Origin of the sequence: Streptomyces sp. NPDC088747, from assembly GCF_044751025.1 — a bacterium.
Lineage (GTDB): Bacteria > Actinomycetota > Actinomycetes > Streptomycetales > Streptomycetaceae > Streptomyces.
The window spans coordinates 592,745-649,197 of the sequence record NZ_JBIVKZ010000003.1 but is presented as its reverse complement, the minus strand read 5'-3'; the positions used below and the strand labels follow the sequence as shown (position 1 = coordinate 649,197).

Here is a 56,453-nt window from a genome sequence, read left to right as displayed (position 1 = left end):
GAGATGGGTGCATCCCCGCCGCGCGACACCGCCGTGCGAGGTGGAGCCTCATGGCCCGATTTCGCAACCCATGCGCTAGATAGCAATAGCAAACTTGAAGCCCCGTCAGGTGCGTCCTGGCGGGGCTTCTGCGGTGGGTGACGGCAGTAGTTGACGGCAACGTCAGTGGACGGTGGCTCCGCACAGCGGCGGGTCGTCGCCGTCGTCGCGGGTCGACTCGTCGTCGGCAGGGCCGTCAAGGGCGGTGCTGAGGGTGTCGATGGTGTCGCGCTGGAGGCGGAGTCGGACGTGGGCGTAGACGGTGGCGGTGACGCCGATGTGGGCGTGGCCGAGGAGTTCCTTGATGACGACGAGTTCGACGCCCTGTTCCAGGAGCAGGGTGGCGGTGGAGTGTCGGAGGTCGTGGAAGCGGATGCGGCGGAGGCCGGCGCGGCGGAGGAGCGTGGTGAAGGCGCGGGTGAGGTTGGTCGGGTCGATCGCTCTTCCCTGCGGCGTGGTGAATACGTACCCGCTGTGCTGCCACTCGGCGCCTGCCGTGTCACGGTCGCGCTGCTGCTCTTCGTGGTGGCGCTTCAGTGACTGGAGGCAGCGGGCGGGGAGGGCGATGCGGCGCTCGGAGGCCCGAGTCTTTGTGGGCAAAGCGGTGAGGCCGCCTGTGCTGGTGCGCTGCAATGTTCGGCGGATGGCAGCGGTGCCCCGGTCGCGGTTGAGGTCTTCCCAGCGGAGACCGAGGAGTTCGCCCTTGCGGAGCCCGGTGTGGAGGGCCAGTTTGAACAGGGCGTGCAGCCGGTGTTCGTTCGTGGCGGCGAGGAACTGGCGGGCCTCGTCGGAGGTGAGGGGTTCGAAGCGTCGGGGACGGGGTGTGCCGGTGCGGACGTTGCGGGCGACGTTGCGTGGGATCTCCTCCTCGCGGACGGCGTGCTCCAGGGCGGACTTGAGTACGGAGTGGATGTACGTCAGCGTCAGCGGGGAGAGCCGCTTGGAGCAGCACGATCCGATGGCACAGCAACGGGGCTCGTCACGGCCCGCGTCGAGGCCGCGTGTGCAGCACTGGCATGTGGTGCGGAGCTGGTTGAGCCAGGTGCGGACGTCCTTGGCGGTGAGCTTGGCGAGCTTCTTCTTGCCCAGGCCGGGGGCGAGGTACCGGTTGACGCAGGCGGTGTAGCGGGTGTGGGTGTTCTCGCGGAGTTGGTGGACAGCGACAGCGTCGAGCCAATACGTCAGGTACGCGGCCAGGCTGCCCTGCGCGGAGGGCGCGGGGAGGCCGCGGTTGCTGGCGGCGATCTTCTCGGTGAGCTTGGCCAGGGCGTCTTTGCGGGTGGTGCCGTAGACGCGGATGCGCTTGCGGGTGTTGCCGGGGTCGAGGACGCATCCGGCGGCTTCCCAGCGGCTGTCCTTGCGCTGCTAGACGGTTTCGTCGTCGCGGCTGCAGCGGGAGAAGGGGTGCGGCCGGGGGAGGGGACCCGTTGCCGACTCAGGCCATGCGCAGACCGAGGTTGCTCAGCAGATCGCCGCCCTCCGTGGCCGCGTCGAGGCCCTGGAGGCGGGCAGCGGCGGGCGGGGACCACTGACCCACTGTTCCGGGACGCTGGCCAGGGCTGTCGGATCCCAGCTGATGCCTGACGTTCCGGTCCCCGGGTGATGCTTGACGGCGGGCCTAGACAACATAGGGAGCCCCGTGGGGCTTGTCCGCCTTCACGTTACGGACCAGGACGTCGGTCGTGCGCCGGATCACCCGGACCTGGCCGTCCAGGTCGACGGTGATCGTGGAGCCCGACCCGGTCGGGGGGTAGGCCGAAGCGGTGGGTCAGGATGGTGGGCCGTCCGCCCGTCCCACTCGCGTAATCGGGGAGTCGACTTCACTCCCCGCCCCCCGCTCCTGCAATATGACCGACAGTCCTGTTCGCCCATTCGGCCTACAGGCCCGTCCAGCGGACCTCGCGTGGAGAGCAGGAGCGAACACCTTGACCGACCAGCCGCAGCCACCTCACCAGCCGCCCCACCAGCCCTCGGACCAGCCGCCGCCCGGCTACGGCTACCCGAGCCCCGGGTCCGTGCCGCCGCCGCCCGGGGGTCCCGGCCCGTACGGGGGCGGACCGGCCGGCGCCTATCCGCCGCCCGGGGACTACCCCCCGCCGGGGGACTACCAGCAGGCGGGCGCGTACCAGCAGCCCGGTCAGTACGGCTACCCGCAGCAGGGTTACCCGCAGCAGGGCTACCCGGCGGGCACCGTGCCGCCCGGCATGTACACCGGCGACCCCAACGCCCCGTACGGGTACGACCCATACGGCCGCCCGTACTCCGACAAGTCGAAGATCGTCGCGGGAATCCTCCAGCTCACGCTCGGAAGCCTCGGCATCGGGCGCTTCTACATAGGCAGCGTCGGCATCGGGATCGCCCAGCTCTTCACCTGCGGCGGCCTCGGCATCTGGGCGCTGGTCGACGGGATCCTGCTGCTGACCGGCAACACCACCACCGACTCCCAGGGGCGGGTCCTGCGTGGCTGAGACGGGGCCCGGCACAGGGACCCTCCTGCGGCACCCGGCGACCGCGCCCCTCGCGGTGTTCGTCGCCGGGGTCGCGGGCGCCGGCTACCTCTACGGCACCGACCCGCACGAGCCGGGGCACCTGCTGCCCCAGTGCCCCTTCCGCTACGTCACCGGGCTGCTCTGCCCGGCCTGCGGCGGCACCCGCATGGTGTACGACCTGATGCACGGCCAGTTCGCGGCGGCCTGGCACGACAACCGGATGCTCCTGCTGGCCTCCCCGTTCGCGCTGGCGCTGTTGGGGCGCTGGTTCCTGGAAGGGGTGCGGGGCCGTCGCTGGCGGCCGACGCTGAGCTCCCGGGGTCAACTGCTGGTACTGGTGGTGGCCGTGGCGTGGACCGTGGTCCGTAACGTCGTATGACGCCCTGGGGGCCGCCGCGTTGGAGGCGAGAGACGCGAGACGCGAGCCCCGGGTCACGAGCCCCGGGCCCCGAACCCCGACCGGTCCGACCCCCGGGTTCACGGTGCCACGCCGGTAATTTGGTCAGAATTTGATCACGGATCTGGAACAATCGACGTCGATCTGACGTTCTAACCCCCACGCTCCCCTCCGGTCTCTCTATGCTTCCGACGTCACAGGGGGGATGGCGTAGCACGTCGTACGTCATCGAAGTTCGCGCTTCTTGCCATGGGTTCCCTCCTGGATTCCCGGAGCACTCCGCTTCGGTCTCTCATCGGTCATTCCAGGAGCAACTCTCATGTCTGTCCCCACCCCTGACGCCCCGTACGGCGTCGACCACCAGGGCCGCCCGCTGTCGGACAAGTCCAAGATCACCGCGGGCCTCCTCCAGCTCTTCCTGGGTGGCTTCGGTATCGGCCGTTTCTACGTCGGTTCCACCGGCGTTGCCATCGCCCAGCTCTTCACCTGCGGTGGCCTCGGCGTATGGGCCCTGATCGACGCGATCCTGTTCTTCACGAGCAACGACCGCACGGACAAGCAGGGTCGCGTCCTGCGCGGCTGACATCGGCCGAACGTACGACGAGAGCCCTGTCTCCACGATGAGAGGCAGGGCTCCGTGCGTCTGGCCCCCGGGGGTCCAAGCCGCCGCCCGGACGACGTTCTTCTTCCTGGGACGCTCAATCGCCCTTGGGCTGCCCGGCCTTGAGGATCTCCGCCACGTCGAGCGTGATCTTGGCGCCGATGGAGTCGGGAAGGGTGACGAGTTCGCCGGGCGCATGGATGCGGTGGGTCTCGTACTCATCCCCGGTGGGGTCGGTCAGAACGTGAAGGCGTTGGTGTTTGCGGTCGACGATCACGTAGACCGGGATCTTTGCCTGGGCGTAAGCGGTGACCTTGGTGCGGAGATCGGCTTTCCAGTTGCTGGAGGTGACCTCCAGGACGAGGCGGAAGACCACGGGGTCGTAGGAGTTGTTCTCGACGAGGTGCTCTTCGATGTCGGATTCGACGATGCAGAGATCTGGGATCGCGTAGTCCTCAAGGCCATCCGGCAACCAGACGCCGATGGCTTGGTGCACCTCGGTCTCATCCTCGTCGAGACCAGCGGCCTCGAAGGGGCGAGTCACCTTCTTCAGCGCCCTCGCGTGAGCGACGTCGGGGGATGGCGTCACGAGGATCTGGCCGTCGATGATCTCGACCCGGCGGCCCGGAAGGCGATCGATGATGTGATGCGCCTCCGCGATCAGCGGCCGGTCGCCGCACGGCTGTTCGGCGGGTGCTGCGGACATCACGTGCCCTTCCAGGTGGGCTGTTGTCGAGAGCATCATCGTCGGCCGGGCAGTCCTCGCAAGTCCCGAGCGAGCGGTATCACCCGATCGTGGTCGGGGGATGCGCGAGGGCCCCCTTCTCCAGGAGGAGGGGGCCCTCGGCGACGTACGGAGGTACGGGGGAGATCAGAACCGCCGAGTGATCAGCGCCCGCTTCACTTCCTGGATCGCCTTCGTGACCTCGATGCCGCGAGGGCAGGCGTCCGTGCAGTTGAACGTGGTGCGGCAGCGCCACACGCCGTCCTTGTCGTTGAGGATCTCCAGGCGCTGCTCGCCCGCCTCGTCACGCGAGTCGAAGATGAAGCGGTGGGCGTTGACGATGGCGGCCGGGCCGAAGTACTGGCCGTCGTTCCAGAACACCGGGCACGAGGACGTGCAGGCGGCGCAGAGGATGCACTTCGTCGTGTCGTCGAAGCGCTCGCGGTCCTCCGCCGACTGGAGCCGCTCGCGGGTCGGCTCGTTGGTGTCCTTCGTGATGAGGAAGGGCATCACGTCGCGGTACGCCTGGAAGAACGGATCCATGTCGACGATCAGGTCCTTGAGGACCGTCAGACCCTTGATGGGCTCGACAGTGATCGGCTTCTCGGGGTTGATGTCCTTGATCAGCGTCTTGCAGGCAAGGCGGTTCTTGCCGTTGATCCGCATGGCGTCCGAGCCGCAGATGCCGTGCGCGCAGGAGCGGCGGAACGTGAGCGTTCCGTCCTGGTCCCACTTGATCTTGTGGAGGGCGTCGAGGACACGCTCCTTCGGGTCGATCTCCAGCTGGAAGTCTTCCCAGACCGCCTCGGCCGAGACCTCGGAGTTGAAGCGGCGGATGCGGAACGTGGCGGTGATGTACGGGGTGTCGGCGAAGCCGGCCTCCGGCGCGCCGGCGCTGTCCGCCTTGTCCAGGGTGGGAGTAGCCATCAGTACTTACGCTCCATCGGCTGGTAGCGGGTCTGGACGACCGGCTTGTAGTCGAGACGGATCGACTCGGTGCCGTCGTCGCCGACCTCGCGGTACGCCATGGTGTGGCGCATGAAGTTGACGTCGTCGCGGTTGGGGTAGTCCTCGCGGTAGTGACCGCCGCGGGACTCCTTGCGCGCCAGGGCGGAGACCGCCATCACCTCGGCCAGGTCGAGCAGGTTGCCCAGCTCGATGGCCTCCAGGAGGTCCGTGTTGAAGCGGCGGCCCTTGTCCTGGATCGAGACGTTCAGGTAGCGCTCGCGCAGCTCCGCGATCTTCTCGACCGCCGTCTTGATCGTCTGCTCGGTGCGGAACACCATCACGTTGGCGTCCATGCACTCCTGGAGCTCGTTGCGCAGGACCGCGACCCGCTCGGTGCCGGTGGAGTCGCGCAGGCGCTCGACCTGCGAGACGACCAGGGAGGCCGGGTTCTCGGGCAGCTCGACGTAGTCGGCCTTCGCCGAGTACTCCGCCGCGGCGATGCCCGCGCGCTTACCGAACACGTTGATGTCCAGGAGCGAGTTGGTGCCGAGGCGGTTGGCGCCGTGGACCGACACACACGCGACCTCGCCGGCCGCGTACAGGCCGGGAACCACCGTGGTGTTGTCGCGCAGTACCTCGCCCTGGACGTTCGTCGGGATGCCGCCCATCGCGTAGTGCGCGGTGGGCTGGATCGGGATCGGGTCCGTGTACGGCTCGATGCCGAGGTAGGTGCGCGCGAACTCGGTGATGTCCGGGAGCTTGGCGTCGAGCTGCTCCGGGGGGAGGTGCGTCAGGTCCAGATAGACGTGGTCGCCCGCGGGACCGCAGCCGCGGCCCTCCCGGATCTCCGTGTAGATGGAGCGCGAGACTACGTCACGGGACGCGAGGTCCTTCATGACCGGCGCGTACTTCTCCATGAAGCGCTCGCCGTCCTTGTTGCGGAGGATGCCGCCCTCACCACGGGCGCCCTCCGTCAGCAGGATGCCCATGCGCCAGATGCCGGTCGGGTGGAACTGGAAGAACTCCATGTCCTCCAGCGGCAGCCCGCGACGGTAGACCGCGGCCTGGCCGTCACCGGTCAGCGTGTGCGCGTTCGACGTCACCTTGAAGAACTTGCCGGTGCCGCCGGACGCGTAGATCACGGACTTCGCCTGGAAGACGTGGATTTCGCCGGTCGCGAGCTCGTAGGCGACGACGCCCGCCGAGCGCTTGACCCCGTCGATCTCGACGATCAGCTGGTCGAGGACGTAGAACTCGTTGAAGAACTCCACGCCCTCCTTGACGCAGTTCTGGTACAGCGTCTGGAGGATCATGTGGCCGGTGCGGTCCGCGGCGTAGCAGGACCGGCGGACCGGGGCCTCGCCGTGGTTGCGGGAGTGACCGCCGAAGCGGCGCTGGTCGATCGTCCCGTCGGGCGTCCGGTTGAAGGGCAGGCCCATCTTCTCCAGGTCGAGGACCGAGTCGATGGCCTCCTTCGCCAGGATCTCGGCGGCGTCCTGGTCGACCAGGTAGTCACCGCCCTTGACGGTGTCGAAGGTGTGCCACTCCCAGTTGTCCTCCTCCACGTTGGCGAGCGCGGCGGCCATGCCGCCCTGCGCGGCGCCCGTGTGGGAGCGGGTGGGGTAGAGCTTCGTCAGCACGGCGGTGCGGCTGCGCTTCGTCGCCTCGATGGCGGCGCGCATGCCGGCGCCGCCGGCGCCGACGATGACGGTGTCGTACTTGTGGATCTTCATGGTTGGTTGCCTCAGCCCCGTGCCTAGCGGATGTTCGGGTCGAAGGTGAAGATCACCAGCGTGCCCAGCAGAATCGTGAACACCGTGGCGGTGTAGAGCAGGCCCTTCAGCCACAGGCGCGTGTTGGCGCGCTCCGCGTAGTCGTTGATGACCGTACGCAGGCCGTTGGAGCCGTGCAGCATCGCGAGCCACAGCATCGCGAGGTCCCAGGTCTGCCACCACGGGGACGCCCAGCGGCCGGCCACGAAGGCGAAGCCGATCTTGGAGACGCCGCCGTCGAGGACGAGCTGGATGAGCAGGTGGCCGAGGACCAGGACGACCAGGACGATGCCGGACAGGCGCATGAAGAGCCAGCCGTACATCTCGAAGTTGCCACGGGTGGACTTCGGGGTCTTCTTGGTCCGCTGGCGCGGCGCCTCGATGAGCGGCGCGGGGTTGTCGACGCTGTACGCCGAGAACTCGTCCGCGCCTTCGACGGGGCCGATGCCGGATGCGGCGGTTTCGGTGGTGGACATCTGTGTCAGCTCCCGAAGACTTCGCGGAATGCGTGTCCGAGGACGGGGTAGAGGGCCCCGGCCATCAGCACGACCCAGATACCGACGACGGACCAGAGCATCTGCTTCTGGTAGCGCGGGCCCTTCGACCAGAAGTCGACGGCGATGACCCGAAGGCCGTTGAGCGCGTGGAAGAGGATGGCGGCGACGAGGCCGTACTCCAGCAGCGCGACGAGCGGCGTCTTGTACGTGGCTACGACCTTGTCGTAGTCCTCGGGGGATACACGAACGAGAGCGGTGTCCAGCACGTGTACGAACAGGAAGAAGAAGATGAGGACGCCGGTGACTCGATGAGCCACCCAGGACCACATTCCTTCCCGGCCGCGGTACAGCGTTCCAGCCGGCACGGAAAAACCCTCCGGGAGCGGGGATTGGGGCCGCGCCGCCATCTTCTACTAATTAAGTACAGCGGTGTCGGACGGGCCCGGCCGGGTACGGTCCACCGGCCCCGGCCATGGTAGCGACGACTTGTCGGAACGTTTACAGCGGGCCCGCCGGTGTGATCAAACAGGCAATCAAACAAGCACCGTACGGGCTATCGGGATGCCCGGAATCCACGCATTTCGACGATTGCGGACTCTTCGCCGCTGCTCGTCCCCTCGCCCGCCGGGCGGCTCGCCCCGTCTCGGCCCTCCTCGCCCCGCCCCTCCCGCGTCTCGAACGTGTGCGCGAGGCGGGCGAGCCGGCCCCTGGCGAGGCGTCGGAGTTCCTCGGCCACCAGGACGCGCTCCTCCTCGGGGTCGTTGAGGAGGCGGGAGCGGATACCGGTGAGGACCTGGTCGAGCGACTCCTCCGGGGCGAAGTCGTCGAGGCAGATCACGAAGACGTGCCCGAACCGGCTCTCGTACGCGGCGTGCGCGGCGCTCAGCGCGGTGTGGGCGGCGGAGTACGCGCCGTCCGGGAGCAGGGTGAGCGACTCGCCGGCCAGTGCCTCGGCGAGGTCGAAGGCCGTCAGGTCGTACGCCGCCTCGTCGGCCGCGGCGAGCAGCGCGTCCAGGTCGGGATAGGGGCGGTGCTCGGCGATGCGGCGGGTCCAGCGCAGGCTGCGGCAGCAGGAGAGGAGGGCGCGCTCGGCGATGTCGGCGGGCGCGGAGTTGAACCCCTCCAGGCGGGCCGGGGACGGCGCCGCGCTCTTCTGCTCGGGAAGGCGTGGGGGACGGTGCGGCGGCAGCGTGGGTCCTCGGCGGTGTTTCCGCGTGACGACCGACGGGAGGTCACGTGTGATTCGGCAGGGGAACAAGTGAGAGTTGTGATGCTCACGCTATCGAGGAGTGTCAGGGGCTGTCCGTCGGATGCCCGAATTTCACCCGGACGGGAGTGTTTCGGAACGTGTGATGGACGGTTGGGGTGGGGATGGGGGCCTAGGTTCACTGAAGGGATGTACGACCTGGCTCCGTATGACTGTATGAGCCGGCTCGGTACTGACCGGCCATGCGACCTCGGTGACGAAGTGAGCGGCGTGATGCGGATCGTGATGTGGGACCCGGCGGGAACGGGCGAAGGTGCGGGCTCCGGCCGGCGGTCCGGGACGCGGACAGAGGGCGTGGTGCGGTGAGCGGCGGCAGGCGGCGCGCGCCCGCGCGCAGGACACGGTCGGCGGTGGTCGCCGGCGGAGTCGTCGTGGCCGGGGCCGCCGCCCTCGCCGTCGCGTTCTGGCCCTCCGGGGACAGCGGCGAACCGACGGGAGCGCGGGTGCCGTCCGGCGGTACGTCGGCGTCCGCGTCCGGCACCGCGCGCACGGCCACCGGCGCCTCTCCCTCACCGGCCCGGACGTACCCGCTGTCCAAGACCCCCCGCACCATCCCCGCCGTACGGGAGCACACCCCCGCCAGGGGTCCCGGCTGGCGCCCCGCCACCGGCGGCCGTGTGGTCGTCGCCGACGGCGACCTCGCCGACGAGGGGCGGCTGCTCGCGGGCGAGCTGAAGCTGTCGTACGCGGGGGAGACGGAACCCCGCTCGGGTGACGTCGAGTTGGGTCTCGACGACGGGACCGCGGGCGCGGAGTCGTACACGCTGACGGTCAAGGGCGGCCGGGTGACGATCACCGCTCCCGCCGACGCGGGCGTCTTCTACGGCACGCGCACGCTCAAGCAGGAGGTGCACGGCGGTGGCACGGCGCCCGAGGGCGTCGTACGCGACCGGCCCGCGAAGCCGCAGCGCGGGCTGATGCTGGACATCGCGCGCAAGCACTTCACCGCGGACTGGATCAAGGACCGGGTCCGGGAGCTGGGCGACCTGAAGTTCAACCAGCTCGGCCTGCACTTCTCCGACGACCAGGGCTTCCGCATCGAGTCCGACACGCATCCGGAGATCGTGTCGAAGGAGCACCTCAGCAAGGCGCAGGTCCGCGAGATCCTGGAGCTGGCCGCGAGCCGGCACATCACCGTCGTCCCGGAGATCGACTCGCCGGGCCACCTGGGCGCCGTGCTCGCCGCGTACCCCGACCTCCAGCTGCGCAACGCGCAGGGCGTCGTGTCGCAGGGCTCGATCGACATCTCCAAGCAGGCGTCCGCGGACCTGGTCGACGAACTGCTGAACGAGTACGCCGACCTCTTCCCCGGCGCCTACTGGCACCTCGGCGGCGACGAGTACCGGGCGCTGACGGTCGCCAACCCGGCGGCCTCCTACCCGCAGCTGGCCACCGCCGCCGTGAACACCTACGGCTCCGGCGCCGGCATCGCCGACCTCGCGACCGGCTGGCTCAACGACCGTGCCGAGGTGATGCGCGGGCACGACCGGACGCTGCGGGCCTGGAACGACGGGTTCTTCCCCGGCGGCAAGGCGCAGGCGGACGACGACCTTCAGGTGGCGTACTGGACGGGCAAGGAGATCGGCGCGCGCAAGCCGGTCGAGTACCTCAGCGCCGGGCGCGAGCTGGTCAACTACAACGACGAGTACCTCTACTACGTCCTGGGCCAGCCGCAGACCTTCGTCTATCCGACCGGGCAGCGCATCTACGAGCAGTGGACCCCGCTGGTGGTGCGCGGTACGACGGCGGTCCCCGCCAAGTACGACGGGCAGATCCTCGGCGGGAGCTTCGCGGTCTGGTGCGATCTCTCGCAGTCGCAGACCCAGGCGCAGGTGGCCGCGGGGATCAGGATGCCGTTGCGCGCCACGGTCCAGAAGCTCTGGGATCCCGGTAAACCGGCGCTCTCCTGGGCGGACTTCAAGAAGCTGGCGGACCGGCTGGGCTGAGAAACGCTGGACGCGCGAGCGGTCCGGACCGTATCTTTCGCGTGCTTGTTCGTATGCCGGGCGCACCCCTGGGGAGGGGCGGCGCCCGGCTTCTCGTGTCCGGGCGACTGGCGACGGTGATTGGCGATGGGCGTGGCGACTGGCGACTGGCGTCGATCGTGGCTGTCGTCCGGCGTTCGGCGAACGACGAACGACGAACGACGATCGCGTCCGTCGTCCGCGGTCCCGGGTCCCCGGTTCGCGGATCATCGTCCGGCGCCCGTGCCCCGCCTCCGTACCGCCCCGCATCCGTACCGCATCCGTGTCTCCGATCGAAGGCCTCCATGATCTGTCAGCGCTGTCAGCAGTTCGCCGCGGCCACACCCGAAGGGCTGTGTTCCCTGTGCGCCGCCGCGCCCCAGGGGCCGCCCCCGGTTCCGGTGACGTCACCGCACGGCCCCGCCTGGCTGCGTTCGCCGGTCGGCCTCGGTACGGCCGTCGCCCTGCTGATCGGTCTGGCCATCGCCACCGACCTGTTCGCCGTCTGGGCGGACCTCAGGATGCGTGACGTGACGGCCTCCATAGCGGACGGCGACTACAGCGACTCCCTGCAGCGGGAGGCCGAGGACGCCGACTCGGTCTACCTCGCGGCGGGATACGCGCAGACGGTCTCCTTCCTCGCGGCCGTCGTCGTCTACCTGGTCTGGTTCCAGCGGACGCGGGTCAACGCGGAGGTGTTCAACCCCTTCGGGCACAGCAAGAAGCGCGCCTGGGCGGTGTGGAGCTGGTTCGTGCCGGTCGTGAGCCTGTGGTTCCCGCGCCGGATCATGCTGGACATCTGGGACGCGAGCCGCCCGCTCACCGCCCGCGGTTCGCACGGGCTCGTCAATGCCTGGTGGACACTGTGGATCTTCGCGCTGATCACCGACCGCTTCGCGTTCTCCAGGTACAGCCGCGCCGGGACGCCCGACGAGATCCTGGCCGCCATGGACCAGGTCCTGCTCGCCGACGTCGCCGACATCGCGGCCGGCGTACTCGCGATCCTCGTCGTGCTGCGGCTGACCCGGATGCAGAACGAGAAGGCGCACCAGGGCCGGGCCCCTCTACCCGTCAACGTCTGAGCGCGGGGCGGATTGCCCGATCAGGTAGCGAACTCCCGTACCCCTGTGGTGTATTCGGCGCGAGCCGAACCGAGACACCGGGGGGACCGGAATGGGCTACTGGGGGTACTACGTCGTGGGCCGGAGCGAGCGGCCGCTCGCGGAACTGGACGCGCTGAGCGGGGCGCCGGGCCTGGTTCCGCTGACCCAGGCGCCCGACGGCTGGCAGGTGTGGGAGTACCCGAGCGGCGACGGGGACGTCGGGAGCATGAACACGCTCGCCCGGGAGACCGGGGCGCCCGCGCTCTTCGGGTACGTCATGGACAGCGACTGTGTGGTCGTCGAGGCGGCCGGGCCGGAGAGCGGCGCGTGGACCACGTGCCTGGCGCGGGCCGCGATGGTCCGGTACCTCGGGGACGGCCAGGAAGGGCTCAGCGTCGACGACTACTTCCTCGAACCGGCCGACGCCGCCGCACGTGCCGTCGCCTGGGCAGCGGAGGCCGGTCACGCGGTGGTCGCCGGACCGCTGCTCCACGTACTGACCGCGGACCCCGACCCGTTGGCCGAAAACTTATTGTTCCGCTTCCTGGACCGGCTCGGGGTCGTACCCCTCTGACCTCCTGTGACACTCCTGGTCTGTCGCACGCAGTAGGGGAGAGTGCGGCCTCCGTGAGAAACGGGCGCTCTAATGTGGTGTTCGCGGAGTTCGAGGAGTTCGAGGGAGGCGCGATGAGCCTGGTTGAACTGATCGCTCAGGCCGATGAGCGTGGGCTGGCGGCGAGCGGGCTGGCTTGTTTGGATCGGTGCGTTCCTCTGCTGGGCGGTGACGACGACGAGGTCCTGCGACCCCTGTGGACGAGTCTGGTGGACGGTGAGGCGTGGGGGGAGCGGGTCGTCAAGGCCCGTGCGGATCTGGGGGAGTCGGAGGACCCGGGGGAGTCGGCGGGTGCGGGGGAGTTCGACCTCGGCTCCGGGTTCGCCTCCGGGGCCGACTTCGGGCTCGACCCCGGTGCCTGGGCCGACGCGGGTCCCGGATCCGAGGTCTCGCCCGACGGCCGGGCCGCCCTCCTAGCCCGCCGGATGCTCGCCACCATTCCGGTCGAGCCCTCCGTCGACACCCTGCGGGCCTGGGCCGACACCTGTTCCGTGGCGGCCCTGCGCATCCACCAGCTCCTGGACATCGCCGCCGACGGCACGTCCTCCGTGGCCGCCAGGCGAGAGGGCCGTACGGACGGCATGTCACCGCTCGTCGCCGCCGAACTGCGGCGCCAGACCGCCATCCTGGAGCTCCTCGCCGAGCGCGGCGCGGGCGGGTTGCGGCTGGTCCTCGGACAGTCCACGGAAGGGCGACGGGTGATGCGGGCCGTGGTCTCGCGAAGGGCGCGGGGAAGGGCGTAGGAGCCCAAAGGGGAAGGGCGTAGGAGCCCAAACCCGTCGCCCGCGAGAGTTCTGTGCCGGTTCCGCGGGCTCGGTGGGGCGATCTCGCGCGGGTCCGGGGAAGTGCGCGGAACGGGGTGACGAATTCCGTCCGGAGGACGCTCTTCCGAGTGTGAACGCAATTCGAGCAACCCGGCCCCAAGCCGCGGCGAAGCCCATCCGCTGGGCGGCGGACGCGGTCGCGACGATGCGTGAGGGCGCCCGGCTGCGCCTGGACTACTCCGTGCAGAGCCTGTGGCGGGTCGACCGGCTGATCGAGGAGATACGGCGGGAGGGAGCGCCCTACGCCGCCGTCGAGACGGTGCTGCGCGGCTTCGGGGCGTACGCCGGCGAGGTCGTCGTGCGGCGCACGGGCGCGGAGTGGTGGGTGACGGGCGGCGATCACTGGATCCGTACACCCGACGGGCGGTTGTGGGATCCGATCGACGAGGCCCGCCGTTGCTACCTGGGCGACGGTTCGCTGCGGTTGCTGTGCCGGGAGGCCGCGGGGTGACTCCCTGACCCGGGTCCGAAGAAGGCCGGGTGCGGAGAAACCTGGGTCCGAAGAAGGCCGGATTCGGAGAAAGCCGGTTCCGGAGAAACCCGTGTCCGGAGAAGGCCGATGGCAACGGCCGGAGCCGCCACCCCCCACAGGAGAGGCCCCGGCCGTCGCGCGGCACGGGCCGCGCGGCGGCCCGTACTCTCTACTGCGCCACGACAGCGTTTTCTGTCACACCTCACGGGTCCCGACGTAGTTGCGGGTTGTACGAACATGGACGGGGAACGGTTTCACGCCGTAACGTTCTTTTCGCGCCGGGCCGCGGGGGGCGAGGGACTACCGCAACCATCAGCGGTCCAGGGATCGCGACCATCAGGGAGTGCGGTGCTGGGGGACGACGCGGAGCTGACCGCCGCGGTGCTTGGGGCACAGGACGGGGACGAGACCGCGTTCCGGACCGTGTACCGCGCTGTGCACCCACGGCTGCTCGGATACGTACGGACGCTGGTCGGCGATCCGGACGCGGAGGACGTCACGTCCGAGGCCTGGCTGCAGATCGCCCGTGACCTGGAGCGGTTCAGCGGGGACGCCGACCGCTTCCGCGGCTGGGCCGCCCGTATCGCCCGCAACCGCGCCCTCGACCACATACGGATGCGCGGGCGCCGCCCCGCGATCGGCGGCGACGAGACGGAACTGACCGGCAAGCCCGGCGAGTCCGACACCGCGGGCGAGGCCATCGAGGCCCTGGCCACCGACAGGACCCTCCTGCTCATCGCCCAGCTCCCGCAGGACCAGGCCGAGGCCGTCGTGCTGCGCGTCGTCGTCGGCCTCGACGCCAAGACCGCCGCGGAGACCCTCGGCAAACGTCCCGGCGCGGTGCGCACCGCAGCGCACCGCGGTCTGAAACGGCTCGCGGAGCTGCTCGGCGACGATCCGGAATCCGCCGGCGCACTCGGCGTCGTACCCCCACAAAGAGAGCCGCGTACCCGCGCGGTGACGTCCGCCGGTGTGACGCATACGCGTTCGCGGACGCAGAAGGACATGTGATGGCCGACGAGCGCTGTGTCTTCCCGGGGGAAAACCCACGGCCCCCCGGCCGGTGGCTGGACCGTGACGCCGCCGAGCGTCTGCTGCGCGGCGAACCCCTGGAAGCCGTCGACGAGGGCAACCGGAACCAGGTCGAGCGGCTCACCGGAGCACTCGCCGCGCTGGCCGGCGGACCCGTGCCCAGCGGCGAGGAACTCCCGGGCGAGGCCGCCGCGTTGGCCGCGTTCCGCAAGGTGCGCGCGGACGCGGACGGCGATCTGTCGACGCCGGGCCCGCGCGCCCGCCCCCGCTCCGTCGCCCGCACCAGCACGGCTTATTCCTCCGACGCCGGTCTCGTACGGCTGGGACCTCCGGGCCCCGGCGCCCGCCGGGTCCGCTGGAACCGCCCCACGCGCCTCGGGCTCGCCGCGGCGCTGGCCGTCGGGATGATCGGCGGGGTCGCCGTCGTCGCCGGAACCGGAATCCTGCCGACGCCCTTCGGTGACGACAAGCCGGGTCCCGCCGCCTCGGTCACGGCGGCGGCGACCCCGGAGCGGCCGCTCGGCTCTCCGTCGCCGGACGCCGCCGGCGGTGCCGCTCCCCGCGCCGAGGCACCCGAGGAGCCCACCAGCGGCCCGACCGGCGGCGGCTCCGCGAGGGACGAGGCGGGCGGCAGCGCCACGGACGGGCAGCAGGGCTCTGACGCCGCGGGCGACGAGGGCCGCAGCGGACAGTGGTGGAGCCGGACGCGCTCGTCCTGCCGAGACGTCCTCGCAGGCAAGCAGTTGGACGCCGGCCGCAGACACGTCCTGGAGACCGCCGCGGGAGGTCCGGGCCAGGACCGGCTGAGGACGTACTGCGACGGAGTCCTGGACCGCAGGGGCACCGGCGACGGCTTCGGCGACGCCGGGAACGACCCCAAGGGCGGGGACACCAAGGGTTCCGGCGACCTGCGCGGGGAGACCAGCTCGGGGCGGGACGAGGACCCGCAACCGGGAGCCGGAGGTGGTGACGCCGACGGCGACCACATACCTTCGCTGCTCCCGGGCGACGACGCCGACGGGCGGGGCGGAGACGGTCGCGACGATGACGGTCGTGGCGGCGACGGTCGTGGTGGCGGCGACGGCCGTGACGAGGACCGCGGAGCCGGACGCGGCGACCGGAGCGACCGGAGCGACCGCGACAACGATGCCCTCGGCGACGACGGTGAACGCCTCACCCCGTCGCCGAAGGCATCGACCCCGGGCGGCCTCCCGTGGGCCGCCGGTGCGACGGCCTCGGACCAGAACCGCGAGAACACCGCCTGAGCTGCTGTTCTCCATCCATCCGGCTCGCCCGCGGGATTCCCCGCAGCCCCGGGTGTGACATTTTCAGCCGAGCCGACGCAGTAGTGAATGAGCCGACTGGTCATCGGCCCTCGCACCGAGCCGGGGTTCCCCCCGTACTCATGGCCCGGTGCACCTCGGCGCGGGCGGGACACGTTCCCCCGGTCCCGCCCGCGCCGCCTCACCTCTCCGGTCGGCACGAGTCACCAGTACGCGTCACCCCTACGCGTCACCCCTACGCGTCACCCCTACGCGGAAGTCACCAGTACACGACGACCTTGTCGCCGTCGCGGACCTCCGCGAACAGTGCCGCGATCTTCCCCTCGTCCCGGACGTTGACACAGCCGTGCGAGGCGCCGAAGTAGCCGCGGCCCGCGAAGTCCGTGGAGAAGTGCACCGCCTGGCCGCCGCTGAAGAACATGGCGTACGGCATGGGCGAGTCGTAGAGCGTCGACACGTGGTGGCGCGACTTGAAGTAGACGCTGAACACGCCCTCGCGGGTCGGTGTGTACTCCGAGCCGAACCGCACCTCCATCGTCGACACCGTCCGGCCGTCGATCATCCAGCGCAGCGTGCGGCTCGTCTTGCTGACGCACAGCACGCGGCCCGTCATGCAGCGCGGGTCGGGCGCGGCGGCGGGCTGGCCGCCGAACGCGTACAGCTCCCACTTGCCCGGCTCCTTGGTCATCTTCCGCAGCCGCTGCCAGGTGACCGTGTCCACCTTGCCGGTGGACGGCAGGCCCCGTTTGCCCTGGAAGCCCTTCACGGCGCCGGCGGTGAGGTCGTCGTACGTCCCCGTCGGCCCGTCGAAGAGCCACTCGACCTGCCGCAGCCGGGCCTGCACCTCGCGCACCTCGACGCCCTCGTCGCCCTTGGACCACAGGACCGGGGCCGCCACGGCTGGGGTCTGCGACGGGGTGCGGCTCGGCTTGGGGTCGTCCTGGGTGGGCTTCGCCGTGGGCCGCGCCTTGGGCGTGGAGCCCATCGTGCCGTCGATCCGTACGAGGGGCGCCGGATCACCGTCCGCGTCCACGGCCTGGGCCGTACAGCCGCCGACCGCGGCCATCGCCACCAGCGCGGCCAGCGATCGCCTCACGTGTCCCGTCCTTGGTGCTGTCGTCTGCATCGGACCCCCGTCCAGCCGTCGTGTGTCACCTGAGATGCTCCCCGCGCGTGCCCGGTGGCGAACTACACCGCTCGGTGGAGGGCGAAGCCCATCAAACAGGCAATGGGCGGCTTCGGAGGGAGACACGGCAGGGGGCGCGCGAACTCCGCTGAGAAGCCGGGTGCGCCGGGTGAGTACCCCTTCACGCGGGGGGGTGTATCCCACGGCGGGTCAACGCGGTGACCGGCTCCCGATGGCCGAGGTCGCCGGGCCTTGATGTCCGAGCGCGCCGGGGCTCGATACCCGAGGATGCCGGGCTTCGATACCCGAGGATGCCGGGCCTCGATACCCAAGGGCACGGTGTCGTACCTTCGTGCGACACTCCACCCCATGCTTGGTGTCACAGACCTCCCCACCTACCTCGTGGGCCTGATCCTGATCGTCCTGCTCCCCGGGCCGAACTCCCTGTACGTCCTCTCCGTCGCCGCGCGCCGGGGCATACGCACCGGATACACGGCCGCGGCGGGCGTCTGGTGCGGTGACACCGTGCTGATGACCCTCTCCGCGGCGGGAGTCGCCTCCCTGTTGCAGGGGAACGCGCTGCTGTTCGGGATCGTGAAGTACGCCGGTGCCGGGTATCTGACCTGGCTGGCGATCGGGATGCTGCGGGCCGCGTGGAGCATGTGGCGGACCCGGCGGGAGCGGACGGTCGTGGAGGCGCCCGGCGAACAGACCGCCGAGGAGCGGCCGTTCCGGCGGGCCCTGGTCATCAGCCTGTTCAACCCGAAGGCGATCCTGTTCTTCGTCGCCTTCTTCGTGCAGTTCGTCGACCCGGGATACGCCTATCCCGCGCTGTCCTTCGTCGTCCTCGGCGCCTTCGCCCAACTGGCGAGCTTCCTCTACCTATCCGCGCTGATCTTCAGCGGTACGAGGCTGGCGGCGGCCTTCCGCAGCCGCAGGCGGCTCTCCGCGGGAGCGACCACCGCGGCCGGCGCCCTCTTCCTCGGGTTCGCCGTGAAACTGACGCTGGCCGGCGCGTGAGGACGACGGGCCGTGCGGGCTGACTCGGCGCGTGGTCAGGCCAGGCCGACCAGGCTCGCGTACTCCGCGAGCCCCCGCGCGGTCTCGCCCGCCCAGCCCACGTAACCGTCGGGCCGTACGAGGAACACCCCCGTGCCGTACGCCTCGTACGCCGGGATCCGGACCGTGGGGGCTCCGGCGAGGTCCGGCAGTCCGGTGTCCGTGCCGACCGCGAGCAGGGTCCAGTGGGGTCCGCGGAACGCGTCGAAGAGGCGTACGCCGCCACGGACGCCATCCGGTGCGCGGTCACCGGCGCGCAGCGCGTCCTCGGGCAGGCCTTGCCGGGTCTCCACCGCGAGCGAGCAGCCGCGGTAGCCGAGGCCGAGTTGCCGGGTGGCCGCGCCGCGCCTGACCTCGCCGCGGTGCACCTGGGTGCTCAGTCCGAGCATCTGCGCGGCGTTGGGCAGCCGCTCCTCCTCGTAGGAGTCGAGGAGGGACGGGTCCGCCGCGCCGCTCAGCACCGCGCCGAGCTTCCAACCCAGGTTGTAGGCGTCCTGGACGCTGGTGTTGAGGCCCTGTCCGCCCGCGGGCGAGTGGACGTGCGCGGCGTCGCCCGCCAGCAGGACGCGGCCCTCGCGGAACCGGTCGGCCATCGCCGCCCGCGGCCGGAAGTCCGAGGCCCAGCGGACCTCGGTCACGTCCTCGGGGGAGAGGTGCGAGCGGGTGGCGACGACCTTGCGGATGCCGTCGAGGGAGAGTTCGACGTCCGTGCCCTCGGAGAACTGGGCCGTCACCTGGAAGTCGTCCGTCCCCGCGAGCGGGCAGATCGCCATGAAGCCCTCCGCCCCGACCGGCGGGAAGACGTGCCAGTTGTCGCGGTCCAGGCCGGTGATGCGTACGTCGGCGACCAGCATCGGGGTCGGGTCCATGGCCGTGCCGGGCTCGCCGGTCATGCCGATGCCGAGCGCGCGCCGCACGGTGCTGCGGCCTCCGTCGGCGGCGACGGCGTAGCGGGCGCGGACCGGGGCGCCCGCCGCGAAGGAGGCCGTCACGCCGTCCGCGTCCTGGGCGACGGCGACCAGCTCGCGGCCGAACTCCATCGTGCCGCCGAGTTCCGTCAGCCGGTCGAAGAGGATCCGCTGGGTGCGCCACTGCGGCAGCATCAACGGCTCCTGGTACGGCTCGGCCTCCGTCGCCTCCGCCGCGTCGAACATGTGGTGCTCGCCCTTGCGCTCCCCGTCCTGCCAGATCATCCCCACGGGGTAGCGGCCGCCGGCCGCGCGGACGGCGTCGAGCACGCCGAGGTCGTCGAAGACCTCCTGGGTGCGGGGCTGGAGACCCTTGCCGCGCGAGCCGGGGAAGAGCCCGTCGGCGCGCTCCACGACGAGGGAGCGTGCCCCGCGCCGGGCGAGGTCGAGGGCGAGCGCGAGGCCGGTGGGGCCGGCGCCGACGACGAGTACATCGGTGTCGTACGTGGTCACGGTCAGCTCCTTAACGCTGTTAAGTTCCGTGCCGGGAGCATGCCCTTAACGGCGTTAAACTGTCAAGCGTGGCTAGTCGTAGATCCCCCAAGCTGGACAAGAAGCAGGTCGTCGAGACCGCCCTGAAGCTCCTCGACGAGGTCGGCCTCGACGGGCTCACGCTCCGGGCGATCGCCAGGGAGCTGGACGTCCAGGCGCCGGCGCTGTACTGGCACTTCAAGAACAAACAGGCGCTGCTCGACGAGATGGCGACGGAGATGTACCGCCGGATGGTCGCGGGCGTGCGGTTCCCTGCGGGCGCCGGCTGGCAGGAGCGGATCCTCGTGAGCCAGCGGGGGCTGCGCGCGGCGCTGCTCGGCTACCGCGACGGCGCCAAGGTGTTCAGCGGCTCCCGCTTCACCGGTCTCGAGCACGCCGTCGACCTGGAGGCGAACCTGCGCGCCCTGGTGGACGCGGGCTTCACTCTCTCCCAGGCCGTCCGCGCCTCGACCACGGCCTTCCACTTCACCATCGGCTTCGTCACCGAGGAACAGGGCGTCTCGCCGCGGCCGGGGGAGCGCCGCGAGGGCTACGACCTCGAGGAACGCGCCGCCCGCATGGCGGACTTCCCCCTCGCGGCAGCCGCGGGCGCCGAGGTCTTCCAGAACTACACCGAGGGCTTCGAGGCGGGGCTCGACCTGCTGATCGGGGGGATCGAGACGCGGTACGGGGTGCGCTGACGGGCCGGGGGGAGGGGGTGGCGGCTGTACGCGGTGGGCTCGGCTCGGGTTCGGTCGGCTCGGCTCCTCGCCGAGCGGTCCGGTGCCGCTACCGACGAATCCGGCTGCCGACGCCGACCGCGCAGGTCCTCGCCGGATGCCGGCCTCCGTGCCTCTTGCCGGGTGCCTGGGTTCGCTCGGCTTTCCGCTGAGCGTCCGGCGCGGCCTGCGGCGAACCGGGCCGCTGACGCCGGCCGCGCGGGTTCTTGCGGGACGCAGGCCTTCGTGGTCCTTGCCAGGTGCCTGGGTGGGGTCAGTTCCTCAACGGGCGTCTGGGCCCGTTCGGCTTCCCGCCGAGCGGGCGACGCGGCCCGCGGCGAATCCGGCTGACGGAGCCGACCGCGCGGTTTCTCGTGGGACGCCGGTCTTCGTCCTTCTCGCCGGGTGCCCGGGTGGGGTCAGCTGCTCACCGGGCGCCAGGGCCCGCTGGGCTTCCCGTCAGCGTCGGCGCGGACTGCGGCGGATCCGGTCGTTGACGCCACGCCCCCCGGCTTTCTCGCCGGACCGCCCGGTCCAACTCCTCGTCGAGGGGCCGGCCCGCTCACCTTCTCGTCGGCGCCCGCCGGTCCCCGTAGCCTCTCGCCGGACGCCGGACGCCGGACGCCGGACGCCGGTCCCCGTAGCCTCTCGCCGGACGCCGGACGCCGGACGCCGGACGCCGGACGCCGGACGCCGGACGCCGGACGCCGGACGCCGGACGCCGGACGCCGGACGCCGGACGCGGCGAGTCGGCGTCGGGGTGGTCAGGTTCTCGTCGCGCGCCTGGTGGCGAGGGTTCGGCGGATGGTGCGCGTGATGATCGGCGGCAGCAGGTCGAGGGCGACGGTGCGGGCGAGGGTGCGGCGGGCCTGGGAGGTTTGGTGGGTGTGGCCGGCGGCGGCCGTCGCGGCTCGCGCTTCGGCCAGGGCCTCGGCGGCGGCCTCGGGGCTGTCCGCGTAGTGCCGGGAGGGCGGGAAGTCCGGGGCCCGCATGCCCTTGGACTTGAGGCGGATGAGGCGGTGTCCGGCCGCCTGCTGAAGGCTGAGGTGGCAGTCGGTCCGCCCGCGGGCCATCGCCAGCAGCTCCTCCTGGACGGGCTCGGGATCGTCCCAGGTCCCGTACAGCTTCTGGGAGCTCAGGCAGACCGGGTGCAGACCCCTGCTGAGCATGGCCTCCCACGCGGCCACCGCGACGCCGGGCGTGTGCTCGGAGCGGAAGTCGTCAAGGACGACGATGCCGCCGGGCAGCAGCGCGTCCCGGGCCGCCTCGATGTCCCCGTACACGTGCTCGTACAGATGCGAGGCGTCGATGTGGACGAACCGGCAGGAGCCGGGTTCCACCTCGCCCGGCACCAGCGAGCTGGGGCCCTGGAGCACGCGGGGCAGTTCGTCGTGGAAGGAGAGGTAGTTCCCCTCGAAGGCCTGCCGGGTGAGCGCGGCGTACGACTTCGTCGACTCGGCCCGGTTCGCGTTGTCCGGGGCGTCCCCCTCGAAGAGGTCGCAGACCGTGTACCGCTCGCCCTCCTGGACATGGCGACCCAGGAAGATCGCGCTCTTGCCCATGTAGACCCCGACCTCCAGCAGGTCGCCCCGCATCCCCGCCGCCTCCTGCCGGTTCAGGCACCACTCGAAGAGGACCTGGTCGAGGACGGGGAACCAGCCGGGTACGTCGTCGAGCCGGTTGGGCGGGCGCGTCGTGCCTTGTGTGGCGGTCATGAGGAAGGAAGCACTCCCTTGTGCGGCGGTCCCGGGCACCTGTGAGAACCCTATGGGGCAGACATGGACTCCGCTCGTGTCTGCCCGCGGCGAGGGGCCGGAACTTGCGACAAGGTGAACATCGGGTCAAGGCGTGCCGCACGGGGATCCCGACGCGGCACGACGGCACGACGGCACGACGGCACGACGGCACGACGGCACGACGGCACGACGGCACGACGGCACGACGGCACGACGGCACGACGGCACGACGGCGCGTCAGGGACGCGACTTGGCCAGCGCGTTGCGCAGACGGGGCGTCAGCGGCTTCTCCACGAACCGGTTCATCAGCCAGGCCAGCAGCAGCATGGTCGCGACGGTGAGCAGGAAGGCGCCGTACGAGGGGATGTCCAGGGTCTGGTGGTAGGCCTTTATGGCCACCCAGCCCAGGTGCTCGTGCACCAGGTAGAAGGGGTACGTCAGGGCGCCCGCGACCGTCAGCCAGCGCCAGTTCGCCCAGTTCAGCCAGCCGAGCGCGATCGCCGCGACCGCGATGAAGCCGAAGGCGACGACGAGGACGATGCCGAACGTGGTGCGGTGGGCGAAGGCGTTCGGGTCCGTCGCGTTCCACAGCTCGCGCACCGCGTAGTGCTGCCCGATCAGGAAGCTGACGACCACGATGCCCCAGGCGTAGACGTCGTGCCGGTCGCGGTGGACGAGGTAGAGGCCCACACCGCCGATGAAGAACGGGGCGTACTCGGGCATCAGCACGATGTCCAGCAGCGGCATCTGCGCACCCTGCGCGATCACGAACGCGAGCGTCCAGCCGACGCAGAACATGATCACCCGCTGCCTGTTCGCCCCCGGCAGCACGACGAACAAGGCGAACAGTGCGTAGAACCGGATTTCCGCCCAAAGTGTCCAGCAGACTCCCAGCACCCGGTTCACGCCCAGCGGTTGCTGGAGCATGGTCATGTTGACGAGTGCGTCACTCGGCGACACCGCGTGGTAGGCGACCACGGGCAGCGCGAAGACCGCCGTGACCAGGATGACCGCCGCCCAGTAGGCGGGCAGCAGCCGCGAGGCCCGGGAGGCGAAGAAGGACTTCAGCGGCCGGCCCCAGCCGCTCATGCAGATCACGAACCCGCTGATCACGAAGAAGACCTGGACGCCCAGGCAGCCGTAGGCGAAGTACTCGTGGAGGGTCGGGAACTGCCGCTCCGCGGAGCTGCCCCAGGCCTTGGTGACCTCACCCCCCCGACCGCCGTAGTGGTACGCCGCTACCATGAGGGCTGCGACCAGTCGCAGTCCGTCCAGGGCACGCAACCGGGTCTCCCGGGGCTTCGCCCGTTCCGGCGGCCTGGGTACGTCGGTCACCGGCCGGACGGTCATGCTGGTCACGAAAATCCCCTCGCGGGTGGTCCTGTGGGTGGAGTTGTCACAGCACGTTAGTCCGAATCACAGACAAGGCATGGTTGACAGGCTAACCATTTTCCTGGGAGTTCCGATGAGTTCACCTGGAAGTCGTTTTAGCTTCCTAATTTTTCTCATCTCACCCCCCGGACATGCAAACGTGTGCAAGATCGTGCCATCGGCCGGTAAGCAGCAGTGAACACAGCATTTGCTTGGCAAAAAATCAGGAGTGCCATGACGAGGGTCCAGAACAGACGGGCACGTGCGCGCGGGGGGGAGCTTGACGAGTGCCTGCGCGCCTGCGCGGCGCACAGCGGGAAACTCGTCGGCAGCATCGATCGCCGCCGTATCGAGCTCTCGGAGCAGCTGAGGAAGCTGCTGGTGGCGTGGGGTATGTCCGCCACCAGCGCCCCCGCGCCGGCTCCGGCGGGCGGCGGCGCCACCGCCCTGCTCAAGCGTGCCGTCAAGGGCGCGGCGACCCCCTCCACGGGGATCGACAACGCCCTGCTCGACGCCCTCCTCGCAGTCGCGAACAAGGCGCTGGAGTGCGGTTACGACGACGAGCTGAACCTCGCTCTGGTGATCAGCGACACCGTCCTCGCCGAGCGCAAGAACTCGCGCGCCGGCTGGCGGCTGCGCGCCCGGCTCCTCGAGGCGCTCGGTGAAGAGGCCGAAGCGCTGGAGGCCTACGAGCGCTACCTCGCGCTCACCACCGACGACGGGTTCGGCGTCGCCGCCCGGATCGGCGGCATGCGGGCCGCGGCCGACCGCGAGCGGGAACTCCTCGAACTCCTCAAGCGCCAGGTCCCGCGCGCCCAGGACTTCACCGGCGGCCCGGTCACCGAGGTGTGGGCCGAGGGTCTGGCCCGGCACGCCGCCGGCGACTGGGAAGGTGCCGAGCCGCTGCTGGTCGGCGCGCTCCTCTCGCTGGCCGCCGACGAGGCCCCGGTCAGCGACCGGCAGGACCTGCTCAGCCAGTACCTGAACCTGCGCACCGGCGTCTCGCACGGAGACCGCGCCGCACTCCCCGCGCTCACCGAGGTGCTCGCGCTCTACGCCGAGCAGCGCCGCATCCGCGCCCGCGGTCCGGTCGCCGACCCCACCATCGGCGGCGTGCAGTGGCTCACGCTGGGTGAGTTCCGCAACCAGATCGCCGGCAAGTCCATCTGCCTGATCGCCAACTCCGGCCGGGTCGGCGCGAGTTCGATGGGCGCCGAGATCGACGCGTACGACCTGGTGGTGCGCTTCAACTCGTACAAGATCGACGCGAAGAACACCGGCAGCCGTACCGACATCCACACCACGATCCACAAGCACGGCTTCAACTGGGACAAGCCGGTCACCACCCGGCTCGTCTTCGGCGGCATCTCCGGCGACTGGAAGTACTCGCTGCGCAACCGCCTGGTGCCCGGCGCGCAGCAGTACCTCGGCGACGAGACGCTGCGCTGGCCGCTGCGGAACATCGGGCAGATCGGCGCCGACCGCTGGTCCGGCATCCCGACCACCGGGTTCAACATGCTGTGGCTGCTGGACTTCCTGGACGTCAGCCCGACCCTCGACCTGATCGGCTTCGACTTCTACGAGAGCGGCGCCTACCGCGTCCCGGAAGCCATGAAGCTCGCCATCACATCCGTGCACGAGTACACCAGCGAGAAGGAATGGGTCATGCAGCGGGCTCAGAGCGTGACCGACATGAGGATATCCCTGCGATGACCACGACCTCCCTGACCGGAACCGCCACCGCCGCGGTCCCGGCCGCCGGCGCTTCGGCGGCCGACCTCACCGGCAAGCGACGCATAGCCTTCGCGAGCTTCGTCGACGAGAACTACCTGCCGGGCTTCCTCGTCCTGCTGCGCAGCCTCGCCCTGTCGAACCCGAGCGTCTGCGAGGACTTCGTCGTCCTCTACGACGACCTGCGCCCCGGCTCGATCGCCAAGATCCGCGACCTGCACCCGCGCATCGTGCTGCGCCGCGTCAACGCCGAGCACTACGAGTCGTACGCGAAGGGCGACCAGGACAACTACCTGGTCCGCAAGGCGTACTTCATCCTCGACATCTTCCGGCTGCGCGAGTACGACACGATCATCACGCTCGACACCGACATGGTCGTCCTCGGTGACCTGAGCGAACTGCTGAAGCTGCGCGAGGGCCTGGCGGCCGTGCCGCAGTTCTTCTACGGGCAGCACAAGCTCAACTCCGGACTGCTGGTCATCCAGCGCGAGTACCTGAGCGACGAGTTCTGCGCGAAGATCGACGCCACCGGCCGCAGCGGCGACTACGAGCTCGACAAGCACGACCAGGGCATCCTGAACGCCGTGCTGGACGGCGAGTTCGTCCACCTCGACGCCCGCTACAACTACGTCAAGCGGCGGCTCTCCGGCGACCTGCCGGTGCCCGAGGACGTCTCGATCCTGCACTTCACCGGGCGCCACAAGCCCTGGCAGGGCGGCGAGTCCGGGTACAGCCAGGCGGAGGCGCGCTGGCGCGAGTTCGAGCTCACCGACTCCGAGTTCCACGGCGCCTACCTGGAACGGCCGGGCGGTCTCCACCACGACCTGCTGGTCCACTTCGGCACCCCGCACGTCGCCCGCACCGGCGACCCGGAGCTCGCCCGCAAGGTCGCCGCGGCCCACATCGCCGCCGGTGACTACCAGAACGCCGTCGACGTGCTCGAAAGCGTGCGGGTCCCGCTCGACCAGGCCTGGTCGCACGAGACGCTCGGCCACGCCCTGATGAGCGTCTCCCGCTACGACGAGGCCAAGGCGGAGCTGCTGCTCGCCACCGCCGCTCCCAACCGGGCCGCCACCGCGTTCTCCCGCCTCGCCCAGATGGCGTGGGTGCACGGTGACAACGCCGAGGCGCTGAAGTACGCCACGGCCGGCATCAGCGTCGACCCCACCCACCGCGCCAGCCGCATGTGGGTCACCCGCGCGACCAGCGTGCCCACCCAGGACGCCGGCCCCGCCGAGGACCAACTCGCGCACGTCGCCTTCTACATGGACCGCCAGGGCAACGCGGGCGACAAGCTGCTGCCGGAGAGTGTCCGGCTCGCCTTCGGGTCCGACACCACCTCCCGCCGCTGGCACTCGGTGCACGCGCACCGGCTGTTCGACGAGGCCGCCCTCAAGCGGGTCAACGCCCGCCGCGGCCTGGTCATCGGCGGTGGCGGTCTGTTCATCCCGGACACCATGCCCAACGGCAACAGCGCCTGGCAGTGGAACGTCCCGGACGACCTCCTCAACCGCATCGACGTGCCGATCGCGGTCTTCGCCGTGGGCTTCAACGCCTTCGACGGACAGTCCTACCGCGCCGGACGGTTCCGCTCCTCGCTGCGTCAGCTCGTCGAGCGCTCCTCCTTCTTCGGCCTGCGCAACCACGGCTCCATCGCGAAGGTGCGGGCCATGCTGCCCGAGCACCTGCACGACAAGGTGCGCTTCCAGCCCTGTCCCACCACGGTCACCCGCCAGCTCGTCGACGGCTGGCAGGACCCGGCCAAGCGCGAGGACACCATCCTGATCAACGCGGCCTACGACCGCGCCGGTCTGCGCTTCGGCCACGACTACGCGTACTTCCTGGCGCAGATGGCCGAGGCGGTGCGCGGCCTCGGCAAGCTCGCCGAGGTGCAGTGCGCCGCGCACTCGCTGGACGACGAGAAGATCGCCTTCGACCTGCGCCGCGAGCACGGCATCTCGATGCCCGTCATCCCGATGTACAACTTCGAGAACGACGAGATCCGCGACCTGTACGCCCGCACCAAGCTGGTCATCGGCATGCGCGGGCACGCCGGCATGATCCCGTTCGGCTGCGGTACGCCCATCATCAGCCTGATCTCGCACCCGAAGATGGCGTACTTCCTGGCCGACATCGAGCGGCCCGAGTGGGGCGTGTCCGTGCACGACCGGCACCTCGGCGCCAAGCTCGTCGAGCGCTCCCAGGGCCTGCTCGCCGACCACGCCGCGACCGTCGCGGACGTCCACGGCCGCCAGCAGGAACTCTGGAAGGTCACCGAGGCCAACGCCGCGGACCTGCGCATCATCCTGGGCGGCTGACGCCCGTCGGCCATGTAGACAGCGCGACCGCCGGTCACCTCAGTGGTGGCCGGCGGTCGGCCGTTCTGCAGCACCGTCTGTCGGTGCTGAACCACTGTCAGTGCCTGAGGTTGGCGTACGGCAGCATCCCGTGTGTCGCCTCGAACTCGGCGATCAGTGACCTTTCGTCGTCGCGGGGGTGCGCACTGGTCCTCCACGCGACCAACAGGGCGGCGTGGTCCGTCAGTTGCCAGATGTACCGCCCGCCGTGATGACCGGTACCGCCGAGGCCGTGACGCGCGTACTGCGCGAGCCGCCCCCGCAGCCCGTGGCGGCCGACCGTACCCGCGTCGGCCTTGCCGATGTAAACGATCTCGGCACCGTCCACCCACTTCGCCTCCAGCGCCGCTACGCTCACCGCCGGATCACGCTGCCCGCGCCACCCGGCCGTGCTCGTCGCCAGGAAGACCGGAGCCGTCCCGGAGGCCCGGAGCACGGTGTAGATCCCGCCGTCCGAAGGGATATCGGTGGCCGGGAGGGCGGAGAAGGGTACGAACCCGCCGAAGCCCCCCAGTTCGAGTGTCCGACGTGTCAGTGCCATGGCGGCGAGTATGACCGCCACCGGCGGGGAGTTGTCCTCCCGGCCGCCTTCACCGTCTCAACGCCCTGCGTACCAGCCGCTTGATCCGGGTCACCGCCGAGCGACGGGGCGACGCCCGGCGATGGGCCTCGTACGCCCTCCTGAGCTGCTCGAAATGGTCGGCGCGGTGGCGGCTGAGGTATTCGTCCGAGGTGAGGGGCTCGGCGATGGACCAGGCCTGTTTGTGGCGGCCGTCGTAGTGGGCGACGTAGGCCTTGGCCAGTTCCAGTACGGACTTGAAGGGGATGCCGCCGGTGCGGTCGCGGTCGACGCGGTCCTGGACGGCCGAGATCAGTGCCAGCTTCTCGTCGAAGGTGAAGCTGTCCTCGGTGATGGCCGTCAGTACGTGCTCGGGAATGGGCCTGGTCACCTCGAAGGCGAGCGTGGAGCGGATCGGCGGCCCGGCGATCTCGATGTACGGCAGCAGGGCGCCGGTGCTGTAGTGCAGCCACGGCAGCCGGGGGCCCGCGAAGTCCTGGTGCAGCACCACCGAGCCCGGTCTCAGCCGGGTCAGGAAGCGCTCGGCGACACAGCGGAACACCTCCGCCGTCTTGGCTATGTCGATGTGCAGGAACTCGATGGGGCTGTGGTCCTCCGGGTCGGAGGTGTGCCAGAGGTCGCCCGCGTGGATCTCCATGAAGGGCAGGAACGGTTCGAGCCGGCCGCGGAAGTCGTCCAGGAAGGAGTTGTCACCCTCGGGCGCGGCGCCGGAGGTGAAGAACTTCTCTGTGGCGTAGGTGCCCTTGCCGACGCGGAAGAAGTCGTACGCGTGCAGCCGTCCGGTGTTCTCGTCGAAGACGGCGCTCTCGCTGAGGCCGTGGGCCAGGGCGTAGGTGGAGCCCCCGCCGCCGGAGCCGAGTTCGATCACCCGGTCCTTGCCCGTCAGGTGTTCGCGTCCGAGCAGATAGAGGAACCGCAGCTCCCATTTGCTCACCTGGGTGTAAGGAAGGTTGTCCGGCAGCCGCACGTCGTTGAGGAGCGGGTAGAGCCGGCCGAGGTTCGTCATCGGGGCCTAACGGAGTCGTCGGGGATGCCTGGACGTACTGGGGGGAGGTGTTCGTGATCCTAGGAACACGAGCACACCCGGACCAGCAAATCGGCGGAGCAACTCCTTCCACGCACCAGCATTCCCCTTGCCGTTACCGGCAGTTGGCGTGGGAGTAGCCGACGTTCAGACAAGCGGGCGGCACGCCGAGGGCGGGTGGATCCCAACGGATCCACCCGCCCTCGGCGCACCGTTCCGGGGTGCCCCCGCTCAGCGGCGTACCGCCTTGCGCAGCGCGCGCGCCTGCCGGACGACGCGGCGGGCCGTGGAGTTGCGGGGCACGAAGGCCAGCCGCTCCGGGATGCCGCCGGGGAGCCCGAGCGAGGTGAGCCGGCGGCGCTTGAAGTAGCGCTGGGTGCGCGGGCCGAAGTGCTGGGACAGGAAGCTCTCGGCGGCCGGGCGCAGCTTCGGGTGGATCTGCGGCTGCATGGTGAAGCCGAGGGCGATGACCAGACCGGTGAGCTGGTCGTCGGGGAGGGTGTCGTTCCCCTTCTTGCCCTCCAGGTCCGGCAGCAGCGCGTCGGCCAGCGCGACCGGCACGCGGTTGCTGTTCTGGTAGGGCGTGAGTCGATCCAGTATCGGTTCGGTACCGATCCGGGCGACCGGCAGGTCGTACAGCACCGAGGCCGTGAACAGCGCGGTGGAGAAGCAGCCGACCACGAGCGCGGGCCGGGTCTTCTCGAACAGCACCTCGGCGAGGACGGGGGTGTCCAGGACGGTGAGGTCGACGCCGAGCTTGCCGGCCTCGGTCTCCAGGGCGCGGCTGTAGCGGGCCGGCGCGGTGGGGTGCGGCTTGAAGACGATCGCGCGGTGTCCGCGGTCGACAGCCCCGCGCATCATCCGCACGTGCAGGTCCTCCTCCTCGTCGGGGGAGAGGATGTTCAGCGCGGACAGGTACTGGCCGAGCAGCAGCGCCGAGTTGTCGGGCAGGGCGGGCAGCTCGGGTACGGCGCCGCCGAGTCCGCTCAGCACCTTAAGGAACGCGTCCGACGGCACGATCTCCGCGGGCACGTCGAACTCGGTCAGCAGCAGCGGGGTGAGGCCGGGCACCAGGTCCAGGTGCAGCAGCCGGCGCACCCGCGTGCCGACCAGCGGGTCGAGCTTGTTGCGGGTGGGACCGTAGCTCATCAGGCCGTCGGCGTAGACGTCGATGGGGGCGCCGGTGAACAGCTGCGCCACCGTGAAGGCGGGGCTGACCTGGATCGACTCCAGGACCAGCTCCACCCGGTCGTCACCCAGGTCCCAGAGCAGCCGCAGATAACGTTCGAACAACGGAATGTCGTCGGGCCGCGGCGACCACGCGCCGGGATGGAACGGTCGAATCGCCTCGTTCCAGGACAGCACGCCGTCGAAGTGGTCACTCAGCGAAGCGAAGCCCGGCATCTGGTCGACGGCGGGCGTGGTCTCCGGGGTCGCGGAGTTGTTGAACACCAGCAGGAGTCTGCGGTCCGCCTCGGTGAACTGGTCGGACTCGATCGCCGCCGCCAGGGTGGCGGCGCCGTACAGCGTCGAGGCGCAGAAGATCTGGGTCGTACGGGACATCAGGCGGCCGCCTTAGCAGTGGTGATCCGGCGCCGCAGCCGCCGCAGTTTCGAGGAACGGCTCAGGTCCATGGTGTCGAGCACGTCGCCGAGCGCGTCCTGGGGCATCCGCTTTATGGCCGCCGCGCTCATCGACCGCAGCTGCTTGGCGACGGCCGGCTCGAACTTGTCGATCTCCGCGAGGTGGTGGGCGATGATCGCGCAGTAGGTGCGGACGGCCTTGGGCAGCAGCCGCTCGGCGTCGCGGTCCGCGGCGGTCTCCTCGACGACCTGGTCGAAGGCGCGGATGAAGTCGAGCTGACGGACGTCACCGATTTGAGTGAGTGAGGAGGCGACTCCACGCCGGTAGAAGACGCCCAGCAGGCCGACCACCGCGAACGATTCGGCCTCGCGGTGCAGCTTCCAGATCCACGGCCGGTCCTCGGCCGTACGCAGTCCGTGCGTGAAATGCAGCACACCTTTGTCGAGCAGCCGGCGGTGGTAGGCACCGGCCCAGGCGTACGCGTAGTCCACCGAGGTCGTCCGGTCGACGGGCAGGATCGCCTCGCGCGGGTTCATCACCTCGTTGCGCCGCCCGTGCGGGGCCCGGTGCACCGTACGACCGCGATTGGTGGTCTGCACGTGGTCGGTGCGGATGAAGTCGCAGCCCAACCCCTCGATGGCCGAGACGAGTTCACCGAGGTAACCCGGCGCGATCCAGTCGTCGCCGTCCAGGAAGGTCAGGTACTCGCCGGTCGACGCGTCGAGGCCGGTGTTGCGCGCGGTGGCGAGTCCGCCGTTCTTCTCATGCCGGACATAACGGACTTGGGCGACGTCGGAGAGTTCCTCGGCCGCCCGCTCCAGGATCGCAGGGGTCTCATCCTTCGAATGGTCGTCCACCAGCACGAACTCGAAGTCTTCCCGAGCGTTCAGGCGCAGGCTTCGCAGGGTGTCGGGGGCGTACTGCTGGACGTTGTAGAACGGCACGATGACGGAGAGCTTGGGCACGCCGGGAAGCCTACGAGGCTGTCCGGAGGCGGAACTTTCCGGTGCGGATACTGTGGGTGAACTCAATGTGTCGGAACGGTGCATTCCAGGTACTTCCTGGTCATCGGCGGGCCAGTTGGGCTCTCGGAAGTGTTCTGTTAACTCTTTGTTGAGTTGAGGTTGGGTTATACCTAAGAAATGGTTCCTAGCGTCGTAGGTGTGCCACCTAGTGCAACGAGTACAACGAAGTCTCTACGGATCGCGGTACTCGCGGACTCCGACACCCGCTGGAAGTGGGGTGCGCTGACCGCGGACCGCATTGCTCCGGGCCCGTCAATGGAAGCCGGACCGCGCGCCGACGCGCAAGTCGGTCCTGCCCTGAGCGGGTTCCTGCTGCGCGGACGGGCCACGCCCACTCCGCGCCAGCTGGCGGAAGTGGGGGTCAGCGCCGATTCCATCCGGGAGGTCACGGCCGTAGAATTCCTGCGGACCATGGAGCAGGAGTCGTACGACGTCGTCGTCCTCGCCCTGGTCGGCGGCGCCGTCCAGGCGATGCTGCACGGCCTGCGGCGGATCTGGGACGGCCGCGCCGAGCGGCCCGTGGTCGTCACCGGCTACGTCGGCGTCGTATACGAGAAGCTCGCCGACGGGCTGCTGCTGCGGCACGGCGCGGACCTGGTCCTCGCCAACTCCCGCCAGGACGCGGACCGTTTCCGAGCTGTGTACGAGGGAGTAGGCGCCGACGCCTCCTCGGTCACGGAGGTCGCACTGCCCTTCCTCGGCGGGGCTCCATACCAGAAGGGTAACGACCCGTACACGGTCGTCTTCGCCGCCCAGCCCTCCGTGCCGGACAGTCGCAGGGACCGTACGTACCTGCTCAACCGGCTGATCCAGCACGCGAAGCTGCACCCGGAGCGCGAGGTGCTGCTCAAGCTGCGCTCCAAGCCGGGCGAGCACACCACGCACATCGAGGAACTGCCGTACCAGAAGCTGGTCCAGAAGCTCGATCCGCCTGCCAACTTTCGCCTGGTCTACGGTCATATGGGCGAAGTGCTCGACTCCACCGACCTGCTCATCACCATCAGCTCCACGGCCGCCCTGGAATCCCTGCACCGCCGTATCCCCACCGTCGTCCTCAGCGACCTCGGGGTGCGCGAGTCGCTCGGCAACCACCACTTCGTGGGCTCGGGATGCCTGGCATCCTGGGACCAGCTCGACGACGGCCACCAGCCCTCGCCGAACGCCGCGTGGGTGTCCCGGCAGGGTGTGGCCGCCGACGGGTCGTACGAGACGGCGTTCGACGTGGCGCGGTTCCGCATCAGCGAGCTGCTGGAGGCGCCGGAGCTCCCGCCGCTCGCCCCGTACTACACGCCCGTCACGGCGCCGGGCTATCTGCCCGGTATTCTCGCTCGACACCACCTCGGTCCGGACGGCACCCCGCTGCCCGGCGCCCCGGCGGCGGACCGGGAACCAAGCCCGGTGCGGCAGATAGTCCGCCGAGCCGCCCGCGGGGCCTACCGCCACGGTGTCCAGCGTGTGGCGCCGGTGATCCGGCGGATGGGCGAGTTGTGAGCGCCCACACACCACGCGTCCCTCGTCAAGGAGAACAGCGAATGTCCAACTCGGAAGCCGGTCAAGCGGGCCAGGCGGCGCCAGTGCGCCGTGTGCTCGCGGTGATTCCCGCGCGCGGCGGCTCCAAGGGCGTCCCCGCGAAGAACCTCCTCCCGGTCGGAGGTGTGCCGCTGGTGGCCCGCGCCGTGCGCGAGTGCCGCGCGGCGCGCCTCGTCACCGACGTCGTGGTCTCCACGGACGACCAGGCGATCGCCGCCGCCGCCCGCCAGGCCGGCGCCGAAGTGGTCCTGCGCCCCGCCGCCATCGCCGGTGACACCGCGACCTCCGAGGCCGCCGTCCTGCACGCCATGGACGCCCACGAGGCGCTGCACGGCTCGGCGGTCGACGTGGTCCTGCTCGTCCAGGCCACCAGCCCGTTCATCATCCGCGAGGACATCGACGGCGTCTCGGCCGCCGTCGTGGAGAACGGCGCGGACACCGCGGTGACCGTGGCCGCCTTCCACGGCTTCATCTGGCGCGACGCCGACGACGAGGCCACGGCCGTCGAGACCGGCTCCGCCGCGGCGGTGTCCGTCGGCGGCCAGGCCACGGAGACCGGCACCGCGCTCGCCACGGCCACCGGCGGCGGCTACGGCGTCAACCACGACAAGGCCTTCCGTCCGCGCCGCCAGGACCGCCCCCAGGACCTCCTGGAGACCGGCGCGGCGTACGCGATGGACGCCGCGGGGTTCCGCACGCACCAGCACCGCTTCTTCGGCCGTACCGAGCTCGTCCGCACCGACCCCGCCCGGGTGCTGGAGATCGACGACCCGCACGACCTCGCGCGCGCGAGGGCGCTGGCGCCGCTGTTCGACGCCAACCGCCCCGGCGCGCTCCCGACCGCCTCCGACATCGACGCGGTCGTCCTCGACTTCGACGGCACCCAGACCGACGACCGGGTGCTGATCGACTCCGACGGACGGGAGGTCGTCTCCGTGCACCGCGGCGACGGCCTCGGCATCGCGGCCCTCCGCAGGAGCGGCCTGTCGATGCTGATCCTGTCCACGGAACAGAACCCGGTCGTCGCCGCACGGGCCCGGAAACTACAGATTCCGGTCCTCCACGGCATCGACCGGAAAGATCTCGCACTGAAGCAGTGGTGCGAGGAACAGGGCATCGCGCCCGAGCGCGTGCTCTACGTCGGCAACGACGTCAACGACCTCCCGTGCTTCGCCCTGGTGGGCTGGCCCGTGGCGGTCGCGAGCGCCCACGACGTCGTGCGCGGCGCCGCACGCGCGGTCACCACCGTTCCCGGCGGCGACGGCGCGATCCGAGAGATCGCCAGCTGGATCCTCGGCCCCTCTCTCGACTCCCTCGACAAGTAAGGAAAGTCCCCCCATGAGCAACTCCCGTCTGCGCAACTTCGGTTCGAAGACCGCCGGCCCCGGCCACCCGGTCTACGTCGTCGGCGAGATCGGCATCAACCACAACGGCGAGCTGGAGAACGCGTTCAAGCTCATCGACGCCGCCGCCGAGGCCGGTTGTGACGCCGTCAAGTTCCAGAAGCGCACCCCGGAGATCTGCACCCCGCGCGACCAGTGGGACATCGAGCGCGACACCCCCTGGGGTCGCATGACCTACATCGACTACCGCCACCGCGTCGAGTTCGGCGAGGACGACTACCGCCAGATCGACGAGTACGCCAAGAGCAAGAACATCGACTGGTTCGCCTCCCCGTGGGACACCGAGGCCGTCGCCTTCCTGGAGAAGTTCGACGTGCCCGCCCACAAGGTCGCCTCGGCCTCGCTCACGGACGACGAGCTGCTGCGCGCGCTGCGCGCCACCGGCCGTACGGTCATCCTCTCGACCGGCATGTCCACCCCGAAGCAGATCCGTCACGCGGTCGAGGTCCTCGGCTCGGACAACATCCTGATGTGCCACGCCACCTCGACGTACCCGGCGCAGGCCGAGGAGCTCAACCTCCGCGTCATCAACACCCTCCAGGCCGAGTACCCGAACGTGCCGATCGGCTACTCCGGTCACGAGACGGGCCTGCAGACCACCCTCGCGGCGGTCGCCCTGGGTGCTACCTTCGTCGAGCGCCACATCACCCTGGACCGCGCGATGTGGGGCTCCGACCAGGCGGCCTCCGTCGAGCCGCAGGGCCTCGTCCGCCTCGTCCGGGACATCCGCACGATCGAGGCCTCCCTCGGTGACGGCGTGAAGAAGGTCTACGAGTCGGAGCTCGGTCCGATGAAGAAGCTGCGCCGCGTCACGGGCGTCGTCGCGGAGGCGGAGATCGCCGACGCCGCCGGTGAGCCGGTCTCGGTCTGAGCCCCTTAAGACGGGACGGTCGTACGTCGATGAGCCCCCGCGCCGGTTCCGCCGGCCCCCACACTCTCGCTTTCGTCGAGAGTCCGGTACAGCTCCTGAACGTGCTGGAGTGGGCGCACGCCCATGCCCTCCAGTCCGGGCAGAGCAGTGCTCCGGCGCCCGGCGGGGCGCCGGCCGGGGGGGCCGCCGGTCCGCCCGGCGCGGGGCTCACCCTCGTCGTCCTCTCGCCCAACGACCCGATGACCCGGGGCCAGTTGCGCCGCATGGCGGACCTGGCCAGGGACGAGGGGTACGAGGTCCGCTGGGAGGAGGCACGCGGCGGTACCGCGGCGCCCTTCCAGACGATCGGCGGTCTCGCCCCGCTGCTGCGCAGGGCCCACCGCATAGTCATGGGCGACCCCTTCTCCCGGTATGTCCAGCTTCTGCTGAGCATCACCCGGGCGCGCGACCTGGTCGTCGTGGACGACGGCACGGCGACGATGGAGTTCGTCGCCCAACTGGCCCGCGGCGAGCGCCTGGTGCGCTGGCACCGGCGCGGTGGCCGTCCCGGCCCGCGTGATCTGCTCTTCGCGCCGGTCTCCTCCTCGGCGCGCCGCCGCCTCACCCCGTCCGGGTCCCGCTCGGTCGAGGTGTTCTCCTCGATGCCGATCGACTCGGCCCCCGAGGGCGTCCGCCTCACTTCCAACGACTTCTCCTGGACCCGGGCCCGCTTCGGCCCGCCCCGCATCACCAAGGGCGCGGACCTGGTCGGTACGTCCCTGGTGGAGACCGGCGTGGTCGACCCCGACCACTACCTCGAAGCGGTCCGCAACCTCGCCAAGACCCACGGCGCCACCCGTTACTTCGCGCACCGCCGCGAGAGCACGGAGAAGCTGCACCTGCTGGCGGTCGAGACGGGGCTTGAGATAGTCCGCCCGGACCTCCCCCTCGAACTGATCGCCCGCCGGGGCCCCATCGGCCGTACGATCGTCAGCTTCCCCTCCACCGTCGTGCACACCCTCCCGCTCGCCCTGGCCGGCACCGACGTCCGCGTCGCGGTCTGCGACATCGACCCGGCCTGGCTCACCGAGAGTGCCTCGCCGCGCGCTCAGGGGTTCCTGTCGGGGGTCACGGGCACGGCGCGCGACGTACACCGCCTGTCGGCGGTGACCTCGGCCTAGCCGAACCCGCCTCGCCGGACACCGGGTCACCTACGGGTGACCCGGCGCTTTCTCATTCCCTCCACCTCGTCCCCGCCGGAGGAGAACGGTCACGTTCCGTGTCCGCCCCGCGCGGCCGCCGTAACGGTTCCAAGGAGCGCAGGTGTGCTGTGAGACCGTGGGGAAGGAGTACGGGAATGGGCCCGTGCGTCTCGGGCGTTCCGCCTGGGAGTGCGTGGGTGATCCCCGGCGGATCGGTTCAAGATCCTCTCGTCCGGAAAGCCGGGTGAGTTTACCCACTCCCCATGACAGCCATGCGCCGTGCGGCCAGATTTTCTTCCCCTAACGGGTTGAACTTTTGTTGATCGTGGGTCAGTTGGCCGCCCGATCGCCCTACCCTTCAGAGGGTGAACCAAGTGACGTCCCGAGAGTCCGAGGCCGATCTGCCCGGGGAAGCCGTGCTCCCCGGCGCGCTGCCCGAGGTGCTGCGTGCCGAACTCGTCGCGTTCCGCCGCGACTTGCACATGCACCCCGAGCTCGGCAACCAGGAGTTCCGCACCACCGCGGCCCTCAAGGCCCGCCTGGAACTGGCGGGCCTGAAGCCGCGCGTGCTCGACACCGGCACCGGGCTCATGTGTGACATCGGCGACCCGGACGACGTACGTCCCATGCTTGCCCTGCGGGCCGACATCGACGCGCTGCCCATCCCGGACACGAAGGCCGACTGCGCCTACCGCTCGACCGTGCCCGACCGCGCGCACGCCTGCGGACACGACGTGCACACCTGTGTCGTGCTGGGCGCCGGCCTCGTACTCGCCGAACTGCACCGCCAGGGGCGGCTGCCGCGTCCGGTGCGGCTGATCTTCCAGCCCGCGGAGGAGGTGCTGCCCGGCGGCGCCCCCGACGCGATCGAGTCGGGCGTCCTGGAAGGCGTGGGAAGGATCATCGGCGTGCACTGCGATCCGAAGGTCGACGCGGGGCGCATCGGACTGCGGCACGGGGCCATCACCTCCGCGTGCGACCGGCTCGAAGTCGCACTCGACGGCGCGGGCGGCCACACCGCGCGCCCGCACCTCACCACCGACCTGGTCACCGCCGCCGCCAGGGTCGCCACCGACGTCCCGACCCTGGTCGCACGCCGCACCGACGCCCGCAGCGGCCTCGCGGTGACCTGGGGGCGCATCGAGTCCGGGCACGCCTGCAACGTGATCCCGAACCACGCCGAGCTCTCCGGGACCGTGCGCTGCCTGGACCTCGCCACCTGGCGGGCCGCGCCCGACCTGGTGCACGCGGCGATCGACGAGATCGCCAACCTGTACCGGGCGAAGTCGGAGATCAACTACATCCGCGGCGTTCCGCCGGTCGTCAACGACCCGGCCGTCACCGACCTGCTCCGTGACGCCATGACCGCCCGGCGGGGCGCGCACTCCATCGAGGACACCGAGCAGAGCCTGGGCGGCGAGGACTTCTCCTGGTACCTGGAGCGGGTGCCCGGCGCGATGGCCCGGCTCGGGGTGCGCACGCCCGGCGAGCGCGCCCCCCGCGATCTGCACCAGGGCGACTTCGACGCCGACGAGTCGGCGATCACGGTGGGCGTGGAGCTCTTCACCGCGGCGGCGCTGCTCGACGGGATCCCCGTCCTCGACCTCGGAGCGTGACGGCGGGGGAGGGCGCGACGCCCGGTTTCTCCCCGGCGTCGCGCCCTCCCGGCCGGTGTCCGCGGCGCCGCTCCGGTAGCGCCGCCCACCCCGCCGTCGTAGCGTGGTGAACGCCCGGCGGGGACCGCTCGCCCGGTCACACGTATCGCGCGACCCGCACACGGATCGTCACCAGCGCAGCAGGTGCTCTGTCCCCAAGTGCACCCTTCGACCCCATAGTTCACAGGGACGTAACCGGCCATCGGCACGAATGGATAACGGCCAGGCGAAACCCCGTTCCCTGAACTGTCTACGCGCGTTAATGTGCGCCGAACTCAGCACCCACTGCGGGGCTTTGGAGAATGGGGAACCTTCAGATGCGTCGGATATCCAGACTGACCCGTGTCGCGGTGGGGGTCGCGTCGCTCGCACTCGCGGCCACGGCCTGCGGCGGTACCAGTGACGAGGCGGACAGCGGCGACAGCAGCAGCTCGAGCGGCGGTGGCAAGGGTCTCGCCATCGCCTACGACATCGGCGGCAAGGGCGACCAGTCCTTCAACGACGCCGCGTACGCGGGCCTGGAGAAGGCGAAGGCCGAGTTCAAGTACGAGACGGCCGACATCGAGCCCACCGACGGCGAGACCGACGCCGACAAGGAGCAGCGGCTCGCCTCGCTGGCCAAGCAGGGCTACAACCCGGTCATCGGCATCGGCTTCGCCTACGGCCCCGCGCTGACGGCCGTCGCCTCGAAGTACCCGGACACGACCTTCGGCATCGTCGACTCCGTCGTCGAGGGCGCCAACGTCGCCTCCCTGGTCTTCGCCGAGCAGGAGGCCTCCTACCTCGCGGGTGTCGCCGCCGCCAAGGCCACCAAGACCAACACCGTCGGCTTCGTCGGCGGCGTGGACATCCCGCTCATCCACAAGTTCGAGGCCGGCTACAAGCAGGGCGTCCAGGACACCAACCCCAAGGTCAAGGTCCTCTCGCAGTACCTGACGCAGACCGCCGAGGAGGGCGGCTTCTCCAGCCCCGACAAGGGCAAGGCCGCCGCCGAGGGCCAGCTGGAGAAGAACGCGGACGTGGTCTACCAGGCCGCGGGACTCTCCGGCCAGGGTGTGATCGAGGCCGCCGCCAAGGAGAAGAAGTGGGCGATCGGCGTTGACTCCGACCAGTACAACCAGGCCGCCCTCGCCAGCTACAAGGACTACATCCTGACCTCCGCGCTCAAGGACGTCGGCGGCGCCGTGTACGCGCTCGCCAAGTCCGTCGAGGACGGCAAGCCGCTGACCGGCACCCAGACCTTCGACCTGAAGGTGGACGGCGTCGGCCTCGCCGACAGCAACCCGAAGATGGCGGAGATCGCCGGCCTCACCGACGCGGTGGCCAAGGCCAAGGCGGGCATCATCGACGGCTCGATCAAGGTCAAGACCGAGTAGCGGGCCGCCCGCACGGGCGAACGCGAACAAAGTCACACAAGGCGGGCGGGTGCCGAAAGGTGCCCGCCCGCCTTCGTGTCCGCGCCGCAGGTCACCCACCGCCACCGCCCCTTTGCGGTAGGCAAGCCTGTGCCCGGCGAACGGGTGCCGTCGGGCACAGCCGGATAACAAGGTGGACAGAAGGGGTTTTCTAGTTGGTCTACGCGCGTTAATCTGCGGCGAAGCCAGCGCCGAAGTCGTTCCGTCAGGCGCTTGTACGACAGGAGCACAACTCATGCGCCGGGTTCCCCGCATCGCCATCGCAGGCGCCGCGACCGCGTCTCTCGCCCTCGCCATCTCCGCCTGTGGCGGTACCTCGACCTCGTCGGGCTCCTCGGAGTCGAAGGGCGACCTCGGTCTCGCCATCGCGTACGACGTCGGCGGCAAGGGCGACCAGTCCTTCAACGACGCCGCATACGCGGGCCTGGAGGAGGCGAAGAAGGAGTTCGGCTACAAGACCGCCGACGTGGAGCCCACGGACGGTGAGACGGACGCCGACAAGACGCAGCGCCTGGTCTCGCTGGCCAAGCAGGGCTACAACCCCGTCGTCGGCATCGGCTACGCCTACGCGCCGGCCATCAAGGAGGCCGCGGCGAAGTACCCGGACACCACCTTCGGCATCGTCGACGACTCCACGGTCGAGACGGCGAACGTCGCGGACCTGGTCTTCTCCGAGCAGGAGGCCTCCTACCTCGCGGGGGTCGCCGCCGCCAAGGCCACCAAGACCAACACCGTCGGCTTCGTGGGCGGCGTGGACGTACCGCTGATCCACAAGTTCGGCGCGGGCTTCGAGCAGGGCGTCAAGGACACCAACTCCAAGGTGACCGTCCTGTCGCAGTACCTGACGCAGACCGCCGAGGAGGGCGGCTTCTCCAGCCCCGACAAGGGCAAGACGGCCGCCGAAGGCCAGATCGAGAAGAAGGCCGACGTCGTCTACGCGGCGGCCGGTCTCTCCGGCCAGGGTGTCATCGAGGCCGCCTCCGCAGCCAAGGTGTGGGCGATCGGTGTCGACTCCGACCAGTACAAGCAGGAAGCCCTCAGCAAGTACAAGGCCTCCATCCTGACCTCCGCGACCAAGGATGTCGCCAAGGCGGTCTACAACCTCGCGAAGTCGGTCGAGGACGGTAAGCCGGAGACCGGTATCGTTCGGGGCGACTTGAAGTCCGGCGAGGTCGGCCTCGCCGACTCCAACCCGGCGTTCAAGGACGACACGGCGATCCAGGACGCCGTAGAGGCAGCCAAGGAGAAGATCATCAGCGGCGAGATCAAGGTCAAGACCAGCTGACGAAGCAGGACCTCGACGAAGCAGGACCTCAGGAGCAGCCGAGCGGCTCCGGGGAAGTTCAGGAAGGCCCTTCGGGGCCGCCGCTCTTCCCCGGAGCCGCTTGGTAACCGCGGGGATACGTCCGCTCAACGGGATACGGGGAGTCTGGCTCTCCGTATCCCGTTCTCGCGGCCCGTCGCCCCTCAAGTTGCCGTAGGGGCGCTACGCGCGTAGACGACCCCCTTTCCCCCAGGAGAGTGCGCCATCAACGCGTCCAGCAGCCCTCCGGCCGACGCGGTCAACGGATCGGTGACCGCAGTCGAACTCGCCGGGATCACCAAGCGATTCCCGGGAGTCGTGGCCAACCACGACATCCACCTCAGCGTCCGCAAGGGCACGGTCCACGCCCTCGTCGGTGAGAACGGCGCCGGCAAGTCGACGCTGATGAAGATCCTCTACGGCATGCAGAAGCCGGACGAGGGCACCATCGCGGTCGAAGGCGAGCAGGTCACCTTCTCCTCGCCCGCCGACGCCATCGCCCGCGGCATCGGCATGGTCCACCAGCACTTCATGCTCGCCGACAACCTCACCGTCCTGGAGAACGTCGTCCTGGGCAGCGAGAAGCTGTACGGCATCGGCGGCAGGGCCCGGCGCAAGATCCTCGAACTCTCGACGCGTTACGGCCTCGGGGTCCGCCCCGACGTTCTGGTCGAGGAGCTCGGTGTCGCCGACCGGCAACGCGTGGAGATCCTCAAGGTCCTCTACCGCGGCGCCCGGATCCTCATCCTCGACGAGCCCACCGCCGTCCTCGTCCCGCAGGAGGTCGAAGGGCTCTTCGCCAACCTGCGCGAGCTCAAGGCGGAGGGCCTGTCGGTCATCTTCATCTCGCACAAGCTGGGCGAGGTCCTCTCCGTGGCCGACGAGATCACGGTCATCCGCCGGGGTACGACGGTCGGCACCGCCGTCCCCGCCGAGACCACCCCGCGCCAGCTCGCCGAGCTGATGGTCGGCAGCGAACTGCCCACCCCGGAGACCGCCGAGTCCACGGTCACCGACCGCCCGGTCATCACCGTCACCGACCTGCGCCTGGTCGCCCCCGGCGGCAAGGCACTCCTCGACGACATCACCTTCACCATCCACGCGGGCGAGGTCCTCGGCCTCGCAGGGGTGGAGGGCAACGGCCAGACCGAGCTGATCGACGCGCTGATCGGCCTCAGGGCCGCCGACTCCGGCACCATCACGCTGGCCGCCGAGGAGATCACCTCCTGGGCCACCCGCAGGCGCCGCGAGCAGGGCATCGGCTACATCCCCGAGGACCGGCACCGCCACGGGCTGCTCCTGGAGGCCCCCCTCTGGGAGAACCGCATCCTCGGCCACGTCACCGAGAAGCCCAACACTCGCGGTAGCCGGGGTATCTGGCTCGACATCAAGGGCGCCCAGGCCGACACCCGCCGGATCGTCGAGGAGTACGACGTCCGCACCCCCGGCATCGACGTCACGGCCGCCTCGCTCTCCGGCGGCAACCAGCAGAAGCTGATCGTCGGCCGCGAGATGAGCGCCAAGCCGCGCTTCCTGATCGCCGCCCACCCCACCCGCGGTGTGGACGTGGGCGCGCAGGCCCAGATCTGGGACCAGATCCGCGAGGCCCGCCGTGAGGGGCTCGCCGTACTGCTCATCTCCGCCGACCTGGACGAGCTGATCGGTCTGTCCGACACCCTCCGGGTGATCTACAACGGCAAGCTGGTCGCGGACGCCAACCCGGCCACCATCACCCCGGAGGAGCTCGGCACGGCGATGACCGGCGCCGCCACCGGACACCTGGAGAACGAGGAGCTCGCCGAGCAGGTGGAGCTCGAAGAGCAAGCCGGACAGGCCGAGACCACGGCAGACACCCCCGACGCGACCGACGCCCCGGACGCCCCGGAAGACGAGGCCCGCTGATGAAGAAGTTCGACAAGGAGCGCCTGCTCCTCGCGGTGGCCGGACCGGTCATCGCGCTCGTCGTGGCCGTGGCGCTGACCTCGGTCGTGCTGATCGCCTCGGGGAAGAACCCGATCGAGCCGTACACGCTCATGTTCGAGCAGGCCGGCTTCGCCGACATCCAGGTCCTGATCATCAACCAGGCCTCGATGTACTACATCGCGGCCCTCGCGGTGGCCATCGGCTTCCGGATGAACCTGTTCAACATCGGTGTGGACGGGCAGTACCAGCTCGCCGCCATGATGGCCGCGGTCGTCGGCGCCCACGTCGCGCTGCCCGCGGTCCTCCAGGTCCCGCTGCTCATCCTGACGGCGGTCTGCACGGGCGCCTTCTGGTCCGGCATCGCGGGTGTCCTCAAGGTCACCCGGGGGGTCAGCGAGGTCGTCGCGACGATCATGCTGAACGCCATCGCGACCTCCGTCATCGCCTACCTCTGGCTGCCCAGCGTCTTCGGCGTGAAGGTCGGCAACAACAACACCACCGGCGAGATGGACAAGTCCGGCTGGGTGCCCGGGTTCGACATGGGTGACGCCGGCGAGATCTACGGCCTCGTCGTCCTCGCCGCGCTGCTCGGCATTGGCTACTGGATCGTCCTCAACCGGACCCGCTTCGGCTTCGACCTGCGTGCCTCCGGCGCCTCGGAGACCGCCGCCGCGGCCAGCGGTGTGAACCCCAAGCGCATGGTGCTCACCGCCATGCTCGTCTCCGGCGGTCTGGCCGGTCTCGCGGGACTGCCGATCCTGCTCGGCGACTCGCACACCTACAGCCTGAACTTCCCGACCGGCATCGGCTTCCTGGGCATCGGCATCGCCCTCCTCGGCCGCAACAGCCCCACCGGCATCGCCTTCGCGGCCCTGCTGTGGGCCTGGCTCGACAAGGCGTCGCCCGAGCTCGACTACAACGGCTACGACAAGGAGATCGCGGTCATCATGCAGGGCCTGATCGTGCTCTCGGTCGTCGTCAGCTACGAGGCCGTGCGCGAGTGGGGTCTGCGCCGCCAGCAGCGTCGCGTCGGCGCGGAACTGGCCGCGGGCCACGTCCTCGGCGCCTCCTCCGACAACAACACCCAGAAGGAGGTGGCGGGCCGATGACCACCGCGACCGACGTCAACCAGCCCTCGCTGAAGACCGAGGCCCCAACCGGCCGCAGGCTGTCGCTCCCCGTCCTCCTGCTGGTCATCGCGGGCGGCCTGGCGCTGACCTCCCTCGTCCGCATCATCACCGGTGCCGACGGCATCACCAACGTCAGCCAGATGTCCACCGCTCTCGAACTGGCCGTCCCCATCGGTCTCGCCGGGCTCGGCGGTCTGTGGGCCGAGCGCGCGGGCGTCGTCAACATCGGCCTCGAAGGCATGATGATCCTCGGCACCTGGTTCGGTGCATGGGCCGGCTACCAGTGGGGCCCGTGGACCGGCGTACTCGTCGGCATCATCGGCGGCTGCATCGGCGGTCTGCTGCACGCCATCGTCACCATCACCTTCAACGTCAACCACATCGTCTCCGGTGTGGCCATCAACATCCTGGCCCTCGGTGCCACCCGCTACCTCGCCCCGCTCGCCTTCGAGGGCGTCCAGGGCGGCTCGGCCAAGCAGTCCCCGCCGGTCGACTCGCTCGGCAACTTCACGGTGCCAGGGCTGTCCGACTGGCTCACCACCCTCAACTCCAAGGGCTGGTTCTTCGTCTCGGACATCGCGGGCCTGCTCGGCGGACTGGTCACCAACGTCTCCTGGCTGACCCTGATCGCCATCGCCCTGATCCCCGCCACCTGGTGGATCCTGTGGCGTACGCCCTTCGGCCTGCGCCTGCGGTCCTGCGGCGAGAACCCGGTCGCCGCCGAGTCGCTCGGTGTCAACGTCTACAAGTACAAGTACCTCGCCGTGATCATCTCCGGTGGCCTGGCCGGCCTCGGCGGCGTCTTCCTCTCCATCGTGGCCAACCCCTTCTACCTGGAGGGCCAGACCAGCGGGCGCGGCTACATCGGTCTCGCCGCGATGATCTTCGGCAACTGGATGCCGGGCGGACTCGCCATCGGCGCGGGCCTGTTCGGCTACACCGACAGCCTCAACCTGCGCGGCGGCTCGGAGAACGTCCACGCGCTGCTGCTGCTCGCCGCGATCCTGCTGGTCATCGGCGCGGTCTGGCTGGTCATCAGGAAGAAGTACGTGCCCGCCGTGATCACCCTGGTCATCGGCGTGCTGGTGTTCCTCTGGTACGCGCTCACCAACGAGGTTCCCAACCAGGTGGTCTCCGCGACGCCCTACGTCATCACCCTGCTCGTCCTCGCGCTGTCCGCGCAGCGCCTGCGGATGCCGAAGGCGGACGGACTTCCCTACCGGAAGGGACAGGGCAAGTGACGGCCGCCGTCGACTGGGACGCCCTGCGGGAGGTGGCCCGCGCGGCCATGTCCCGGGCGTACGCGCCGTACTCGGGGTACCCGGTCGGCGTCGCCGCCCTGGTGGACGACGGCCGGATCATCTCCGGCTGCAACGTGGAGAACGCCTCGTACGGGCTCGGGCTCTGCGCCGAGTGCGGTCTCGTCTCCGAGCTGCACAGCACCGGCGGCGGGCGGCTGACGCACTTCACCTGCGTCGACGGGCGGGGCGAGATCCTCGTGCCGTGCGGGCGCTGCCGTCAGCTGCTCTTCGAGTTCGGCGGGCCCGAACTGGTCCTGGAGACCCCGGCCGGGCTCCTGCCGCTCTCCGAGATGCTGCCGCAGGCCTTCGGTCCCGAGCATCTCACCCAGTAACTCCGTGCGGCCCCTCCCGGTCGGCCGATCCACTGATCGGCCGGTCACGTGAGGGGCCGTTCACCTTTCGGAAGGAAAACCATGACTGTGCTGTCGATGGACGCCGTCTCCGTCATCCGCACCAAGCGGGACCGCGGGGAACTCAGCGACGAGCAGATCGACTGGGTCATCGACGCGTACACCCGCGGCGAGGTCGCCGACTACCAGATGGCCGCCCTCAACATGGCGATCCTGCTCAACGGCATGGACCGCCGCGAGATCGCCCGCTGGACCGCCGCGATGATCGCCTCCGGCGAGCGGATGGACTTCTCGGCGCTGTCCCGCCCCACCGCCGACAAGCACTCCACCGGCGGCGTCGGCGACAAGATCACGCTCCCGCTGGCGCCCCTGGTGGCGGCCTGCGGCGCGGCGGTCCCGCAGCTGTCCGGGCGCGGTCTCGGCCACACCGGCGGAACCCTGGACAAGCTGGAGTCGATCCCCGGCTGGCGCGCACTGCTGTCGAACGAGGAGATGCTCTCCGTACTGGACGGCGTGGGCGCGGTGATCTGCGCCGCGGGCGACGGTCTGGCCCCCGCCGACAAGAAGCTGTACGCGCTCCGCGATGTCACCGGCACGGTCGAGGCCATCCCGCTGATCGCCTCCTCGATCATGTCGAAGAAGATCGCCGAGGGGACGGGCTCGCTGGTCCTGGACGTGAAGGTCGGCACCGGCGCCTTCATGAAGACGATCGAGGACGCCCGTGAGCTCGCCTCCACGATGGTCGGCCTCGGCACGGACCACGGGGTGAGGACGGTCGCGCTGCTCACGGACATGTCGACACCGCTCGGCCTGACCGCGGGCAACGCCCTTGAGGTCCGCGAGTCGGTCGAGGTCCTCGCGGGCGGCGGCCCCTCGGACGTCGTCGACCTCACCGTCGCCCTGGCCCGCGAGATGCTCGACGCGGCGGGCGTGAAGGACGCCGACCCCGCGAAGGCGCTCGCCGACGGCTCCGCGATGGACGTCTGGCGCCGCATGATCTCCGCGCAGGGCGGTGACCCCGACGCCGCGCTGCCCGTCGCACGCGAGCAGCACGTGGTGACAGCCCCGTCCTCCGGTGTCCTCACCCGCCTCGACGCCTACGACGTCGGTGTCGCCGCCTGGCGGCTGGGCGCCGGCCGCGCCCGCAAGGAGGACCCGGTCCAGGCCGGAGCGGGCGTCGAACTCCACGCCAAGCCGGGCGACACCGTCACCGAGGGACAGCCCCTCCTGACCCTCCACACGGACACCCCGGAACGCTTCGAGTACGCCCTCAGCTCCGTGGCGGGCTCCTACGACATCGCGGCCCCGGGCACGGACTACAAGGCGGCGCCTGTGGTGCTGGGGCGTATCGCCTGAGCTGCACTTCCTCGTACGGGAGAACGGGACCGGTGGACCTACGCCGGTCCCGTTCGGCATGCTGGGATCGGTGATGACCGATAGGAGACCGCCATGGGCGCACTCACCGTCAGCCAGGACCCCGAGCAGAGCTGGGACGACCTCGTCCGGTTCTGGGAGGAGATGGAATGGCCTGAGGGCAGCAAGGTGGAGATCGTTGAGGGGATCATCACCGTGTCACCCGCTCCGGCGTACCGCCACAACTTGATCGCGGAACGAATCCAGCGTCGCCTCTACTCCGTGATCCCTGACGACTGGGGAGTCTTCCAGACACTGGCCATCGCTGTGCCGTCACGTCTGGGCATGCTCATTCCGGACATCGTGGTGGCTCCGGTGCGGGAGCACACGGAGGCGGACAGTCATATCCCGGCAGCCCTGGCAGAGCTCGTCGTCGAGGTGACCTCCAGGTCCAACGCCCGGCACGACCGCATCAGCAAACCGGCCGCCTACGCCGCCGCGGGCATCCCCCTTTACCTTCTCGTCGACCGCTGGGCGCCCGACGGCCCCACCGCGACGCTCTACGGAGAACCTGAGGGTGACGTCTACCGTCCGCTCAGTACGGCCAAGTTCGGCGAGGCCATCAAGCTCCCCGCGCCCTTCGACCTGGTCATCGACACGGCTGAGTTCCCCGTTGAGTAGCGGCAGGGCGCGCCCCTGCCGATGAGTTTCGCGGCCCGCGCCGGTCTACTCACCGTGGATGCCACTACACCCGCCGTACTCGTGCTGCCCGGGCCCGTCACGCGTGATGAGGTGCCGGGGCTGTGTGACGGTGTCCGAGTGCGGCTGGAGGCGTCCGGGGGCGGGGTCGTGGTGTGTGATGTCGCGGGGCTCGGGCCGCCGGGCCTGGGGGCCGTTGACGTGCTGGCCAGGCTGCAACTCGCCGCGCGGCGGGCGGGGGGCCGGATCCGGCTGGTGAATCCGGACCCGGGCCTGCGCGCCCTACTCGACCTGGTCGGCCTCCGCTTCGAGATGGAGGGGCAGCCCGAAGAGCGGGAACCAGCGGGGAGTGTCCAGGAAGCAGTGGAACCCGGTGATCCGGCCCTTTGAGATCTCCAGCACCTGCACGGCCCAGGGCGAGAAGCCGCCCTTCTCCGGATCCGGCTTGTAGTGGGCGAAGCCGGGGAGGCCGTTGACCTCCACCGGCACCAGGCGGGAGTTCGCGCAGCCGGCGCCCAGTGTCGTCATGAAGCCGGTGATGTCCCGCGTGCCGACCAGCCACAGGTCGAACGGCGGCATCGTCATGATCGCGTCCTCGTGGAGCAGCGCCGTCAGCGCCGTCATGTCGTACCCCTCGAAGGCGGCGACATAGCGCTCCAGGAGCTTCTGCTGCTCCTCGTCGAGCGGGTCGGAGGTGGCGGCGTCCGCACCGGCCCCCTCGCTCTCCGCGAGGGTCGCGCGGGCCCGCTGGAGCGCGCTGTTGACGGACGCGACCGTCGTGCCGAGCAGCTCGGCGACCTCGGCGGCCTTCCAGGCGAGGACCTCGCGCAGGATCAGCACCGCGCGCTGCTTGGGCGGCAGTTGTTGCAGGGCGGCCATGAAGGCGAGCCGCACCGACTCCTTGGCCACCGCGGCCTCGGCCGGGTCGGTGATCTCCGGCAGGACGCGGGAGGTGGGCATCGGCTCCAGCCAGGTGTGGTCCGGGCGGGGGTTGAGCGCGGCCTGGGCCAGTGGTGACGGTGCTGTCAGGTCCATGGGGCGTGCCCTCTTGTTGCCCGCGTTCAGCATGTCCAGGCAGACGTTCGTCGCGATCCGGTACAGCCAGGAACGCATCGAGGAGCGGCCCTCGAACTTGTCGTAGCTGCGCCAGGCGCGGACCATCGTGTCCTGCACCGCGTCCTCCGCCTCGAAGGAGGAGCCGAGCATTCGGTAGCAGTACCCGGTCAGCTCGGTCCGGTGTTTCTCCAGGCGGACGTCTAGGTCCGTCGTCGTCGCTGTGCCGTCGCTCATAGCCAACCCACCCCTGTGGCCGTTTCTGCCGCGCCTTCGCGACGTACCTCGGAAGCTACCGCAGGCCACTGACAATGGCCTGGGGAGTGGGGAAAGGTGCAGGTCAGGTGGGGGCGCGGGCAGCTTCTTTCGCCCCCTCCGCCCCTGCCCGTCCCGTTCCTGGGGGCTGCGCCCCCAGACCCCCCTGTCGCGCTTCGCGCTCGTCCTCAAACGCCGGACGGGCTAAAAAATCTCTAGCGCGCCAGTGCCGGCGCGCGCCTGGCCGCGTGGGAGCCGAGCAGCGTGATCGCGACGACGCCGAGGACCGCGAGGAGGCCGAGGGAGACCGTGCCGGCCCAGCCGCCGGAGTGGAACGCCACCGCGCCGAGGGTGCTGCCCGCGCTGGAGCCGACGTAGTAGGCGGACTGGTAGAGGGCGGAGGCCTGGGCGCGTCCCGTCGTCGCCGTGTGGCTCACCGAGGACGACGCCACCGCGTGCCCCGCGAAGAAGCCCGCGGTGATCAGCACCAGACCGAGCAGGATGAGCGGCAGGACGTCGGCGAGGGAGAGCAGGAGACCGGCGGTCGTGGTACCGCCCGCCAGGTAGAGGGCACCCCGGCGGCCGAGGCGGGCGACCAGCTTCCCCGCCGTGGACGCCGACACCGTACCGACCAGGTACACCAGGAAGATCGAGCCGATGATGCCCTGGGGGAGCGAGAAGGGCGCCTCGGTGAGGCGGTAGCCGATCACGGTGTAGACGCCGCCGAAGACCATCATGAACAGCGCGCCGATCGCGTACAGCCTGCGCAGCAGCGGGTTCGAGAGGTGGCCGCGGACCGTGCGGGCCAGTACGCGCGGTCGCAGCGACCCGGCCGTGAAGTGCCGCGGAGCGGGCAGCAGCAGACGGAACGCGACCGCGCACGCCACCGCGAGCAGGCCGATCACGCCGACGGCGACCCGCCAGCCCCACTCCTGCGCGATCCAGCCGGTGATGACCCGGCCGCTCATGCCGCCGACGCTGTTGCCCGCGACGAACAGGCCGATCGCGGTGATCAGCGCCTTCGGCCTGACCTCCTCGGCCAGATACGCCGTCGCCGACGCCGGAAGCCCCGCGAGGGCCGCGCCCTGCACGGCCCGCAGCGCGATCAGCGTGCCGATCGACGGGGCGAAGGGGACCAGGAGTCCGACCGCCACGGCCACCACCAGCGACGCCGTCATCAACGTACGCCGCCCGAACCGCTCCGACAGCGCGCTCATCGGCAGCACGAACAGCGCGAGCGCGCCGGTCGCGGCCGAGACCGTCCAGCTCGCCTGGCTCGCGCTCACCGTGAACTCGTCCGAGATGAGGGGGAGCAGGGCCTGCGTGGAGTAGAGGAGCGCGAAGGTCGCGACGCCGGCGAGGAAGAGGGCGAAGCTCATCCGGCGGTAGCCGGGGCCGCCCGGCGCCAGCCGGGAGTCGGGAGCGGTGGGAGCGGGTGCGGCGGGGGAGGAGGCGGCGGGGGCGAACGGGGCGGCGTCCACGGTCGTGGACGCCCCGGTACTGGCGGAAGGCATGCTTCGAAGTTAAAGTCCCGCCACTCATCCGTCCAATGCACGAAAACGCCATAATCGTTCCCGTGATGCATGAGCAGAGGTCAGAAGCGCACCTGTCACCGTCCGGTGACACAGAAGACAGCGCGGACATGGCGAGCCTGCTGGCCCCGCGGCTCGCGTACTTCGCCGGAGTGGCCCGCACCGAGCACGTCACGCGCGCCGCGCAGGAGATGGGGGTGCCGCAGTCGACCCTGTCGCGGGCCATGGTGCGGCTCGAAAAGGACCTGGGCGTCGACCTGTTCGCGAGAAGGGGACGGACGGTCTCGCTCACCCCGGCGGGCCGTACGTTCCTCGGTTCGGTCGAACGGGCCCTCGCCGAGATCGAACGCGCCGCCGACGAGGTGCGCGCGGACGCCGACCCGGCCACCGGGAAGGTCGCCTTCGGCTTCCTGCACACGATGGGCTCGGAGACCGTCCCCGAGCTCATCCGCGCCTTCCGCGCCGACCACCCCCGGGTCCGCTTCAGCCTCGTCCAGACGTACGGCGAGGCGATGCTGGAGCGGCTGCGCTCCGGAGAGCTCGACCTCTGTCTCACCTCGCCCGTGCCGGACGCGCCCGACCTGGTGGGCCGCCGCCTCGACGAGCAGAAGCTCCGGCTCGTCGTCCCCGCCGACCACCGCCTCGCCGCCCGCAAGCGCATCCGGCTCGCCGAGGCCGCCGACGAGACCTTCGTGACCCTCGAACCCGGTTACGGTCTGCGCCGTATCACCGACGCCGTCTGCCGGGAGGCGGGCTTCAAACCGCGGGTCGCCTTCGAGGGCGAGGAGGCGGAGACCCTGCGCGGACTCGTCGCCGCCGGCCTCGGGGTGGCCCTGCTGCCGCCACCGGCCTTCGCCCGCCCGGGAGTTGTCGAGCTGACGGTCACCGCACCGCGCGCGGTCCGCGAGATCGGCGTCGCCTGGCTCGACGGCCACCCGGACACCCCGCCGGTCGCCGCGTTCAAGAAGTTCCTGCTGTCGCGGCGAGGACATCTGCTGCCCGACTGAGCCGCCCTGGACGGCCAGGGGGTGTCGTTCGGATCAGCCCGGATCCGCGACGCCCGGCACGGCACCCCCTATCGGCGCAGGGACCGTCCGAAGCCCGCCGCCAGGGGCATCCGCAGACCCAGCGGCGGCGGCGCGGCGAACGCGTCCTCGACCGGGCGGGAGAAGGAGCGGCCGAACAGCGAGCCGAGGACGAAGTCCTCGGCGAGGGAGAGGACTTCACCGCGGTGCTGTTGCAGCGCGTGCCCGTCGGAGTGGACCTCGAAGCGGCAGATGTCACGGTTGGTCTTCTTCGCGCGCGCCGCGAGGCGGAACGACAACTCCGGGTCGGTGCGCTCGTCGTTCGTGCCGTGCACGATCAGCACCCGCCGCCCGGCGAGCTGTTTCACCGGTTCGGGTGGCGCCGCCACATCCTCCTCGGGCAGCCAGGGAGCCAGCGCGAGCACGGAGTTGACGGCGGAGTGACCGCCCGCGCGCAGCGCCGCACGGCCGCCCATGTCGATGCCGACCAGGCACACGGGGACGTCTCCGTACCGGCGTACGACCTCGTCGGCGGCCCAGGACGCGTCGGCCGCCAGCTCCGCCTCGCTGCCGTTCCAGCCCCGGACCCGGTAGTGCACGACATGTGTGACCAGGCCCTCCGTGCGTCCGGCGCGGGTCAGGCGGCGCCCCAGCGCGTGGACGGAGGCGGTCGCCCACATCGAGGACGGTCTGCGGGCGGAGATCTCCTCGCCACCGGGGAGCAGCAGGACGACCCCGCTGACCGCCGTCGGCTCGGAGCCGAGTGCCCTCCCCAGCCGGGCCCTGCGAACCGGCGTCGCTTGGTGTGCCATGACAGAACAGTCTCAGAAGCGGCGGTGTACGCGACCCGTCCGCAGGGTCACCGTTACGTATCGACGGTTCTGCCCGGCGAGAGATCTACGCGCGTAGGGGCTAGAGTGCGGAAATGACGAGCCAGATCCGGAACACCCCGAGCTCGGAGCAGATCCGCCGGGCGCCCAAGGTCCTGCTGCACGATCACCTCGACGGGGGCCTGCGCCCCGGGACGATCGTCGAACTCGCCCGTGACATGGGCTATTCCGGTCTCCCCGAGACCGACCCCGACAAGCTCGGGGTCTGGTTCCGCGAGGCCGCCGACTCCGGTTCCCTGGAGCGGTATCTGGAGACCTTCGCCCACACCTGCGCCGTCATGCAGACCCGCGAGGCGCTCGTCCGGGTCGCCGCCGAGTGCGCCGAGGACCTGGCCGAGGACGGCGTCGTATACGCCGAGGTGCGTTATGCGCCCGAACAGCACCTGGAGGCCGGGCTCAGCCTCGAAGAAGTCGTCGAGGCGGTCAACGAGGGCTTCCGGGAGGGCGAGCGGCGGGCCCGCGAGAACGGCCACCGTATCCGCGTCGGCGCGCTGCTCACCGCCATGCGGCACGCCGCCCGCTCCCTGGAGATCGCCGAACTCGCCAACCGCTACCGGGACCTGGGTGTCGTCGGTTTCGACATCGCGGGTGCAGAGGCCGGCTTCCCGCCCACCCGGCACCTCGACGCGTTCGAGTACCTCAAGCGCGAGAACAACCACTTCACCATCCACGCCGGAGAGGCCTTCGGGCTTCCCTCGATCTGGCAGGCGCTCCAGTGGTGCGGCGCCGACCGGCTCGGGCACGGGGTGCGGATCATCGACGACATCAAGGTCCAGGAGGACGGCTCCGTCCAGCTCGGACGGCTCGCCTCCTACGTACGGGACAAGCGCATCCCCCTGGAGCTGTGCCCCAGCTCCAACCTGCAGACCGGCGCCGCCGACTCCTACGCCGCCCACCCGATCGGGCTGCTGCGGCGGCTGCATTTCCGCGCGACGGTTAATACGGACAACCGACTGATGTCCGGTACCAGCATGAGTCTGGAATTCGAGCACCTTGTCGACGCGTTCGGTTATTCGCTCGACGACATGCAGTGGTTCTCTGTCAATGCTATGAAGTCAGCATTCATTCCTTTCGATGAACGACTGGCCATGATCAATGACGTGATCAAGCCCGGGTACGCCGAACTGAAGTCCGCCTGGCTGTTCCAGCAGACCGCTTCCACCAGCGGTTCTGTGGAGGACGAGGGCTGAAGGGGCGGGGCGGGAAGCGGCCGGTTCTTCACTTGTTCTCCATGACTCGGCCTTTTCCCGATGTTTGCGGAAGGCCGCTTTGCGTGTTTACGGTCTGGGACCGCTCACATCCCTGTCTCACGTATCCAAGGACGCGTTCAAGATGAAGCAGTCTGCTGCCAAGACCCTCGGTGTCGCCGCTCTCGGTGCCGCTTTCGCCGCCGCGGGCGCGGGTGCCGCGAATGCCGCGCCGGCCGCTCCGGACCTCTCGTCCCCCCTGGACACCGTCACCGCGACGCTGCCCGCGGAGAACGTGGCCAAGGCGCTCCCCGGCGCGGGCGAGGCGCTCACCCAGGGACAGAGCGCGCTCGGCGCGGGTGTGGCCGCCGCGGGACCGGCCGCCGCCCGCGTCCTCGCCGACGGTCCGACCGCGCCGGTGGCGGGGCTGCTCGGCGGCCTGCCGCTGCAGGGCCTGCCCACCCACGGCCTGCCGGTGAACGGCGTGCCGCTCGGCTGAGGCGGTCGCACGGACGAACGCCGGTGGGGCGCACCCGATCAGGGGTGCGCCCCACCGGCGTTTCGCCGTGCGGTGGTGCGACTACGCGGTCATCCGTCCACGCGGTCGTGTGGCTACCAGGACGTGGCGCGGGCCTTGTCCTCCGAGGGGAACAGGAACCACAGCGCGATGTAGAGCAGGAACTGCGGGCCGGGAAGCAGACACGACACGACGAAGATCACGCGCATCGTGGTCGCGGAGGTGCCGAAGCGCTGTGCCAGCGCTGCGCACACTCCGCCGATCATGCGGCCGTTGGTCGGGCGGGCAATGGCGCTCATCGGGGCTCCTTCGCGAACCGTGGGCCAGGCGACCTGTCCGCCGTGGCGGCGGGACTCCGTGGCCCTGTGGCTGAGTGACTCTTTGCCTGAGTGACTCTGTGCCTACAAAGCTACGGAAGCGGGGCGGCCGGAGCGTCGCCCTACGGTGCGATCCCGACCCTGGGAATCGTCGGGGTCCGCCCCTGAGCGGTGTCCTCCCGCTGGAGCACGGCCCGTCGTCGCCTCTCCGCCCGGCGGCGTAGTCCGGACCGGACGGCGGGTACGACCGCGAGGTGGGCCAGCGCGACACCGGCCGTGTTGAGCAGCAGGGAGTCGACGTCCACCACCTGACCGGGCACCCCGGTCTGCAGGAGCTCGATGCCCAGCGAGAGCAGCGCGCCCGCGGCGACCGTCCGCACGAGCGAGCCGAGCGGTGAGACGGCGAGCTTCCCGCCGGCCATCGGGAGCAGGAGCCCCAGCGGGGCCAGCAGCGCCAGGCCCTCGCCGATCCGGCAGGCCGCCTCCCGCGGGCTCAGCGCCAGATCCGCCCTGATGCCGGCGAAGGGCCGCAGGTTGGCGGCGCTCACCCAGGGCACGTCCAGGGGGCGCAGGGTGATCCAGGCGACGAGCACGAGGTGCGCGACGAGGAGGAGACCTCCTGCCACCCGGACGCGGATCGCGGCACTGCCGCCGCCTGAACCTTCACGCTGCACGTTCCCCAAGACGCGGGGTGCGGCGCGATCGGTTCCGCCCCGATGGGGAGGTTGGGGCTGAGGCATACGCCACACCCGCGTTCGCGGCGGACGCCGACTCCCCGGAACTCAGCGCTCCACGCTTGTCGAGGGCGGCGACTGGGTGCCCGGAGCGGAACGCACCTCGCCGGTGCACTCATAGCGCTTGAGCTGGCTGGTCTCCGGGCCGCCGAGGATGACCGAGCCGTCGTCCTGGGCCGCCGCCGACTCGGCGAAGGTGCACACGATCTGGGCGAGGGCGAACCGGGTGAGGTCGTCCGGCGGCGTGCTCAGCCGCAGGGTGTCCTCGGGATCCCTGGGCTCGGGACCGCTCACCGTCATGCCGCCGCGTACGTCCGTGGCGTAACCTGCCTGCCGCTCGGCCGCCGAGGGCGTCTCGGCTAGCTCGTCCAGCAGCCCCTGGGCCACCAGGACGCGCCGTGCCGCCTCCGCCGTACCGGCCGGGATGCCCACGGACCGGTCGACCGTGACCAGTTGCGCGGAACAGAGCAGGAAGACCTGGACCGGGACGCCGCCCGAGGTCTGGGTGGAGATCTCGCCCGACAGGGCGCACGGGACCCGGGAGGGCGCCGGGCCGAAGTCCGTGGGCACCTGGGTGGGGCGGATGCCGCAGCCCGCGAGCAGCGCGGCCAGCAGGCCGAGGGCCGCCCACGGACGGACGGACCGTCGTCGTACGGTCGTCATCCGGCGGTCGCCTCCGTGCCGTTCCCGTTCGCGTTCTCGTCCCCGCCGCGGTCGCCGGGGTCGTCGGCGAGCACCTCGGACGCGTCCCGCGGGAGGCGGAGCGTGAAGACGGCACCGCCCTTGGGCGAGTTCGCCGCGGTGATCTCGCCGCCGTGGATGTGCGCGTTCTCCAGGGCGATGGACAGCCCGAGACCGCTGCCCTCCGACCGGGGGCGGGACGCGCTCGCCTTGTAGAAACGGTCGAAGACGTGCGGCAGTACGTCCTCGGGGATGCCGGGACCGTGGTCCTGGACCTCGATCACCAGGGCGTCGGCCTCCTCGCGCACCGAGACCCGGACCGGCGAGCCGCCGTGCTTGAGCGCGTTGCCGATCAGGTTCGCCAGGATCACG

52 protein-coding genes and 1 pseudogene (1 of these 53 cut by a window edge) are annotated in these 56,453 nt (G+C 70.3%); 31 read left to right on the top strand and 22 right to left on the bottom strand.

Translation table 11 applies throughout. From position 1 onward, the window contains the following. Positions 1 to 162: 162 nt before the first annotated feature. Positions 163 to 1,404: pseudogene (locus ACIP79_RS11270) on the bottom strand (tyrosine-type recombinase/integrase); the annotation flags it as partial. A gap of 560 nt (positions 1,405 to 1,964) precedes the next feature. On the opposite strand from ACIP79_RS11270, the gene ACIP79_RS11265 reads away from it, so the two are divergent. The 3 genes from ACIP79_RS11265 to ACIP79_RS11255 all read left to right on the top strand — a co-directional run bounded on the left by ACIP79_RS11265 (position 1,965) and on the right by ACIP79_RS11255 (position 3,508). Beyond that, positions 1,965 to 2,507 (top strand): TM2 domain-containing protein, encoded by a 543-nt coding sequence (locus tag ACIP79_RS11265; protein WP_401222017.1) that lies wholly within the window; start codon positions 1,965 to 1,967, stop codon positions 2,505 to 2,507. Next, a complete protein-coding gene (locus ACIP79_RS11260) occupies positions 2,500 to 2,907 on the top strand; it encodes a DUF2752 domain-containing protein (RefSeq protein ID WP_401222015.1) in 408 nt (135 codons plus the stop codon). The genes ACIP79_RS11265 and ACIP79_RS11260 overlap by 8 nt, the downstream gene beginning before the upstream one ends. Positions 2,908 to 3,244: 337 nt before the next feature. Continuing rightward, the gene (locus tag ACIP79_RS11255; protein WP_399213778.1) at positions 3,245 to 3,508 is read left to right on the top strand and encodes a TM2 domain-containing protein; all 264 of its coding nucleotides are present in this window, start codon (positions 3,245 to 3,247) and stop codon (positions 3,506 to 3,508) included. Positions 3,509 to 3,623: 115 nt separating this feature from the next. Here ACIP79_RS11255 and ACIP79_RS11250 read toward each other — a convergent pair whose 3' ends face one another. The 6 genes from ACIP79_RS11250 to ACIP79_RS11225 all read right to left on the bottom strand — a co-directional run bounded on the left by ACIP79_RS11250 (position 3,624) and on the right by ACIP79_RS11225 (position 8,656). Next, entirely contained in the window at positions 3,624 to 4,232 is a 609-nt protein-coding gene (locus tag ACIP79_RS11250; protein WP_401222129.1) for a Uma2 family endonuclease, read from the bottom strand. A 165-nt stretch (positions 4,233 to 4,397) separates the two neighbouring features. After that, complete coding sequence (locus tag ACIP79_RS11245; RefSeq protein ID WP_383680468.1) at positions 4,398 to 5,177, bottom strand: succinate dehydrogenase iron-sulfur subunit; 780 nt, start codon at positions 5,175 to 5,177, stop codon at positions 4,398 to 4,400. After that, positions 5,177 to 6,931: a succinate dehydrogenase flavoprotein subunit gene (gene sdhA, locus ACIP79_RS11240; RefSeq protein ID WP_401222013.1), complete on the bottom strand. Its 1,755-nt coding sequence runs from the start codon at positions 6,929 to 6,931 to the stop codon at positions 5,177 to 5,179. The genes ACIP79_RS11245 and sdhA overlap by 1 nt, the downstream gene beginning before the upstream one ends. A gap of 23 nt (positions 6,932 to 6,954) precedes the next feature. Then, entirely contained in the window at positions 6,955 to 7,446 is a 492-nt protein-coding gene (locus tag ACIP79_RS11235; RefSeq protein ID WP_401222011.1) for a succinate dehydrogenase hydrophobic membrane anchor subunit, read from the bottom strand. A gap of 5 nt (positions 7,447 to 7,451) precedes the next feature. Beyond that, a complete protein-coding gene (gene sdhC / locus ACIP79_RS11230) occupies positions 7,452 to 7,832 on the bottom strand; it encodes a succinate dehydrogenase, cytochrome b556 subunit (RefSeq protein ID WP_384379766.1) in 381 nt (126 codons plus the stop codon). A gap of 188 nt (positions 7,833 to 8,020) precedes the next feature. Further along, positions 8,021 to 8,656 (bottom strand): 2-oxo-4-hydroxy-4-carboxy-5-ureidoimidazoline decarboxylase, encoded by a 636-nt coding sequence (locus ACIP79_RS11225; protein ID WP_401222127.1) that lies wholly within the window; start codon positions 8,654 to 8,656, stop codon positions 8,021 to 8,023. Between the two features lie 380 nt (positions 8,657 to 9,036). On the opposite strand from ACIP79_RS11225, the gene ACIP79_RS11220 reads away from it, so the two are divergent. From ACIP79_RS11220 to ACIP79_RS11190, 7 genes are all read left to right on the top strand, one after another. After that, positions 9,037 to 10,680, top strand: a complete 1,644-nt coding sequence (locus ACIP79_RS11220; RefSeq protein WP_401222008.1) for a family 20 glycosylhydrolase — start codon at positions 9,037 to 9,039, stop codon at positions 10,678 to 10,680. Positions 10,681 to 11,003: 323 nt separating this feature from the next. After that, on the top strand, positions 11,004 to 11,780 hold the full coding sequence (locus tag ACIP79_RS11215) for a DUF4328 domain-containing protein (protein WP_401222007.1): 777 nt from the start codon (positions 11,004 to 11,006) through the stop codon (positions 11,778 to 11,780). 91 nt (positions 11,781 to 11,871) lie between these two features. Then, positions 11,872 to 12,375 (top strand): hypothetical protein, encoded by a 504-nt coding sequence (locus ACIP79_RS11210; protein WP_401222005.1) that lies wholly within the window; start codon positions 11,872 to 11,874, stop codon positions 12,373 to 12,375. A 113-nt stretch (positions 12,376 to 12,488) separates the two neighbouring features. Beyond that, positions 12,489 to 13,157, top strand: a complete 669-nt coding sequence (locus ACIP79_RS11205; protein WP_401222004.1) for a hypothetical protein — start codon at positions 12,489 to 12,491, stop codon at positions 13,155 to 13,157. 151 nt (positions 13,158 to 13,308) lie between these two features. Then, the gene (locus tag ACIP79_RS11200; RefSeq protein ID WP_401222002.1) at positions 13,309 to 13,689 is read left to right on the top strand and encodes a hypothetical protein; all 381 of its coding nucleotides are present in this window, start codon (positions 13,309 to 13,311) and stop codon (positions 13,687 to 13,689) included. 369 nt (positions 13,690 to 14,058) lie between these two features. After that, complete coding sequence (locus ACIP79_RS11195) at positions 14,059 to 14,721, top strand: RNA polymerase sigma factor (protein ID WP_383680485.1); 663 nt, start codon at positions 14,059 to 14,061, stop codon at positions 14,719 to 14,721. Continuing rightward, entirely contained in the window at positions 14,721 to 16,007 is a 1,287-nt protein-coding gene (locus tag ACIP79_RS11190; protein ID WP_401222000.1) for a hypothetical protein, read from the top strand. The genes ACIP79_RS11195 and ACIP79_RS11190 overlap by 1 nt, the downstream gene beginning before the upstream one ends. A 277-nt stretch (positions 16,008 to 16,284) precedes the next feature. Here the strand turns inward: ACIP79_RS11190 and ACIP79_RS11185 are convergent, their stop codons facing one another. Then, on the bottom strand, positions 16,285 to 17,121 hold the full coding sequence (locus ACIP79_RS11185) for a L,D-transpeptidase family protein (protein WP_401221999.1): 837 nt from the start codon (positions 17,119 to 17,121) through the stop codon (positions 16,285 to 16,287). A gap of 399 nt (positions 17,122 to 17,520) precedes the next feature. On the opposite strand from ACIP79_RS11185, the gene leuE reads away from it, so the two are divergent. After that, complete coding sequence (gene leuE / locus ACIP79_RS11180) at positions 17,521 to 18,171, top strand: leucine efflux protein LeuE (RefSeq protein ID WP_383682666.1); 651 nt, start codon at positions 17,521 to 17,523, stop codon at positions 18,169 to 18,171. 35 nt (positions 18,172 to 18,206) lie between these two features. Here leuE and ACIP79_RS11175 read toward each other — a convergent pair whose 3' ends face one another. Beyond that, complete coding sequence (locus ACIP79_RS11175) at positions 18,207 to 19,631, bottom strand: FAD-dependent oxidoreductase (RefSeq protein WP_401221997.1); 1,425 nt, start codon at positions 19,629 to 19,631, stop codon at positions 18,207 to 18,209. 68 nt (positions 19,632 to 19,699) lie between these two features. On the opposite strand from ACIP79_RS11175, the gene ACIP79_RS11170 reads away from it, so the two are divergent. Then, positions 19,700 to 20,350 (top strand): TetR/AcrR family transcriptional regulator C-terminal domain-containing protein, encoded by a 651-nt coding sequence (locus tag ACIP79_RS11170; protein WP_401221995.1) that lies wholly within the window; start codon positions 19,700 to 19,702, stop codon positions 20,348 to 20,350. 782 nt (positions 20,351 to 21,132) lie between these two features. Here ACIP79_RS11170 and ACIP79_RS11165 read toward each other — a convergent pair. Then, a complete protein-coding gene (locus ACIP79_RS11165; protein WP_401221993.1) occupies positions 21,133 to 22,083 on the bottom strand; it encodes a class I SAM-dependent methyltransferase in 951 nt (316 codons plus the stop codon). A gap of 258 nt (positions 22,084 to 22,341) precedes the next feature. Beyond that, the gene (locus ACIP79_RS11160; RefSeq protein ID WP_401222125.1) at positions 22,342 to 23,454 is read right to left on the bottom strand and encodes an acyltransferase family protein; all 1,113 of its coding nucleotides are present in this window, start codon (positions 23,452 to 23,454) and stop codon (positions 22,342 to 22,344) included. Between the two features lie 255 nt (positions 23,455 to 23,709). Between ACIP79_RS11160 and ACIP79_RS11155 the strand changes: the two genes are divergently transcribed. Together ACIP79_RS11155 and ACIP79_RS11150 are read left to right on the top strand one after the other, a co-directional pair. After that, a complete protein-coding gene (locus tag ACIP79_RS11155) occupies positions 23,710 to 25,188 on the top strand; it encodes a glycosyltransferase family 29 protein (RefSeq protein WP_401221991.1) in 1,479 nt (492 codons plus the stop codon). Beyond that, positions 25,185 to 27,524: a glycosyltransferase gene (locus ACIP79_RS11150; protein ID WP_401221989.1), complete on the top strand. Its 2,340-nt coding sequence runs from the start codon at positions 25,185 to 25,187 to the stop codon at positions 27,522 to 27,524. The genes ACIP79_RS11155 and ACIP79_RS11150 overlap by 4 nt, the downstream gene beginning before the upstream one ends. 97 nt (positions 27,525 to 27,621) lie before the next feature. On the opposite strand, the gene ACIP79_RS11145 is transcribed toward ACIP79_RS11150, so the two are convergent. From ACIP79_RS11145 to ACIP79_RS11130, 4 genes are all read right to left on the bottom strand, one after another. Next, on the bottom strand, positions 27,622 to 28,104 hold the full coding sequence (locus tag ACIP79_RS11145) for a hypothetical protein (protein WP_401221987.1): 483 nt from the start codon (positions 28,102 to 28,104) through the stop codon (positions 27,622 to 27,624). Positions 28,105 to 28,153: 49 nt separating this feature from the next. Continuing rightward, positions 28,154 to 29,149, bottom strand: a complete 996-nt coding sequence (locus ACIP79_RS11140; RefSeq protein ID WP_401221985.1) for a hypothetical protein — start codon at positions 29,147 to 29,149, stop codon at positions 28,154 to 28,156. A gap of 249 nt (positions 29,150 to 29,398) precedes the next feature. Continuing rightward, positions 29,399 to 30,730 (bottom strand): alpha-2,8-polysialyltransferase family protein, encoded by a 1,332-nt coding sequence (locus ACIP79_RS11135; protein ID WP_401221983.1) that lies wholly within the window; start codon positions 30,728 to 30,730, stop codon positions 29,399 to 29,401. Beyond that, positions 30,730 to 31,716, bottom strand: a complete 987-nt coding sequence (locus tag ACIP79_RS11130) for a glycosyltransferase family 2 protein (protein WP_401221981.1) — start codon at positions 31,714 to 31,716, stop codon at positions 30,730 to 30,732. The genes ACIP79_RS11135 and ACIP79_RS11130 overlap by 1 nt, the downstream gene beginning before the upstream one ends. Before the next feature lie 177 nt (positions 31,717 to 31,893). Between ACIP79_RS11130 and ACIP79_RS11125 the strand changes: the two genes are divergently transcribed. The 14 genes from ACIP79_RS11125 to ACIP79_RS11060 all read left to right on the top strand — a co-directional run bounded on the left by ACIP79_RS11125 (position 31,894) and on the right by ACIP79_RS11060 (position 48,280). Continuing rightward, positions 31,894 to 33,267, top strand: coding sequence for a DUF6716 putative glycosyltransferase (locus ACIP79_RS11125; protein ID WP_401221980.1), 1,374 nt, complete (start codon positions 31,894 to 31,896; stop codon positions 33,265 to 33,267). A 41-nt stretch (positions 33,268 to 33,308) separates the two neighbouring features. Continuing rightward, positions 33,309 to 34,631, top strand: coding sequence for a cytidylyltransferase domain-containing protein (locus ACIP79_RS11120; RefSeq protein WP_401221979.1), 1,323 nt, complete (start codon positions 33,309 to 33,311; stop codon positions 34,629 to 34,631). A gap of 13 nt (positions 34,632 to 34,644) precedes the next feature. Then, positions 34,645 to 35,580 carry an N-acetylneuraminate synthase family protein gene (locus tag ACIP79_RS11115; RefSeq protein WP_399213749.1) on the top strand — a complete coding sequence of 312 codons (936 nt, stop codon included), beginning with the start codon at positions 34,645 to 34,647 and terminating at the stop codon, positions 35,578 to 35,580. 29 nt (positions 35,581 to 35,609) lie between these two features. Beyond that, entirely contained in the window at positions 35,610 to 36,740 is a 1,131-nt protein-coding gene (locus ACIP79_RS11110; protein WP_383682695.1) for a hypothetical protein, read from the top strand. A gap of 386 nt (positions 36,741 to 37,126) precedes the next feature. Continuing rightward, positions 37,127 to 38,377 (top strand): amidohydrolase, encoded by a 1,251-nt coding sequence (locus ACIP79_RS11105; protein WP_401221976.1) that lies wholly within the window; start codon positions 37,127 to 37,129, stop codon positions 38,375 to 38,377. 356 nt (positions 38,378 to 38,733) lie between these two features. Continuing rightward, positions 38,734 to 39,792, top strand: coding sequence for a BMP family protein (locus ACIP79_RS11100; RefSeq protein WP_401221974.1), 1,059 nt, complete (start codon positions 38,734 to 38,736; stop codon positions 39,790 to 39,792). Positions 39,793 to 40,066: 274 nt separating this feature from the next. Continuing rightward, a complete protein-coding gene (locus ACIP79_RS11095) occupies positions 40,067 to 41,116 on the top strand; it encodes a BMP family protein (protein WP_401221972.1) in 1,050 nt (349 codons plus the stop codon). A gap of 288 nt (positions 41,117 to 41,404) precedes the next feature. After that, on the top strand, positions 41,405 to 43,036 hold the full coding sequence (locus ACIP79_RS11090) for an ABC transporter ATP-binding protein (RefSeq protein ID WP_401221970.1): 1,632 nt from the start codon (positions 41,405 to 41,407) through the stop codon (positions 43,034 to 43,036). Then, positions 43,036 to 44,166 carry an ABC transporter permease gene (locus tag ACIP79_RS11085; protein WP_383682706.1) on the top strand — a complete coding sequence of 377 codons (1,131 nt, stop codon included), beginning with the start codon at positions 43,036 to 43,038 and terminating at the stop codon, positions 44,164 to 44,166. The genes ACIP79_RS11090 and ACIP79_RS11085 overlap by 1 nt, the downstream gene beginning before the upstream one ends. Further along, complete coding sequence (locus ACIP79_RS11080; protein WP_383682709.1) at positions 44,163 to 45,428, top strand: ABC transporter permease; 1,266 nt, start codon at positions 44,163 to 44,165, stop codon at positions 45,426 to 45,428. Before ACIP79_RS11085 ends, ACIP79_RS11080 begins: the two co-directional genes overlap by 4 nt. Further along, positions 45,425 to 45,820: a cytidine deaminase gene (locus ACIP79_RS11075; protein WP_401221967.1), complete on the top strand. Its 396-nt coding sequence runs from the start codon at positions 45,425 to 45,427 to the stop codon at positions 45,818 to 45,820. The genes ACIP79_RS11080 and ACIP79_RS11075 overlap by 4 nt, the downstream gene beginning before the upstream one ends. Positions 45,821 to 45,916: 96 nt before the next feature. Beyond that, a complete protein-coding gene (locus ACIP79_RS11070) occupies positions 45,917 to 47,194 on the top strand; it encodes a thymidine phosphorylase (RefSeq protein WP_401222123.1) in 1,278 nt (425 codons plus the stop codon). A 93-nt stretch (positions 47,195 to 47,287) separates the two neighbouring features. After that, on the top strand, positions 47,288 to 47,872 hold the full coding sequence (locus tag ACIP79_RS11065) for a Uma2 family endonuclease (RefSeq protein ID WP_401221965.1): 585 nt from the start codon (positions 47,288 to 47,290) through the stop codon (positions 47,870 to 47,872). A 21-nt stretch (positions 47,873 to 47,893) separates the two neighbouring features. Then, positions 47,894 to 48,280, top strand: a complete 387-nt coding sequence (locus ACIP79_RS11060) for an STAS domain-containing protein (RefSeq protein WP_401221964.1) — start codon at positions 47,894 to 47,896, stop codon at positions 48,278 to 48,280. Here the strand turns inward: ACIP79_RS11060 and ACIP79_RS11055 are convergent. Both ACIP79_RS11055 and ACIP79_RS11050 read right to left on the bottom strand, forming a co-directional pair. Beyond that, positions 48,173 to 49,180, bottom strand: coding sequence for a sigma-70 family RNA polymerase sigma factor (locus ACIP79_RS11055; RefSeq protein WP_401221963.1), 1,008 nt, complete (start codon positions 49,178 to 49,180; stop codon positions 48,173 to 48,175). The two genes, ACIP79_RS11060 and ACIP79_RS11055, sit on opposite strands and share 108 nt — an antisense overlap. Before the next feature lie 233 nt (positions 49,181 to 49,413). Next, positions 49,414 to 50,712: an MFS transporter gene (locus ACIP79_RS11050; protein WP_401221961.1), complete on the bottom strand. Its 1,299-nt coding sequence runs from the start codon at positions 50,710 to 50,712 to the stop codon at positions 49,414 to 49,416. Between the two features lie 65 nt (positions 50,713 to 50,777). On the opposite strand from ACIP79_RS11050, the gene ACIP79_RS11045 reads away from it, so the two are divergent. Then, on the top strand, positions 50,778 to 51,737 hold the full coding sequence (locus ACIP79_RS11045; RefSeq protein WP_401222122.1) for a LysR substrate-binding domain-containing protein: 960 nt from the start codon (positions 50,778 to 50,780) through the stop codon (positions 51,735 to 51,737). A gap of 68 nt (positions 51,738 to 51,805) precedes the next feature. On the opposite strand, the gene ACIP79_RS11040 is transcribed toward ACIP79_RS11045, so the two are convergent. Continuing rightward, a complete protein-coding gene (locus ACIP79_RS11040; RefSeq protein WP_401221959.1) occupies positions 51,806 to 52,567 on the bottom strand; it encodes an alpha/beta fold hydrolase in 762 nt (253 codons plus the stop codon). Positions 52,568 to 52,680: 113 nt separating this feature from the next. Between ACIP79_RS11040 and ACIP79_RS11035 the strand changes: the two genes are divergently transcribed. Further along, on the top strand, positions 52,681 to 53,835 hold the full coding sequence (locus ACIP79_RS11035; RefSeq protein WP_387187194.1) for an adenosine deaminase: 1,155 nt from the start codon (positions 52,681 to 52,683) through the stop codon (positions 53,833 to 53,835). 142 nt (positions 53,836 to 53,977) lie between these two features. Then, positions 53,978 to 54,331, top strand: coding sequence for an ATP-binding protein (locus ACIP79_RS11030; RefSeq protein WP_401221958.1), 354 nt, complete (start codon positions 53,978 to 53,980; stop codon positions 54,329 to 54,331). 113 nt (positions 54,332 to 54,444) lie between these two features. Here the strand turns inward: ACIP79_RS11030 and ACIP79_RS11025 are convergent, their stop codons facing one another. From ACIP79_RS11025 to ACIP79_RS11010, 4 genes are all read right to left on the bottom strand, one after another. Continuing rightward, positions 54,445 to 54,648, bottom strand: coding sequence for a PspC domain-containing protein (locus tag ACIP79_RS11025; RefSeq protein ID WP_383683221.1), 204 nt, complete (start codon positions 54,646 to 54,648; stop codon positions 54,445 to 54,447). A 140-nt stretch (positions 54,649 to 54,788) separates the two neighbouring features. Then, positions 54,789 to 55,340 carry a VanZ family protein gene (locus ACIP79_RS11020; protein ID WP_401221955.1) on the bottom strand — a complete coding sequence of 184 codons (552 nt, stop codon included), beginning with the start codon at positions 55,338 to 55,340 and terminating at the stop codon, positions 54,789 to 54,791. 108 nt (positions 55,341 to 55,448) lie between these two features. Continuing rightward, a complete protein-coding gene (locus ACIP79_RS11015; RefSeq protein WP_401221954.1) occupies positions 55,449 to 56,063 on the bottom strand; it encodes a hypothetical protein in 615 nt (204 codons plus the stop codon). Next, positions 56,060 to 56,453: the final stretch of an ATP-binding protein gene (locus tag ACIP79_RS11010; protein ID WP_401221952.1), read on the bottom strand. The gene runs 1,196 nt beyond the window's last position; only the last 394 of its 1,590 coding nucleotides appear in the window; its start codon lies beyond the right edge, outside the window — the gene reads right to left on this strand; its stop codon occupies positions 56,060 to 56,062. The genes ACIP79_RS11015 and ACIP79_RS11010 overlap by 4 nt, the downstream gene beginning before the upstream one ends.

Coding starts and splice junctions, on each gene's coding strand:
- ACIP79_RS11255 (WP_399213778.1), top strand. CDS start 3,245: ATGTCTGTCCCCACCCCTGACGCCCCGTACGGCGTCGACCACCAGGGC.
- ACIP79_RS11250 (WP_401222129.1), bottom strand. CDS start 4,232: ATGTCCGCAGCACCCGCCGAACAGCCGTGCGGCGACCGGCCGCTGATC.
- ACIP79_RS11245 (WP_383680468.1), bottom strand. CDS start 5,177: ATGGCTACTCCCACCCTGGACAAGGCGGACAGCGCCGGCGCGCCGGAG.
- sdhA (WP_401222013.1), bottom strand. CDS start 6,931: ATGAAGATCCACAAGTACGACACCGTCATCGTCGGCGCCGGCGGCGCC.
- ACIP79_RS11235 (WP_401222011.1), bottom strand. CDS start 7,446: ATGTCCACCACCGAAACCGCCGCATCCGGCATCGGCCCCGTCGAAGGC.
- ACIP79_RS11215 (WP_401222007.1), top strand. CDS start 11,004: ATGATCTGTCAGCGCTGTCAGCAGTTCGCCGCGGCCACACCCGAAGGG.
- ACIP79_RS11210 (WP_401222005.1), top strand. CDS start 11,872: ATGGGCTACTGGGGGTACTACGTCGTGGGCCGGAGCGAGCGGCCGCTC.
- ACIP79_RS11205 (WP_401222004.1), top strand. CDS start 12,489: ATGAGCCTGGTTGAACTGATCGCTCAGGCCGATGAGCGTGGGCTGGCG.
- ACIP79_RS11190 (WP_401222000.1), top strand. CDS start 14,721: ATGGCCGACGAGCGCTGTGTCTTCCCGGGGGAAAACCCACGGCCCCCC.
- leuE (WP_383682666.1), top strand. CDS start 17,521: ATGCTTGGTGTCACAGACCTCCCCACCTACCTCGTGGGCCTGATCCTG.
- ACIP79_RS11165 (WP_401221993.1), bottom strand. CDS start 22,083: ATGACCGCCACACAAGGCACGACGCGCCCGCCCAACCGGCTCGACGAC.
- ACIP79_RS11160 (WP_401222125.1), bottom strand. CDS start 23,454: ATGACCGTCCGGCCGGTGACCGACGTACCCAGGCCGCCGGAACGGGCG.
- ACIP79_RS11155 (WP_401221991.1), top strand. CDS start 23,710: ATGACGAGGGTCCAGAACAGACGGGCACGTGCGCGCGGGGGGGAGCTT.
- ACIP79_RS11150 (WP_401221989.1), top strand. CDS start 25,185: ATGACCACGACCTCCCTGACCGGAACCGCCACCGCCGCGGTCCCGGCC.
- ACIP79_RS11145 (WP_401221987.1), bottom strand. CDS start 28,104: ATGGCACTGACACGTCGGACACTCGAACTGGGGGGCTTCGGCGGGTTC.
- ACIP79_RS11140 (WP_401221985.1), bottom strand. CDS start 29,149: ATGACGAACCTCGGCCGGCTCTACCCGCTCCTCAACGACGTGCGGCTG.
- ACIP79_RS11135 (WP_401221983.1), bottom strand. CDS start 30,730: ATGTCCCGTACGACCCAGATCTTCTGCGCCTCGACGCTGTACGGCGCC.
- ACIP79_RS11125 (WP_401221980.1), top strand. CDS start 31,894: ATGGTTCCTAGCGTCGTAGGTGTGCCACCTAGTGCAACGAGTACAACG.
- ACIP79_RS11120 (WP_401221979.1), top strand. CDS start 33,309: ATGTCCAACTCGGAAGCCGGTCAAGCGGGCCAGGCGGCGCCAGTGCGC.
- ACIP79_RS11115 (WP_399213749.1), top strand. CDS start 34,645: ATGAGCAACTCCCGTCTGCGCAACTTCGGTTCGAAGACCGCCGGCCCC.
- ACIP79_RS11110 (WP_383682695.1), top strand. CDS start 35,610: ATGAGCCCCCGCGCCGGTTCCGCCGGCCCCCACACTCTCGCTTTCGTC.
- ACIP79_RS11100 (WP_401221974.1), top strand. CDS start 38,734: ATGCGTCGGATATCCAGACTGACCCGTGTCGCGGTGGGGGTCGCGTCG.
- ACIP79_RS11095 (WP_401221972.1), top strand. CDS start 40,067: ATGCGCCGGGTTCCCCGCATCGCCATCGCAGGCGCCGCGACCGCGTCT.
- ACIP79_RS11085 (WP_383682706.1), top strand. CDS start 43,036: ATGAAGAAGTTCGACAAGGAGCGCCTGCTCCTCGCGGTGGCCGGACCG.
- ACIP79_RS11080 (WP_383682709.1), top strand. CDS start 44,163: ATGACCACCGCGACCGACGTCAACCAGCCCTCGCTGAAGACCGAGGCC.
- ACIP79_RS11070 (WP_401222123.1), top strand. CDS start 45,917: ATGGACGCCGTCTCCGTCATCCGCACCAAGCGGGACCGCGGGGAACTC.
- ACIP79_RS11065 (WP_401221965.1), top strand. CDS start 47,288: ATGGGCGCACTCACCGTCAGCCAGGACCCCGAGCAGAGCTGGGACGAC.
- ACIP79_RS11060 (WP_401221964.1), top strand. CDS start 47,894: ATGAGTTTCGCGGCCCGCGCCGGTCTACTCACCGTGGATGCCACTACA.
- ACIP79_RS11055 (WP_401221963.1), bottom strand. CDS start 49,180: ATGAGCGACGGCACAGCGACGACGACGGACCTAGACGTCCGCCTGGAG.
- ACIP79_RS11050 (WP_401221961.1), bottom strand. CDS start 50,712: ATGCCTTCCGCCAGTACCGGGGCGTCCACGACCGTGGACGCCGCCCCG.
- ACIP79_RS11045 (WP_401222122.1), top strand. CDS start 50,778: ATGCATGAGCAGAGGTCAGAAGCGCACCTGTCACCGTCCGGTGACACA.
- ACIP79_RS11040 (WP_401221959.1), bottom strand. CDS start 52,567: ATGGCACACCAAGCGACGCCGGTTCGCAGGGCCCGGCTGGGGAGGGCA.
- ACIP79_RS11035 (WP_387187194.1), top strand. CDS start 52,681: ATGACGAGCCAGATCCGGAACACCCCGAGCTCGGAGCAGATCCGCCGG.
- ACIP79_RS11030 (WP_401221958.1), top strand. CDS start 53,978: ATGAAGCAGTCTGCTGCCAAGACCCTCGGTGTCGCCGCTCTCGGTGCC.
- ACIP79_RS11025 (WP_383683221.1), bottom strand. CDS start 54,648: ATGAGCGCCATTGCCCGCCCGACCAACGGCCGCATGATCGGCGGAGTG.
- ACIP79_RS11015 (WP_401221954.1), bottom strand. CDS start 56,063: ATGACGACCGTACGACGACGGTCCGTCCGTCCGTGGGCGGCCCTCGGC.